The sequence below is a fragment of the Nocardia sp. CDC159 genome, assembly GCF_023740735.1.
Lineage (GTDB): Bacteria > Actinomycetota > Actinomycetes > Mycobacteriales > Mycobacteriaceae > Nocardia > Nocardia pulmonis.
Genome location: NZ_JAMRXH010000026.1, coordinates 1 through 56,746, shown reverse-complemented (window position 1 = coordinate 56,746; position 56,746 = coordinate 1). Strand labels below are relative to the sequence as shown.

The 56,746-nt window shown below is 67.3% G+C and carries 55 protein-coding genes and 1 tRNA gene; 29 read left to right on the top strand and 27 right to left on the bottom strand.

What is annotated here, in order from left to right; translation table 11 throughout:
- The first annotated feature begins 70 nt into the window (after window positions 1–70).
- The gene (locus tag NDR87_RS35055; RefSeq protein WP_251918249.1) at window positions 71–778 is read left to right on the top strand and encodes a response regulator transcription factor; all 708 of its coding nucleotides are present in this window, start codon (window positions 71–73) and stop codon (window positions 776–778) included.
- Between the two features lie 37 nt (window positions 779–815).
- On the opposite strand, the gene NDR87_RS35050 is transcribed toward NDR87_RS35055, so the two are convergent.
- The 12 genes from NDR87_RS35050 to NDR87_RS34995 are packed head-to-tail and all read right to left on the bottom strand — an operon-like array spanning window position 816 to window position 12,877.
- Window positions 816–2,198, bottom strand: a complete 1,383-nt coding sequence (locus NDR87_RS35050) for an NDP-hexose 2,3-dehydratase family protein (protein WP_251918248.1) — start codon at window positions 2,196–2,198, stop codon at window positions 816–818.
- Window positions 2,195–3,316, bottom strand: a complete 1,122-nt coding sequence (locus NDR87_RS35045) for a DegT/DnrJ/EryC1/StrS aminotransferase family protein (RefSeq protein ID WP_251918245.1) — start codon at window positions 3,314–3,316, stop codon at window positions 2,195–2,197. Before NDR87_RS35045 ends, NDR87_RS35050 begins: the two co-directional genes overlap by 4 nt.
- A complete protein-coding gene (gene rfbA / locus NDR87_RS35040; RefSeq protein WP_251918243.1) occupies window positions 3,285–4,205 on the bottom strand; it encodes a glucose-1-phosphate thymidylyltransferase RfbA in 921 nt (306 codons plus the stop codon). Before rfbA ends, NDR87_RS35045 begins: the two co-directional genes overlap by 32 nt.
- Window positions 4,202–5,077: an alpha/beta hydrolase gene (locus tag NDR87_RS35035; protein WP_251918241.1), complete on the bottom strand. Its 876-nt coding sequence runs from the start codon at window positions 5,075–5,077 to the stop codon at window positions 4,202–4,204. The genes rfbA and NDR87_RS35035 overlap by 4 nt, the downstream gene beginning before the upstream one ends.
- Complete coding sequence (locus NDR87_RS35030; RefSeq protein WP_251918239.1) at window positions 5,074–6,561, bottom strand: FAD-dependent monooxygenase; 1,488 nt, start codon at window positions 6,559–6,561, stop codon at window positions 5,074–5,076. Before NDR87_RS35030 ends, NDR87_RS35035 begins: the two co-directional genes overlap by 4 nt.
- Window positions 6,546–8,018: an FAD-dependent monooxygenase gene (locus NDR87_RS35025; RefSeq protein WP_251918237.1), complete on the bottom strand. Its 1,473-nt coding sequence runs from the start codon at window positions 8,016–8,018 to the stop codon at window positions 6,546–6,548. Before NDR87_RS35025 ends, NDR87_RS35030 begins: the two co-directional genes overlap by 16 nt.
- A gap of 16 nt (window positions 8,019–8,034) precedes the next feature.
- Window positions 8,035–8,979 (bottom strand): aromatase/cyclase, encoded by a 945-nt coding sequence (locus NDR87_RS35020; RefSeq protein ID WP_251918235.1) that lies wholly within the window; start codon window positions 8,977–8,979, stop codon window positions 8,035–8,037.
- A gap of 21 nt (window positions 8,980–9,000) precedes the next feature.
- On the bottom strand, window positions 9,001–9,792 hold the full coding sequence (locus NDR87_RS35015) for an SDR family NAD(P)-dependent oxidoreductase (protein WP_251918233.1): 792 nt from the start codon (window positions 9,790–9,792) through the stop codon (window positions 9,001–9,003).
- Window positions 9,793–9,804: 12 nt separating this feature from the next.
- Window positions 9,805–10,062, bottom strand: a complete 258-nt coding sequence (locus NDR87_RS35010) for an acyl carrier protein (RefSeq protein WP_251918231.1) — start codon at window positions 10,060–10,062, stop codon at window positions 9,805–9,807.
- Window positions 10,063–10,074: 12 nt separating this feature from the next.
- Window positions 10,075–11,283 (bottom strand): ketosynthase chain-length factor, encoded by a 1,209-nt coding sequence (locus tag NDR87_RS35005; RefSeq protein WP_251918229.1) that lies wholly within the window; start codon window positions 11,281–11,283, stop codon window positions 10,075–10,077.
- The gene (locus NDR87_RS35000; protein WP_308212191.1) at window positions 11,280–12,551 is read right to left on the bottom strand and encodes a beta-ketoacyl-[acyl-carrier-protein] synthase family protein; all 1,272 of its coding nucleotides are present in this window, start codon (window positions 12,549–12,551) and stop codon (window positions 11,280–11,282) included. The genes NDR87_RS35005 and NDR87_RS35000 overlap by 4 nt, the downstream gene beginning before the upstream one ends.
- Before the next feature lie 2 nt (window positions 12,552–12,553).
- Window positions 12,554–12,877, bottom strand: a complete 324-nt coding sequence (locus NDR87_RS34995; RefSeq protein WP_286014405.1) for a TcmI family type II polyketide cyclase — start codon at window positions 12,875–12,877, stop codon at window positions 12,554–12,556.
- Between the two features lie 332 nt (window positions 12,878–13,209).
- Here NDR87_RS34995 and NDR87_RS34990 point away from each other — a divergent pair, with 332 nt between their 5' ends.
- From NDR87_RS34990 to NDR87_RS34965, 6 genes are read left to right on the top strand one after another with little or no spacing between them, the layout of a single operon-like run.
- A complete protein-coding gene (locus NDR87_RS34990) occupies window positions 13,210–14,421 on the top strand; it encodes a nucleotide disphospho-sugar-binding domain-containing protein (protein ID WP_251918226.1) in 1,212 nt (403 codons plus the stop codon).
- The gene (locus NDR87_RS34985) at window positions 14,418–15,026 is read left to right on the top strand and encodes a dTDP-4-dehydrorhamnose 3,5-epimerase family protein (protein WP_251918225.1); all 609 of its coding nucleotides are present in this window, start codon (window positions 14,418–14,420) and stop codon (window positions 15,024–15,026) included. Before NDR87_RS34990 ends, NDR87_RS34985 begins: the two co-directional genes overlap by 4 nt.
- Window positions 15,017–16,018 carry an NAD-dependent epimerase/dehydratase gene (locus tag NDR87_RS34980; protein WP_251918222.1) on the top strand — a complete coding sequence of 334 codons (1,002 nt, stop codon included), beginning with the start codon at window positions 15,017–15,019 and terminating at the stop codon, window positions 16,016–16,018. Before NDR87_RS34985 ends, NDR87_RS34980 begins: the two co-directional genes overlap by 10 nt.
- Window positions 16,015–17,049 carry an LLM class flavin-dependent oxidoreductase gene (locus NDR87_RS34975; protein ID WP_251918220.1) on the top strand — a complete coding sequence of 345 codons (1,035 nt, stop codon included), beginning with the start codon at window positions 16,015–16,017 and terminating at the stop codon, window positions 17,047–17,049. The genes NDR87_RS34980 and NDR87_RS34975 overlap by 4 nt, the downstream gene beginning before the upstream one ends.
- Window positions 17,046–18,101 carry a ketoacyl-ACP synthase III family protein gene (locus NDR87_RS34970; RefSeq protein ID WP_251918218.1) on the top strand — a complete coding sequence of 352 codons (1,056 nt, stop codon included), beginning with the start codon at window positions 17,046–17,048 and terminating at the stop codon, window positions 18,099–18,101. Before NDR87_RS34975 ends, NDR87_RS34970 begins: the two co-directional genes overlap by 4 nt.
- A gap of 7 nt (window positions 18,102–18,108) precedes the next feature.
- Entirely contained in the window at window positions 18,109–19,116 is a 1,008-nt protein-coding gene (locus tag NDR87_RS34965; protein ID WP_251918217.1) for an acyltransferase domain-containing protein, read from the top strand.
- Here NDR87_RS34965 and NDR87_RS34960 read toward each other — a convergent pair.
- The 3 genes from NDR87_RS34960 to NDR87_RS34950 form a co-directional block, all read right to left on the bottom strand.
- Entirely contained in the window at window positions 19,061–20,149 is a 1,089-nt protein-coding gene (locus NDR87_RS34960; protein ID WP_251918265.1) for a transposase, read from the bottom strand. The genes NDR87_RS34965 and NDR87_RS34960 overlap by 56 nt on opposite strands.
- Before the next feature lie 271 nt (window positions 20,150–20,420).
- Window positions 20,421–20,699: a hypothetical protein gene (locus NDR87_RS34955; protein ID WP_251918215.1), complete on the bottom strand. Its 279-nt coding sequence runs from the start codon at window positions 20,697–20,699 to the stop codon at window positions 20,421–20,423.
- A 1-nt stretch (window position 20,700) separates the two neighbouring features.
- Window positions 20,701–21,165, bottom strand: a complete 465-nt coding sequence (locus tag NDR87_RS34950) for a hypothetical protein (protein WP_251918213.1) — start codon at window positions 21,163–21,165, stop codon at window positions 20,701–20,703.
- A gap of 150 nt (window positions 21,166–21,315) precedes the next feature.
- Between NDR87_RS34950 and NDR87_RS34945 the strand changes: the two genes are divergently transcribed.
- Window positions 21,316–22,305: a GlxA family transcriptional regulator gene (locus NDR87_RS34945; RefSeq protein ID WP_251918211.1), complete on the top strand. Its 990-nt coding sequence runs from the start codon at window positions 21,316–21,318 to the stop codon at window positions 22,303–22,305.
- Here the strand turns inward: NDR87_RS34945 and NDR87_RS34940 are convergent.
- On the bottom strand, window positions 22,299–23,993 hold the full coding sequence (locus NDR87_RS34940) for an MFS transporter (protein ID WP_251918209.1): 1,695 nt from the start codon (window positions 23,991–23,993) through the stop codon (window positions 22,299–22,301). The genes NDR87_RS34945 and NDR87_RS34940 overlap by 7 nt on opposite strands.
- A 584-nt stretch (window positions 23,994–24,577) precedes the next feature.
- Between NDR87_RS34940 and idi the strand changes: the two genes are divergently transcribed.
- From idi to NDR87_RS34920, 4 genes are read left to right on the top strand one after another with little or no spacing between them, the layout of a single operon-like run.
- Window positions 24,578–25,183 carry an isopentenyl-diphosphate Delta-isomerase gene (gene idi, locus NDR87_RS34935; RefSeq protein ID WP_251918207.1) on the top strand — a complete coding sequence of 202 codons (606 nt, stop codon included), beginning with the start codon at window positions 24,578–24,580 and terminating at the stop codon, window positions 25,181–25,183.
- Entirely contained in the window at window positions 25,180–26,211 is a 1,032-nt protein-coding gene (locus NDR87_RS34930) for an L-tyrosine/L-tryptophan isonitrile synthase family protein (protein WP_251918205.1), read from the top strand. The genes idi and NDR87_RS34930 overlap by 4 nt, the downstream gene beginning before the upstream one ends.
- Entirely contained in the window at window positions 26,208–27,017 is an 810-nt protein-coding gene (locus NDR87_RS34925; protein WP_251918202.1) for a TauD/TfdA family dioxygenase, read from the top strand. The genes NDR87_RS34930 and NDR87_RS34925 overlap by 4 nt, the downstream gene beginning before the upstream one ends.
- Window positions 27,018–27,067: 50 nt before the next feature.
- Complete coding sequence (locus tag NDR87_RS34920) at window positions 27,068–27,988, top strand: UbiA family prenyltransferase (RefSeq protein ID WP_251918200.1); 921 nt, start codon at window positions 27,068–27,070, stop codon at window positions 27,986–27,988.
- Window position 27,989: 1 nt separating this feature from the next.
- On the opposite strand, the gene NDR87_RS34915 is transcribed toward NDR87_RS34920, so the two are convergent.
- The gene (locus tag NDR87_RS34915) at window positions 27,990–28,622 is read right to left on the bottom strand and encodes an HAD family phosphatase (protein WP_251918198.1); all 633 of its coding nucleotides are present in this window, start codon (window positions 28,620–28,622) and stop codon (window positions 27,990–27,992) included.
- Between the two features lie 84 nt (window positions 28,623–28,706).
- Here NDR87_RS34915 and NDR87_RS34910 point away from each other — a divergent pair, with 84 nt between their 5' ends.
- From NDR87_RS34910 to NDR87_RS34880, 7 genes are all read left to right on the top strand, one after another.
- On the top strand, window positions 28,707–30,062 hold the full coding sequence (locus tag NDR87_RS34910; protein ID WP_251918196.1) for a cytochrome P450: 1,356 nt from the start codon (window positions 28,707–28,709) through the stop codon (window positions 30,060–30,062).
- A gap of 71 nt (window positions 30,063–30,133) precedes the next feature.
- Entirely contained in the window at window positions 30,134–31,144 is a 1,011-nt protein-coding gene (gene mvk, locus NDR87_RS34905) for a mevalonate kinase (protein ID WP_251918194.1), read from the top strand.
- Window positions 31,114–32,124, top strand: coding sequence for a diphosphomevalonate decarboxylase (mvaD, locus tag NDR87_RS34900; protein WP_251918192.1), 1,011 nt, complete (start codon window positions 31,114–31,116; stop codon window positions 32,122–32,124). Before mvk ends, mvaD begins: the two co-directional genes overlap by 31 nt.
- The gene (locus NDR87_RS34895) at window positions 32,121–33,209 is read left to right on the top strand and encodes a phosphomevalonate kinase (RefSeq protein ID WP_251918190.1); all 1,089 of its coding nucleotides are present in this window, start codon (window positions 32,121–32,123) and stop codon (window positions 33,207–33,209) included. The genes mvaD and NDR87_RS34895 overlap by 4 nt, the downstream gene beginning before the upstream one ends.
- A gap of 15 nt (window positions 33,210–33,224) precedes the next feature.
- Window positions 33,225–34,277 carry a hydroxymethylglutaryl-CoA reductase gene (locus tag NDR87_RS34890; RefSeq protein WP_251918188.1) on the top strand — a complete coding sequence of 351 codons (1,053 nt, stop codon included), beginning with the start codon at window positions 33,225–33,227 and terminating at the stop codon, window positions 34,275–34,277.
- A gap of 10 nt (window positions 34,278–34,287) precedes the next feature.
- Complete coding sequence (locus NDR87_RS34885) at window positions 34,288–35,481, top strand: hydroxymethylglutaryl-CoA synthase (RefSeq protein WP_251918186.1); 1,194 nt, start codon at window positions 34,288–34,290, stop codon at window positions 35,479–35,481.
- Window positions 35,482–35,598: 117 nt separating this feature from the next.
- Complete coding sequence (locus NDR87_RS34880) at window positions 35,599–36,222, top strand: carbonic anhydrase (protein WP_251918184.1); 624 nt, start codon at window positions 35,599–35,601, stop codon at window positions 36,220–36,222.
- A gap of 36 nt (window positions 36,223–36,258) precedes the next feature.
- On the opposite strand, the gene NDR87_RS34875 is transcribed toward NDR87_RS34880, so the two are convergent.
- Window positions 36,259–36,951, bottom strand: a complete 693-nt coding sequence (locus NDR87_RS34875; protein WP_251918182.1) for an alpha/beta hydrolase — start codon at window positions 36,949–36,951, stop codon at window positions 36,259–36,261.
- Between the two features lie 84 nt (window positions 36,952–37,035).
- Between NDR87_RS34875 and NDR87_RS34870 the strand changes: the two genes are divergently transcribed.
- Window positions 37,036–37,932, top strand: a complete 897-nt coding sequence (locus tag NDR87_RS34870) for an AraC family transcriptional regulator (RefSeq protein ID WP_251918180.1) — start codon at window positions 37,036–37,038, stop codon at window positions 37,930–37,932.
- Entirely contained in the window at window positions 37,929–38,501 is a 573-nt protein-coding gene (locus tag NDR87_RS34865; protein WP_251918179.1) for a hypothetical protein, read from the top strand. Before NDR87_RS34870 ends, NDR87_RS34865 begins: the two co-directional genes overlap by 4 nt.
- A gap of 14 nt (window positions 38,502–38,515) precedes the next feature.
- Here the strand turns inward: NDR87_RS34865 and NDR87_RS34860 are convergent, their stop codons facing one another.
- Window positions 38,516–39,478, bottom strand: a complete 963-nt coding sequence (locus NDR87_RS34860; RefSeq protein ID WP_308212190.1) for a TerC/Alx family metal homeostasis membrane protein — start codon at window positions 39,476–39,478, stop codon at window positions 38,516–38,518.
- Between the two features lie 132 nt (window positions 39,479–39,610).
- Between NDR87_RS34860 and NDR87_RS34855 the strand changes: the two genes are divergently transcribed.
- Genes NDR87_RS34855 through NDR87_RS34830 form a run of 6 tightly spaced genes read left to right on the top strand, consistent with a single transcriptional unit; the run spans window position 39,611 to window position 46,299 of the window.
- Entirely contained in the window at window positions 39,611–40,795 is a 1,185-nt protein-coding gene (locus NDR87_RS34855) for an ROK family transcriptional regulator (protein ID WP_251918178.1), read from the top strand.
- A 17-nt stretch (window positions 40,796–40,812) separates the two neighbouring features.
- Entirely contained in the window at window positions 40,813–42,156 is a 1,344-nt protein-coding gene (locus NDR87_RS34850) for an ABC transporter substrate-binding protein (RefSeq protein WP_251918177.1), read from the top strand.
- The gene (locus NDR87_RS34845) at window positions 42,156–43,100 is read left to right on the top strand and encodes a carbohydrate ABC transporter permease (protein ID WP_251918176.1); all 945 of its coding nucleotides are present in this window, start codon (window positions 42,156–42,158) and stop codon (window positions 43,098–43,100) included. The genes NDR87_RS34850 and NDR87_RS34845 overlap by 1 nt, the downstream gene beginning before the upstream one ends.
- A gap of 3 nt (window positions 43,101–43,103) precedes the next feature.
- The gene (locus NDR87_RS34840; protein WP_251918175.1) at window positions 43,104–43,994 is read left to right on the top strand and encodes a carbohydrate ABC transporter permease; all 891 of its coding nucleotides are present in this window, start codon (window positions 43,104–43,106) and stop codon (window positions 43,992–43,994) included.
- Window positions 43,994–45,283 carry a 6-phospho-beta-glucosidase gene (locus NDR87_RS34835; protein ID WP_251918174.1) on the top strand — a complete coding sequence of 430 codons (1,290 nt, stop codon included), beginning with the start codon at window positions 43,994–43,996 and terminating at the stop codon, window positions 45,281–45,283. The genes NDR87_RS34840 and NDR87_RS34835 overlap by 1 nt, the downstream gene beginning before the upstream one ends.
- Entirely contained in the window at window positions 45,280–46,299 is a 1,020-nt protein-coding gene (locus NDR87_RS34830) for a BadF/BadG/BcrA/BcrD ATPase family protein (RefSeq protein ID WP_251918173.1), read from the top strand. The genes NDR87_RS34835 and NDR87_RS34830 overlap by 4 nt, the downstream gene beginning before the upstream one ends.
- Window positions 46,300–46,308: 9 nt before the next feature.
- On the opposite strand, the gene NDR87_RS34825 is transcribed toward NDR87_RS34830, so the two are convergent.
- A complete protein-coding gene (locus NDR87_RS34825) occupies window positions 46,309–47,514 on the bottom strand; it encodes an Ig-like domain-containing protein (protein ID WP_251918172.1) in 1,206 nt (401 codons plus the stop codon).
- 255 nt (window positions 47,515–47,769) lie between these two features.
- Between NDR87_RS34825 and NDR87_RS34820 the strand changes: the two genes are divergently transcribed.
- Window positions 47,770–47,842: transfer RNA gene (locus NDR87_RS34820), tRNA-Lys, on the top strand.
- Between the two features lie 90 nt (window positions 47,843–47,932).
- Here NDR87_RS34820 and NDR87_RS34815 read toward each other — a convergent pair.
- Both NDR87_RS34815 and NDR87_RS34810 read right to left on the bottom strand, forming a co-directional pair.
- A complete protein-coding gene (locus NDR87_RS34815; protein ID WP_251918171.1) occupies window positions 47,933–48,139 on the bottom strand; it encodes a hypothetical protein in 207 nt (68 codons plus the stop codon).
- A 17-nt stretch (window positions 48,140–48,156) separates the two neighbouring features.
- Window positions 48,157–48,870, bottom strand: a complete 714-nt coding sequence (locus NDR87_RS34810; RefSeq protein ID WP_251918170.1) for a hypothetical protein — start codon at window positions 48,868–48,870, stop codon at window positions 48,157–48,159.
- Window positions 48,871–50,517: 1,647 nt separating this feature from the next.
- Here NDR87_RS34810 and NDR87_RS34805 point away from each other — a divergent pair.
- Window positions 50,518–51,936 carry a cytochrome P450 gene (locus NDR87_RS34805; RefSeq protein ID WP_308212188.1) on the top strand — a complete coding sequence of 473 codons (1,419 nt, stop codon included), beginning with the start codon at window positions 50,518–50,520 and terminating at the stop codon, window positions 51,934–51,936.
- 23 nt (window positions 51,937–51,959) lie between these two features.
- Here NDR87_RS34805 and NDR87_RS34800 read toward each other — a convergent pair whose 3' ends face one another.
- The 5 genes from NDR87_RS34800 to NDR87_RS34780 form a co-directional block, all read right to left on the bottom strand.
- A complete protein-coding gene (locus NDR87_RS34800) occupies window positions 51,960–52,799 on the bottom strand; it encodes an ABC transporter permease (RefSeq protein WP_251918169.1) in 840 nt (279 codons plus the stop codon).
- Window positions 52,796–53,533 (bottom strand): ABC transporter ATP-binding protein, encoded by a 738-nt coding sequence (locus NDR87_RS34795; protein WP_251918168.1) that lies wholly within the window; start codon window positions 53,531–53,533, stop codon window positions 52,796–52,798. The genes NDR87_RS34800 and NDR87_RS34795 overlap by 4 nt, the downstream gene beginning before the upstream one ends.
- Window positions 53,534–53,548: 15 nt before the next feature.
- Complete coding sequence (locus NDR87_RS34790) at window positions 53,549–54,028, bottom strand: hypothetical protein (RefSeq protein WP_251918167.1); 480 nt, start codon at window positions 54,026–54,028, stop codon at window positions 53,549–53,551.
- A gap of 104 nt (window positions 54,029–54,132) precedes the next feature.
- The gene (locus tag NDR87_RS34785) at window positions 54,133–54,945 is read right to left on the bottom strand and encodes an SAM-dependent methyltransferase (RefSeq protein WP_251918166.1); all 813 of its coding nucleotides are present in this window, start codon (window positions 54,943–54,945) and stop codon (window positions 54,133–54,135) included.
- 194 nt (window positions 54,946–55,139) lie between these two features.
- On the bottom strand, window positions 55,140–56,261 hold the full coding sequence (locus tag NDR87_RS34780; protein ID WP_251918165.1) for a hypothetical protein: 1,122 nt from the start codon (window positions 56,259–56,261) through the stop codon (window positions 55,140–55,142).
- Window positions 56,262–56,746 lie beyond the last annotated feature (485 nt).

Genomic DNA, 56,746 nt, shown 5'->3' with positions numbered 1-56,746 from the left:
GCTGGGGGTGGGCACCGATAACGCGATGCATCGAATGCACGGACGGTAGCGATTTGTTTTGGAGGGGTTGATGGGATTGCGTTGCGTGGAAGCCGACCAGCGTTCGGTGACCCACAACATTTTGCTTGCCGAAAGTAACAAGACCGATCGGGATTCGCTCAGCGAACGACTGGCAAGACATGGCTACACGGTCACCGCAGTCGACACCGCGGGCGACGCACTGGAGCGCTATCACGCGGCCGACCTGGTAATGCTCGATTTGGACCTGCCGGATCTGGAGGGTATCCAGCTCTGCCGCGCGATCCGGGAGGCCAGCGTGGTTCCGATCATCATCGTGACCGCTCGGGAGTCGGATCTGGACCGGGTGCTCGGATTGCGCGCCGGCGCAGACGATTACATCACCAAGCCCTACGGCACGCGGGAGCTGATCGCGCGCGTGGAGGCGGTATTGCGCAGATTCCATCCCGCCCAGTGGCATCCGACATCCGCGCCCGCGGATCGCATTCAGCACGGGTCGCTGTCGGTCGATGTCGCCAATCGGCGGGTCGAATTGGTGGGCCGCCCGGTTCGGTTGACCCGCAAGGAATTCGATCTGCTGGTGCTGCTTGTCGCGAACCCCGGTCAAGTGATCGAGCGCAGCACCATCGCGGAGGAAATCTGGCACGGGTCGATGTCCGGCCGGACCATCGATACCCATATCAACAGTCTCCGCCGGAAAATCGGAAACGGCGAGTGGATCGCCACCGTGCGCGGAATCGGTTTCCGTTTCGTCGCCTGAGGAATACCGGCGCCCCCGCGGGCGCCGGTATCGCATTTCACATCTGATGCGCGAAATCGCGATTGAGTGAGACGGCCCCCGCGTTCAGGTTCGCGAGCAGGGTCCGGGCCTGAACATTCAGATAGTGCCCGTGCCCCGCGAACCAATTCAACTGCGCGGGGGTAGCCCAGCAATAGCCAGGCGGGGGTGTGAGCGGCAGATCTGCCTCGACGAACATATAGCGACTCTCCGCGTTGAGAAACCGACCACCCTCCTCGGAATGCACGACGTCGTAGCGGATTCGGTCCCGCGTGGCACCCAGCACCACCTCCAGAAAAGGTGGCAGCCGATCCCAGTTCGACGGCACACACTGCACGGTCGGCGCCAATTCGACGGTGTCGAGAAAACCCGCCTCCACCTTCGCCTGCACCAGCACGTGCGGTACACCGTCGATGCGGCGGAAGACGAAGGCAGCGATCCCCTGTCCGATCGGTTCGAACAGTGGCTGCGTCCACGCGGTGACCTCCCGATTGCCCGCCTGGACCGCGACCGCGACGAGCCGGAAGAACTTCTCGTCGGCCCGGCCGAGCTGGGATTCACCGCGCTCCCAGCCCGCCACCTCGGCCAGCGGCATCCGCTCGGCCTGCACATCGTGGCGGGCCCGCTCAGCGGTGAACCAGGATTGCAGTTCGGCATCCGAATGCAGTGCCACCGCGCCGGTCCCGTTCATCGGGAAGGTCGCGATCACGGTGCGCGAATCCATGTTCACGACATTGTCCGCGCGCAGCAGGCGGCCGATCTGCCCCAGGGTGAGCCAGCAGAAATCGGGATGCACCGCGACGTCGTCGACGGTCTCCACCAACATGTTTCGATTCGATTTGCGGTAGAACCACGCGCCGTGCTCGGATTGCAGCACATCGGCGAGTACCCGGCACGCACCGGGTCGGGTGAAATGCGAGAGGTATCGCACCGCGCCGCCGCGATGCACCCCGGTGTAGTTGCTGCGGGTGGCCTGAACGGTCGGCGACAGCTGCAGCAGGTTGCGGTTGCCCGGTTCCATCTTGGCCTGCATCAGAAAGTGCAGCACCCCGTCGAATTCCTTGGCGAGGATGCCCAGGATTCCGACCTCGGGCTGCACGATGATCGGCTGCTGCCACTCCCCCGCCGTGCCCTCGTCCACCCGCACCGACAAACCCTCGACGCTGAAGAACTTGCCGGTGCGATGCCGCAGGTTCCCGGTATCGGAGGCGAAATACCAGGAATCCAGCTCTCGGAAGGGAATACGCCGCACCTGGAAACGGTTGGCCGCCGCCCGCTCGGCCAGCCAGTCCGGAAAATCCGCGGTCCGCAGCCACGCTCCCGCGTCGGTGGCCGCCGCGGACAACGCCAACCGATCGGACAGATCCTCGTTGGAGCGGGTCCGTACCGACCGCGTGATCACAGCCCCGCCAACGTATTACGCAATGCCTCGATGACGCGGTCCTGGTCGGCCTCGGTGAGCGCCGGATACATGGGCAGCGAGAAGATTTCGTTCGCCAGCCGCTCGGTGACCGGCAGCTGTCCCGTGCGCCAGCCCAGGTGCGCGAAGCCGGACATGGTATGCACCGGCCACGGATAACTGATGTTCAGGAAGATGTCGTGTTCGCGCAGTGCCTCGATGATCGCGTCCCGCCGCGGGTGGCGCACCACATAGACGTAATAGACGTGGGTATTGCCGGGATTGGTTGCGGGAAGCAGCAATCCGTGCGATTCGGCCAGATCGCCGAGGCCCTCACGATAGCGCTGCGCGACCGCGTTGCGTCCGGCGATGTAGTCGTCGAGGCGGCCCAGCTTGCGGCGCAGGATCTCGGCCTGCAGTTCGTCCAGTCGCGCATTGTGTCCGGGCGTGCGGACCACGTAGTAGACCCGGTCCATGCCGTAGTACCGCAGCTGTTTCAGGTTGCGGTCGACCGCCTCGTCCGCGGTGATCACCGCACCGCCGTCGCCGTAGGCGCCGAGCACCTTGGTCGGATAGAACGAGAAGGCCGCCGCATCGGACATGGTGCCCGCCAGGCGACCCCGGTAGCGGGCGCCGTGAGCCTGGGCGCAGTCCTCGACGATCGCGATGCCGTGTTCGGCGGCCAGCCGCCGCAGCGGATCCATATCGACGCATTGACCGTACAGATGCACGGGCACAATGGCCTTCGTACGCGGGCCGATCGCGGCGGCGACCTGGTCGGTGTCCATCAGGTAGTCCTCGGCCCGCACGTCGACGAAGACCGGGGTCGCGCCCGTTCCCACGATCGCGACGACCGTGGGTGCGGCGGTGTTGGATACCGTGACGACCTCGTCGCCGGACCCGACCCCGATCGCCTCCAGCGCCAGCTGCACCGCGTTGGTACCGTTGTCGACGCCGGTGCAGTGCGCAACACCGTGGTAGGCCGCGAACTCGCGCTCGAATCCGCGCACACTGTCGCCGAGGATCAGCTGACCGGATTCGAAGACGGTGTGCACCGCGTCGAGGACGTCCTCCTTCTCCTTCTGGTATTCAGGCAGGTAATCCCACACTCGGATGGTCATCGGACACTCCTGTCGTAGTTCCGGCGGCCGCGGCGACATCCATGACGTAGCGGCCGTAGGGTGATTTGGCGAGTCGCCTGCCGAGCCGATGGCACGATTCGCTGTCGATGTAGCCCATGCGTAACGCGATCTCCTCGATGCAGGCGATGCGTACGCCCTGGCGGCGCTCCATGATCTGCACGTACTGCCCGGCCTCGATCAGAGCTTCGTGGGTTCCCGCGTCGAGCCAGACGAAGCCGCAGCCCAGCGGCACCAGACGAGCGCGGTGCTGCGCCAGAAAGGCTCGGTTCACGTCGGTGATCTCGAGTTCGCCGCGCTCGGACGGCTTCAGATCCTCGGCGATGGCCACCACGTCGTTGTGGTAGAAGTACAGCCCGGTGACCGCGAGGTTCGACCGCGGTTGCGCCGGTTTCTCGACCAGGCCGCGCAGCGTGCCGTCGGCGTCGAGATCGGCGACCCCGTACCGTTCGGGGTCGTGCACCGGATAGCCGAACAGGACGCAGCCGTCCACCGCCCGGCTGTTCGTCTGCAGCACCTCCACGAAGCCGGGGCCGTGGAAGATGTTGTCGCCCAATACGAGAGCGACCGAATCGTCCCCGATGTGCTTGCGCGAGACCAGGAACGCGTCGGCCAGCCCCCTCGGCTTTTCCTGTTCGGCGTAGCTCAGGCACAGACCGAGCTCCGACCCGTCGCCGAGCAGCATCCGGAAGCGCGGCAGATCCTCGGGGGTGCAGATGATTTCGATATCGGTGATACCGGCCAACATCAGCACCGAGAGCGGGTAGTAGATCATCGGCTTGTCGTAGACCGGCAGCAACTGCTTGGACACCACGCGGGTGACCGGATGCAGCCGGGTGCCGCTGCCCCCGGCCAGGATTATCCCTTTCACGCGCCTCCCTTCCGCAGCAGGCAGTCCTCGAGGAATCCGAGAGCGCGCAGGTGATAGGTGCGCGCGGCCCAGCCGAGGCTGATGTTGTGTCCGGCCTCGGCCTGCCGCTCCACGATCACCCGCGGCGCGGCTGTGAAGTGAGCGCGCAACTCCCGCAGGGTCTTCGGGTCGTGCCGCCACAGCGACTCGTGCTCGGCGAAGGTGAACCGGACGGGTACCGCGACCCCGCGCGCGACGCGCGGGAAGATCGTCGGCCAGCGCAGCGGCTCGACCAGTTCCGCGCTCGGAACAGGCGCGACGGCCGCCACGCCGGGCCGGAAGGTGGACGGCGGATACAGCCGCAGCGGTCCCCAACTGCGCAGCGCCCGCCGCCGGGGATCGCGCACCCGCAGAATATCGGGCGGATGCCGGTACCCGCAGCCCGAAATGTCCACGCCCAGTAGATGTTCCGGGGCGTTCGCGCCCGCGGCCAGCTGTAGGGCCAGCATGCCGCCGAAGGAGTGGGCCAGCAAGAACAGCCCGCCGCCGATATCCTCCGCGGCGGCGAATCCGCGCAGCGCGGCGCGCAGCGTGCGCACCTGCGCGGCCATCGGCTGCCCTTCGGGTAGTTGCGCCTGGGAGCGGCCGTAGCCGGGCCGATCCACGGCGAGCACGGTGTAGCCCAGTCGCGCACCGAGGGCCAGCAGCGATACCGCGGGTGTGGCCTGGCCGTCGAAATAGCCCGCGCCCGCGCCCGCGCCGTGCAGTGCGACCACGGTCGCCCGGGGTGGCCGCTGTTCCGGGTGACTCACCAAGGCGGACAGCGTGATTCCGTCGGCCTCCAATGTCACCCGGCGGACTCCGGCGGAGTGGCTCAGCTCGGCGGTGGTCACCGGGCCGCCGCCCGATCGAGCGGGACGCTGGAGTCGCCGAACCAGCCGCGCAACGCCTCGGCCAGCGACGCGGTGTCGTGAGCGCGGTCGGTCGCCCAGGCCACATAACCGTCGGGGCGAATCAGCGCGGCCCGCACCCCGCCCAGTCCCGCGCGGTCCTCGGGCTCGACGGCGACGATCGTCACCGAATCGCGCCACGGCTCGACCGCCGCCGCGACATCCGCGCCCGAATCCAACAGTACCCAGCGCGCGGGATGCAGCAGTTCGGTGGTCGTGGTCGTGCCCGTTGCGGTGCGCAGTGGACGCGGCGGAATTCGCCTTCCCGCCAACGGATGACTGCCATGCTCGACCGGATAGCGGATGTCGAGCCCACTCACCGTGCCCGCCAGATGCGCCCTGACCTCGGCGTGGTCGATCAGCTCGGTGAACAGGGCACGCAGCGGATCCGCCTCGTCACCGGTGAGGTACATCATGCCCTGCACCTGAGTGTTTTCCAGCAGCCGCCGTCCGACGGGGTGGCGTTCGGCATGGTAGGTGTCGAGCAGCTCCGCGGCGGCCCGCCCGCACACCACCGCGCCGAGTTTCCAGCCCAGGTTGGCCGCGTCCTGCACGCCGGTGCTCAAACCCTGCCCACCGGCCGGTAGATGGATATGGGCCGCGTCGCCCGCGAGAAACACTCTGCCCCTGCGATATTCGGCGACCTGCCGAGTGGCGTCGGAGAACGAACTGGCCCACGCGGCGCTGCCGTGCGCGATCGACTCCCCGGTTATGCGTTCCCAGGCGGCGGCCAGTTCGGCGAAATCGACCGGCGCGCCGCGGTCGACGGCGGGAGCGCCACGCTCGCAGAGCACCACCCGGTCCACGCCTGATCCCAGTGGCATGGACATGACCATGCCGCCGGGCAACCGCTCGCCCAGGTAGCGCGGCCGGATATCGCAGCCGATCACGTCGGCCAGATACATCCCGCGCGTGGCCGGCATGCCCGAGAACTCGAATCCACCCAGCTTGCGAATCGTGCTGTGGCCGCCGTCGCAACCGACCAGATAGCGGGCGCGCAGCGTGATTTCCCGGTCCGCCGCCAGTGCCGTAACCGCTACGGCCGCACCATCGTCGGTCAGGCCGCGCACCGTCACACCGCGCCGGATGTCCGCGCCGAGATCGTTCGCCCACCGTTCCAGCACCGACTCGGTCTGCGACTGTGGGACGCCGCGGGAGCCGAAGTGGCAGTCCGCGAGTTCGGTGTAGTCGAATACCAGCCCGCCGAAATGGCCCATCGCACTGGTTTCCAGCGCGCCGAACGCCGCGAGCAGCCCGCGCTGGTCGAAGGTCTCCATGGCGCGGGCGGTGAAGCCGAGCCCACGCGATTGCCTGCTCGGTTGTGACAGCTGTTCCAGCACGACGACTTCCGCGCCGGCCAGGCGCAGTTCGCCCGCGAGCATCAGTCCGGTCGGCCCAGCGCCGACCACGATCACATCGGTGTCCACGTCTCCCCCTCTCCTGTCCGCGCCGCCCCGAACCAGCGCCCGAGCACGGCCTCCAGATCCGCACCCGCGGCGCCGGCCCAGGCCACATGGCCGTCGGGCCGCACCAGCACGGCGTCCGTGGCAGCCGGTCCGCAGCCCCGGACCGCGGCCACACCGACGCGATGCGACCACGGACCGGCGACCTTGTGCAGCGCGTCCAGCGGCTGCTCGCCGAAGCCGAGCACGAGGCCGCGACCGTCGCGCAGCAACGCCGTGGTCGAACTGCCCTCGCGCAGCAGTAGATCCGGCAGCCGCGCGCCCAGCAGCGGATGCTCGCCCGGTTCCGCGGGATAGCGCACGTCGACGCCGCTGATCATCCCGGCCAGATGCGCCCGGACCCGTTCCAGCCCGATCAACTCGCGCATCGTGGTCCGCAGCGCCTCGACTTCCGGACCGCCGAGGAGCAATTCGGTCTGGACTCGGATATTCGCCAGGACTCGTTCGCCCACCGCATGCCGCTCCCGGTGATAGCTGTCCAGCACCTCGTCCGGCGCGCCGCCGAGCACCGCGGCGAGTTTCCAGCCCAGATTCACCGCATCCTGCAGGCCCAGATTCAGGGCCTGACCGCCGCTGGGCATCTGCTGATGCGCGGCGTCGCCCGCGAACAGCACCCGGCCGCTGCGATAGTGCCGCACCTGCCTGCTGGCGTCGTCGAAGGCATTGACCCACAGCGGTTTTCCGTGCCCGATGTCCTCGCCGGTGACCTCGTGCCAGGCCGCCACGATCTCCGCGAAGTCCGGTTCGGCGGTGCGCCCGGCCGCGGCAGATCCGAAACGGTGCACCATGACCCGGGTGATTCCCGCAGGATTGCGGACCGCCGTGGCGAATCCGCGCTCGAGCCGCTCAAATCGCCGGTGCGCGATCTCGATTCCGGCCACATCCGCGCGCAGCAACTCGCGGGTGGCCGGCGAGCCTGCGAACTCGACGCCGCGGACGCGGCGCACGGTGGAGTCCATGCCATCGCAGCCGACCACGAAATCGGCTCGCAGCCGCCGTTTTCCGCCGCCGGTCTCGGCACAGACCTCGACGCCCCCGCCGTAATCGTCGACCGCGTCGACCCGCCAGCCGCGACGGATATCCGCGCCCAGGGCGGCGGCCCAGGCGTGCAACACCGCCTCGGTCCGGGTCTGCGGCACCTTCCACTGACCCGGAAACCGGCTTCCGACCACGAGATCGAGCGGGATCCCGCCGAAATGCCCGGTGCTCTCCTGCGGCGGGGTGCCGAGCTCGTCGAGCAGACCGCGGGCGTCGAAAATCTCCATCGTGCGCGCGTGCAGGGTCGAGGCCCGCGACTCCGTCGAGGGCAGCTCCCGCCGCTCCAGCACGGTCACCGCCGCGCCGCGCAGGCGCAGCTCCCCGGCCAGCATCAAGCCGACCGGGCCCGCGCCGACGACGACCACCTGCGTCTGTTCCGTCATTACGTCACCGCCCGGCTCAACCACGCTGCTCGGCAAAGGCTTTGGCGAGATTCAGCGTGGCCGTGCTGTTGGCGCCCAGGGCGCGGCGCACCATCACCTTCGCCTCGACGAGCGTCTTGTCCGCGCCCAGGACCGCGGGGATCCGCTCGGTCGCGATCGTCACCGTGTGCTGTGAGGTGGCCAGTACGCCGTCGGCGTCCTCGGTGAACGTCCAGCGTCCGGTGTGCAGCGACATCAGGGCGGGCAGGGTCACCTGCTTGTAGACGATCGAATGATGCGGGAACAGCACCCGATACGACTTGGTGGTGTGCACCGGGCCGTCACCGCTGCGGGTGTCCATCTCGAGCGACTGCAGCCCGGGCATCGGCTCCTCGAGCACCACCCGCGCCACATGCGGCAGCCGCTGCGACCACAGCTGCGCCTGATCGATGAAGGCGTACGCGTCGGCGGCCGTGCCGTCGATGCGCACCGAATCCTCGAAGGAGAAGGTGGCATCGGTTGTGCCCGTGGCGGATTCGACGCTCGCGCGCAGGCCCTTCAGCTCGCTGCGCGAATTGCGGTCCACCGCCTGATCGATCCAGGCCAGCCCCTCCGGATCGTCGTCGACGGCGCGGTAGCCGTGCAGCAACCGCACCCGCGAACGGTTGTCCGCCGTCGCCTCGATCAGCCAGGTGCCGCTCATCGAGGCCACCGGGGGCGCGGAAACCTCCTGCTGGAAGGTGATGGTGCGCTCGCCTCGATCGAGCACGCGCCGCGAGGTCCAGCTCTTGGCGGTGCCGTTGGCGGTCGCCCAGATTCGGATCCGCTCGGCGCCTTCGGATTTCTCCAGGTATTCGACGTGGATGGTCGGCCCGAAGATGCGCGGCCAAGCGGTGACGTCGGCGATCAGCCCGTAGACGGCGTCCGCGGGCGCGGCGATCTCGATCTCGTGTTCGACCTCGCGCACAATGCCGGTGGTCATCGAAACTCCTCGCTGTTCGACTCAGAAGTTGCCGAGCCCGCCACAGACGTTCAACGCCTGGGCCGTGATGGACGCGGCGGTATCGGAGGCCAGGTAGCCGACCAGTCCGGCCACCTCCTCCGGGGTGGAATAGCGCCCGAGCGGGATCTTCGCCTGAAACTGCGCGAGCACCTGCTCCTCGGTCTTGCCGTAGGCCGCCGCATAGCCCTGCCGCACCCGCGCGGCCATCGGCGTCTCCACATAACCCGGGCAGACGGCGTTGACGGTGATCCCGGTCGGCGCGAGCTCGTTGCCGAGCGCCTTGGTGAATCCGACGACGCCGTGTTTGGACGCCGAATACGGGGCGCCGAGCACCACGCCCTGTTTACCCGCGGTGGAGGCGATATTGATGATGCGGCCGCTGCTCTTGGCCCGCATGCCGCCGGTGGTGAGTACCTCGCGGGTCAACCGGAAGACGCTGGTGAGGTTGGTCGCGATGACGTCGTCCCACAGCTCGTCGGCGATCTCCGCGGTCACCCCGCCGCCGCTGCGGCCCGCGTTGTTCACCAGCACATCGATCGGTCCGAACCGGTCGACGGCCGATCGCACGAACTGCCGCAGTTGCTCACCCGACCGCACGTCCACCGCGTCGCCGTCGACCGTCAGATTCTCCTCGCGCAGCTGTTTCACCGTCGCGCTGACATTTTCGGCGGTGCGGGCGCCGAGGAACACCCGGTACCCGCGCCCGCCGAGCAGCCGGGCTACCGCGAGGCCGATGCCGCTGGTCGCGCCGGTGACCAGGGCCACCGGCCGGTCTGCGCCGTCGTTCGACATGATCTGCTCCCCTCAGGCCGCGGCCGACAGATGCGTGTTGACCGCGTCGATGAGCGAACGCGGCGTGGTGGCCGACAGCAGGGTGTCCTCGTCGAGCGAGATGCCGAATTCGCGCTCGATCCGGCCGCTGGCCTCCAGCAGCGCCAGCGAGTCGTAGCCGAGCTCGTCGAACTGCGTGTCCAGGATCGAGTCGGCGAATTGCACGCCCTCGTCACCGGCGGCCTCCAGCATGATCCGGCCCAGATCGGTGAGGGTGAAATGATGTGCCATGGTGTTACTTCCTTACGAGTGGGGGTTGGTCAGCACGAGCGCGGAATTGAATCCGCCGTGGCCGCGCGCCAGCACGAGCGCGGCGCGGATCGAGGCCGGACGGGACTCGGTCACAACCAGGTCCAGGCGGTGATCCCGATCCGGTTCGATGTGGACGGTCGGCGGGATGAGGCCGTGCCGCATGGCCAGCAGCGCGGTCACCACATCGAGCGGTCCGGCGCCGGAGTACAGGCGACCGGTCATCGTCTTGGGCGCGGTGACCGGGACGGCTTCGGGCCCGAACACCTCCGAGATCGCCCGCGCCTCGATGCGATCGAGTTCCGGCACGCCGGCGGCGTCGGCGAAGACCACGTCGATATCGCCGGGCGTGAGCCGGGCATCGGCCAGCGCCAGTTCGATGGCCTTGCGCAGACCCGGTGCGGCGGCGTCCCCGGCGGGGTCGAATGTGGCGGCGTAGCCGGCGATTTCGCCCGCCGACCGCGCACCGCGCCGGCGCGCGTGCTGGCCGGATTCCACGATCAGGATCGCACCGCCCTCACCCGGCACATGGCCGTCGGCCCGCGCGTCGAAGGGCAGATAGGCCTGCCCGGGTTCGTCGCTGGTGCTCAATCGCCCGCTCGCCAGCTGTCCCACCCAGCCCCACGGGCACAGCGCGGAATCCACCGCGCCGCTGACGATCGCGGCGCTGCCCTTGCGAATCGCCCGGCGCGCCTGCGCGATCGCGTCGAGGCCGCCCGCCTGATCGGTCACCAACGCCCCGCTGGGGCCCTTCAATCCGTTGCGGATCGCGATCTGGCCGCTGTTCACCGCGTAGAACCAGGCGAAGGACTGATACGCGCTGACGTACTGGCCGCCACGGCTCCACAGGTTCTGCAGTTCCCGCTGGCCGAAATCGAAGCCGCCGCAGGAGCTCGCGGTGATCACGCCGATCTCGTAGTCCGGCATATCGCTCGGCACGAGCCCGGCGTCGGCGAGCGCCCAGTCTGTCGCGGCCAGCGACAGCTGGGTCATCCGGTCGGTCTGCGGCAACAAGCGGCCCGGCAGATGGTCGGCCGCCTCGAAGCCCGGCACCTCGCCCACCAGCCGGGCCGGATAGCGGCTCGGGTCGAACCGCGACACCCGGGCGATCGCCGATTTGCCGGCAACCGTCGCGTCCCAGAAGGCTTCGGCGCCGAGGCCGTTGGGCGCCGCCACCCCGAATCCGGTCACCACCGCGGTCATGCGATCCTCCGCTCCGAGTCGGCCAGCACCATGGCGCTCTGGAAACCGCCGAAGCCGCTGCCGACGGTGAGCACGGCATCGGTGACGTGCTCGCGCGCGGTCAACGGCACATAGTCCAGATCGCATTCCGGATCCGGTGTGTGCAGATTGGCCGTCGGCGGAACGACGTTGTGCCGCATGGCCAGCACCGACGCCGCGATCTCGATGGAGCCGATCGCGCCGAGCGAATGCCCGACCATCGATTTGATCGAGCTCACCGGGATCCGGCGGGCGTGCTCGCCGAGGCTGCGCTTGAACGCCGCGGTCTCGTGCCGATCGTTCTGCTTGGTTCCCGAGCCGTGCGCATTGATGTAATCGATTTCGTCGCCGTTCATCTCGGCCTCGGCGAGTGCGACCCGGATGGCCTCGGCCATCTCGATGCCGTCGGCGCGCAGGCCGGTCATGTGATAGGCATTGCTGCGGGTGGCGTAGCCCGCGACCTCGGCATAGATCCGCGCACCGCGGCGCCGGGCCGCATCGAGTTCCTCGAGCACGAACATCGCGGCGCCCTCGGCGAGAACGAAGCCGCTGCGGGTACCGTCGAACGGGCGCGAGGCGGTCTCGGGCTCGTCATTGCGCGGCGTGGTCGCCTTGATGACGTCGAAGCAGGCCACAGTGATCGGCGAGATCGGCGCATCGGTGGCCCCGGCGATCATGACCTCCGCAGAACCCTCGCGGATCAGCTCGACCGCATGCCCGACCGAGTCGATGCCCGAGGTGCAGCCCGCCGAGATCACCGTGCTCGCCCCGCGCGCACCGATCGCGCCCGCCACCTCGGCGGCGAACGAACTGGGGACCAGCGCGTCGTACAGATGTGGCACGGCATAGTCGTGATCGACCAGATGCAGCCGCCCGGCGTCGCTGACCACGCGGTACTCCCAGTCCAGCGTCATGGTCGCGCCGACCGCGGTGCCCACCGTGACGCCCACCCGGTACGGATCGTAGGCGGAGACGTCGATTCCGGAGTCGGCCACCGCGTTTCGCGCGGCGACGACGGCGAACTGCGCCGCGCGATCCATGCGCCGGATCTCCTGCGGGGTCAGGCCGTGTGCCTCGGGATCGAAATCCACCTCGGCCGCGATCCGGGAGCGGAACGGCGTCGGATCGAAGAAGGTGATGCCGCGGGTCGCGGTGCGGCCCGAACTCAGCAGCTCCCAGAACGCGTCCCGGCCTACGCCGCCGGGTGCGAGCACCTCCACGCCGGTGATGACAACCCTTCTGCCGCTCACGATCACGCCGTCCAGTTGTAGAAGCGGGTCGCCATGGCATCGGCGGGCGAGCGCCAGGTCTTCGGGTCGTAGGGCGAGACGAACGGCCGCAGATCCGCGCTGATGCCGATGAACCGAGGATCGCTGCGGGCCTGGTCGATGCGCGCGCCGCCGTCGTCGGTGTCGAAATCCTGCAGGTGGAAATACAGGCCCTGGTAATAGAACAGCTGCCGCCGCCGGGTGCCCATGCGATGCGGCATATCGGTGCCGTCGAATTCGGCAAACAGGCCCGCGATATCGGTCTGCGCTTCAGAATTCATCCGAGCCACGATCAACGTGCTGTGCATCGGAAATTTCTCCTAACTCCGGCAATTCACCCTCGCTCACCATCATGTTGAATCGCTCGGCAAAGATTCAAGCTGCACACAGTCAGAGTGATGTCAAATATTCGGGCCCTGCAAGGGTGTCCGCTATGTCCGATTATCGCGAATGTCAGGAACATGTCATTTATTGCCGAACGTCAACGTCCACGGGCCGCTCGGAATTGACGGACGGTTGACAGAGAATTGGCGCTGGGCGTATTGCTCGCCCGCGGGCCGCCCGTAATTATGGGGAGGATGAGAAATCGACTCAGGAGGGACTCTGAAATGTTGGTGCCGAATTTCCGCGGGCGGGTGTGATGCGGTATCTGATCACCACGATGCCCGCGACCTCGCATCTGCTGCCCCTCGTGCCGTTCGCGCACGCCGCCTTGGCCGCGGGCCACGAGGTTCGGGTGGTGTGCGCCGGTGCGGCGCTGCCCACGGCGGTGGCCGCCGGACTGCCCGCGGTCGCGGTCGACGACGGCGCCTCGGCCCGGCCCTATGAGGAGATCGTGCGCCGGATCGGCGAAACCGACATCACCAAGGAGCTACCGCCGCAACAGCTCTGGGCCGAATTCGCCGCCGCTTTCGGGCAGACCGGCATCCGCATGGTCGACGGCCTGGTGCGAGCGATCCGGGAATGGGACGCCGACGCGGTGGTCTACACCCCGATGGCGGTCGCCGGCCTGGTCGCCGCGCGCGCGACGGGCCGACCCGCGATTCTGCACGGCATCGGAACCCGTTGGCCCACCTTCGGTTACGCGCTGGCGCATCTGCGCGATATCGCGACGGAGCTCGGGGTGACCGACTGCGCCGAGGCCGATATCGAGATCGATCTCAGCCCGCCCTCGCTCGAGGCCATCCACCACGCGAGCACGCCGATTCCCGCCGAAACTTACGCCGATCTCATCGAACCCATGCGTTACATCCCCTACAACGGCGGCGCGCAACTGCCCGACTGGGTCCGCGCGCAACCGCCGCGACGTCGGGTGCTGGCCACCCTCGGCTCGATGTCGGCCAGCTACGGGGACGGCTCGCTGGTCCGGAAGATCATCGCGGGCGCGGCGGAACTGAACGTCGAACTGGTTGTGACACTGGATGATCCGGCGCGCTTCGGGCCGCTGCCCGAATTCGTGCGGCCGGTGGCGTGGATGCCGCTGCGCGCCGTGCTGGGCTCCTGCGCGGCGGTGGTGCACCACGGCGGCGCGGGATCGATGTACGCGGCCCTGGACGCCGGTGTGCCGCAGGTGGCGATTCCCGATCGCAACACCGACGGCGACACCAATGCCCGGATCGCGGCGGCGCGCGGGCTGGCGCTGCGCTTCGAATCCGATCGAATCGATGCGGACGTCATCGCCACAGCCCTTGGCACACTGCTCGATTCGGACAGCTACCGCACCGCGGCCACCGAGGTCGCCGCGGAGATGCACGCCATGCCCACCCCGAGCGTCGTCGTCGACCGGATCACCGCCGCCATCGGCGCCGGACTGCCGCGATCCGCCCCCCGAACCGAACCGAGGAAGGCATGACCATCACCGCCGAGGCGCGCGCGCTGCCCATCGAGGGCGCGATCGAGTTCACCGCACCGGTACACCGCGACGACCGCGGGCTGTTCACCACGCCGTTCCGGGAGACCGTGTTCCGGGACACCCTGGGGCACGGCCTGTTTCCGGTGCGCGATGTCAGCCACAACCTGTCCGCCCGCGACGTGCTGCGCGGCATCCACTACACCACCACTCCGCCCGGGCGCGGCAAGTACGTGTACGTCCCGCACGGCCGGGTCACCGACTTCCTGGTCGACCTGCGCGTCGGCTCGCCCACCTTCGGACACTGGGCACACACGGAACTGGGCGACGACACCGGTCGCGCGATCTTCATCCCGGTGGGCGTCGGGCATGCCTTCCTGTCCCAGGTGGACGCGTCGATCGTGGTGTACCTGATGTCGGAGGAGTACGACCCCGCCAACGAGCTGGCGGTCTCACCCCTCGATCCCGAGCTCGGACTGCCGATCTCCCAGCCGGTTTCGCAGTCCGAACGCGACCGCACCGCGCCCACGCTGGCACAGGCCCGCGAGCGCGGACTGCTCCCGGAGTACGCGGTCTGCCGCGAGGTGGAGGCCCGGCTGTGGCGGTGAAACCTCTGCGCTACACCCTGCTCGGAGCGACCGGATTCGTCGGCTCGGCCGTGCTGCGCGAGCTGGCCGCGCACCCGATCCGGCTGCGCGCGGTCGCCCGGCATCCGGTGGCCGTGCCCACCGACGCGGCCGCCGTGATCGATGTCGACACCCAGGATCTGACCGCGCCGGGCGCGGTGGCCCGGGCCGTCGCGGACGCCGATGTCGTCGTGCACTGCGTCGCCTACATCGCGGGAACCACGACCTGGCGCATCGCCGAGGGCGACGACGCGGCCGAACGGGTCACCGTCGGCACGGTCGCCGATCTGGTAGAGGCGCTCGGCCAGCGGTCGCACCCGGCCCGGGTCGTGTTCGCGGGCGCGGTCTCGCAGGTCGGCAGCGGCGCGCGCGAGATTGTGGACGGTACCGAAATCGACCGTCCGACAGGCGAATACGACCGGCAGAAGCTGCGCGCGGAGCGGCTGCTGCTGGACGGGCTGCGGTCGGGTCCGCATCGTGCGGTCTCGGTTCGGCTGCCGACCGTCTTCGGCTACGGCCCGCACTCGACCGCGCGGGACAAGGGCGTCGTGTCGACCATGGTCCGGCGCGCACTCGCCGGTCAGCCGCTTACCATGTGGCACGACGGCACGGTGCGCCGCGATGTCCTCTATGTCGAGGACGTCGCCCGCGCGCTGGCCGCGGCCGCCGACCACGCCGACGAGCTGGCGGGTCGTGCCTGGGTGCTCGGCTCCGGACGCGGGCTCGCGCTGAAGGAGTTGTTCGGCACGATCGCGGATCTGGTCGCCGAACGGACCGGCACCCGGGTGCCGGTCGTGTCGGTGCCGCCCCCGGAGCATGCCGAGGCGGGCGATCTGCAAAGTCTCACGGTCGACTCCTCGGCCTTCCGCGCCGCGACCGGTTGGCAACCCATGGTGGATCTGGAAACGGCGCTGCGCCGAACCATCGAATTCTGCGCGGCAGAACAACTTCTCAGCGAAAGGCGGCCCGAATGAGCGGCAAGGTGTCGGAGACGAGGAGCGCACCCGTGGACGTCGGACTGGTCTTCGATCTGCGCAATCCACAGCGCTGGCACCGGCCGTGGGCCGATCGCTACGCGCGCGCCCTGGAGTTCTGTGAGGAGGCCGATCGCCGCGGGGCGGGCGGGGTATGGTTCACCGAACACCACCTGTTCGACGACGGGTATCTGCCCCAGCCTTTGACATTCGCCGCCGCGGCCGCAGCGCGTACCCACAACGTCCGGATCGGAACCGCGGTGGTACTGCCCGCGTTGCGCAAGCCCGCCCAGCTGGCCGAGGAAGCCGCGGTGGTCGATCTGATCAGTGGCGGGCGGCTGGAACTCGGCCTCGGCGCCGGGTACCGGGTGCCCGAATATCAGTTGTTCGACACCGATTTCGGCCAGCGGTTCCGGCGCACCGGCGCCGCCATCGAGGAGGTCCGGCGACTGTGGGAGACCGGCGGCGTCACGCCGGGACCCGTCCAGGACCCGGTCCCGCTGTGGGGCGGATTCTACGGTCCGCGCGGCGCGCGGCTGGCCGGTCGGCTCGGCATGGGCCTGATGCACATCTCCCACGAGATGTTCACCCACTACCGTGCGGGGCTGATCGAGGGCGGCCACGATCCCGAACAGGCTCGGGTGGCGGATCTGGTACCCGTCGTGCTGGCCGACGATCCCGAACAAGCCTGGGACCGAATCGTTCCGCACATGGTCTACCAGAAGAACTCCTACCGCAGGCTCTCGGTCGAGGGCACCGATCGGCCCCTGCCACCCGAGCTGGGCCCCGAGGACATCCGGCGGCGACCGGACGACGGTTCCTGGGGCATTCTGGAAGTCCTGACGCCCCAGCAGGCGGCCGACCGGATCGCCGAGCGGATCGCGGGATTGCCGGTGCGGCATCTGATCCTGTGGGCCGATATCGCCGGTATGCCCGACGATCTGGTGGCGCGCAACATCGAATTGGCGTCCGAGCAGCTGCCGTCCCTGCTGGCCGCGCGGCTCGAGGCGACGGGTGCGGCAAGGGTATGACCGACGATCTGTACATCGCCGGCTGCGCGGTGTGGTTGCCGCCGCGGGTCCCGGTCGACGACGCCATCGCTGCGGGCGACTGCGAACGCGCACTGGCCCAGTCGACCGGCATGACATCGGTGGCCGTCGCCGCACCGGACGAATCACCACCGGAGATGGCGGCCCGGGCCGCGCGCACCGCGCTGCGGCGCGCGCGGCTGACCCCCGACCGCGTCTCGCTCGTCCTGCACGCCAGCGTGTACCTGCAGGGCCACCACCTGTGGTCGCCCGCCTCGTACGTGCAGCGCACGGCGGTCGGAAACGATTGCCCCGCAATCGAGATCCGGCAGGCATCCAACGGCGCGATGGCCGCGCTGGAACTCGCCGACGCCTACCTCGCCGCCGACCCCGCGCGGGATTGCGCGCTGATCACCAGCGGCGACCGCATGGGTCCGCCCGGATTCGACCGCTGGCGCAGCGATCCGGGCACCGTCTACGCGGACGGCGGTACGGCCCTGGTGGTTTCACGACGCTCCGGCTTCGCGGTGGTGCGCGGCAAGCACACCGTCTCCGATCCGGAGTTGGAAGGTATCCACCGCGCGGGCGACCCGCAGGGCGTTCCGGTCCCCAGCGAACAGCCGATCGTCGATCTCGAGGCGCACAAACGGGCATACATCGCCGCGAAGGGCCGCATGCCCACCGCGCACCGGATCGCCGCGGGCCAGAAGGCCGCGGTGGCCGGCGCGCTCGCCGCGGCCGGTGTCAAGCTCGAGAACATCGCGCGATTCTCGCTGCCGCATATGGGCTTCCGGCGCATCAAAGCGGGTTTCCTGGCCCAGTTCGATTTCGAGCCGGAGCTGACGACCTGGTCGTGGAGCCGGACCATCGGGCATCTCGGCGCCGGGGACCCGATCGCCGGACTGGACCACCTCGTCGGCAGCGGCGCCGTCGGTCCGGGCGAGCTGTGCCTGCTGGTCAGCGTCGGTGCCGGATTCACCTGGTCCTGCGCGGTGGTCGAAATCATCGACCGGCCGCCCTGGCACACCACGACAGGGAGGGATTCCGCTGACTGATCCGACATTGGCGCTACTGCTGCCCGGTCAGGGTTCGCAGTACGACCGGATGGCCGCCGGACTGTATCGACACGAGCCGTCCTTCACCGCGGCGATCGACGAGGTATTCGCGGCATTCGGCGCGGAAGGCGAAGCGCTGCGGCAGGATTGGCTCGGCGTCACGCCGACCGTCTCGATCGACCATGTCACGCGCGCCCAGCCGCTGCTGTTCGCGGTCGACTACGCCCTGGGCCGCATGGTGATGAACTGGGGCTTGCGTCCGGACGTCCTCATCGGCCACAGCGTGGGCGAATTGGTGGCGGCCGCACTCGCGGGCATCTTCTCGCTACCGGAGGCCGCCGGTGTCCTGCTCGACCGGGTACATCGGATCGACGCGGCGCCGCCGGGCGGCATGCTCGCGGTGGCCGCCTCGGTCGACGCCCTGGGACCGTATGTCTCCGAGACGGTTTCGATCGCGGCGATCAACGCACCCAAGCAGACGATCCTCGCGGGACCGGACGAGGAACTCGAGCGGATCTCCGCCGAGCTGCGGTCGACGGGACGGACGTGCCGCCGGGTACCGGCGCTGAGCGCCTTTCACAGTCCGGTGCTGGCGGCCGCCGCCCGCGGCAGCGTCGAACACCTCGCCGCGCTCACGCCGCGGTCGCCGCGGATACCGGTCGTCTCGTGCTACACCACCCACCCCCTCGATGACGCGACGATCGCCGATCCGGTGTTCTGGGCGGATCAGCCGGTCGCACCCGTGCGGTTCTGGCCCGCACTCGACCGGCTGATCGCGTCCCATGATCGTGTCGTCTGTGTCGAGACGGGCCCCGGCCAGGGCCTGGCGCAGATCGCGCGGCGACATCCCGCCATGCGGGCGGGACGCGGGTCGGTGATCGCGGTCTCCCCCGCGCGTCCCGGTCCGGAGGACAGGGATCGGGGCACCACGGCCGCCGCCCGCGCGGCGCTGGCCGGACTCATCCGGCCTTCGGCGCCGCGGCCTTCGCGCGATCTGCCATTGCCCGCATCATGAGTGTGTGAGCGGCGGAGGCCAGGGTCATGTGCCGATGCCAACCGCCGTAGGTGCGACCGGAGTAATCGCGCGCGCCGACCTGGTCGGACACCACGGCGCAGTCGCGCTCGACCTGCGCCGAAGCCGTTGCCGCCCGGATCACTTCACCGGTCCGGGCGGTCGGCAAATCCGTCAGCCACAGCGCCCGGGCCCGCGGATCCGCCGCCACGGGCAGTTCGACCAGCGACAGTTCCGACCCCCGGCCACCGGCATGCGCGCGCGCCGGAAAGCCGACCGCGGGCACGATCCCGTTCGGCCGCAGGGAGACTCGACGCCCTCTCCCGGACGTGGGCGCGATCTCGCTCGCCGCCACTGAGCGCTGGCTGTGCTGACCCGACAGCGACTTCTCGGCGACATACAGCTTGGTCGCCTCGCCGACCCGAGCCAGCACGGGAATCCCGGCGGCGCGCAGCCGCGGCACCATCGCGACCACATCGAGATTGCGCGCATCGAGAACCAGCGGCCGAACCGGCAGCTGCCATTCGGTTTTCGCGTGCAGACACAGTTCGACGATCAGATCCTCCACCGGCTGCGGCCGCAACTCGGCCGGGATCGCGGCCGAGGCGCGGCGGTACTCGTCGTCGAGCCAGGTGTGCGGAAGATGCATGCGCCAATCCAGCGGATTGGTGGTCTCGGCCGAGACCGCCCACAGCGCGGTGGCCTGCTGCACGTTGAGCACCCGCCCCTCCGACGGCATGAAGCGGCGCTCGACGCCCACCGAATGCCGCCCCGCCTTCCTGATCACCATCGAGTCGACCACCCAGGCGTCGATCTGCTGCGTCCGGAGCACGTATCCGGCCAGGGCCCGGCGCATCGGCATCCAGTCCCAGTCGTACACGCTGATGAAATGATGCAGTCCCTGACCCGACGCCGAGCCGCCGAAGGCACGGGCTATATTACGCACGGATTTACGCCCGGGCGATTCCAGCAATCCTTGTAAATATTGGGTCGCGCGCGTCCGCTGATCCTTTCGCGGAAACGACGAGAACAGCACACGGCACAGCTCGGTGGCCTCACGGTAATCTTCGAACACAGGAATGCCCCCACGACCTTACTCGCTCCACGGTATTTTGGAGCGGCCCATAAAAGGGCGCCCCACCTGTGGATCCGTTGCCCGACTCCGTTATCCTACGCGAGTTTCGAGAGCCGTCGCGGCGGTCGCAGCAACATTTGACGAAGATCTGTCGTTGCCATCATCGCAAATTGCGTGGACCCCAATCCCGATCTGACCAAAGATTTGACATTCACCACACCGGACCAGCAAATCAGACGCGCGCGGATTCGACTCGGCCCATGGCCAAGAATCGCCGCAGCGTCAGCATCCCGCCGATGCCCGGAATCAGCGAGGTCGCCCGAGTCGCGGGTGTCGCGTCCTTTCGCCGGAAGGTGTAGATGATGCAGACCAGATAGGCACACCCGTGGGTGGGCCCGAGCAGTGACGCCACCGCCGGATAGTGCACCGTGGCGAGATTGAGCAGCAGCACCAGCAGCGACAGCATTTCCACACCCGCCGCGATCTGCAACGGCCGCAAGGATGTACCCACGTCAGACTCCCGTCGTCGAACCGGGTCGCACGATCATCAGCACCGTGACCACGACCCACAGCAGATTGAAGATTCCGGTGAACATGGCCAGTCGCGCGGCGAGTCCCAGCACTGGCCCGGCGGGCTCCGCCGCGAAGGCCGCGAGCACCCGGCTCTGGCCGGGCAGGACGACGAGGGCGAGCACCGCGGCGGCCATCGCCGTGAGCACCATCGAGGTGATCAGCCAGGCACTTCCGAGCACATGCAGGCTCTTGGCGGTGGCTATGCCGAACACCGGGATCGCCACCGCGACCACCGTGTAGACCCGGCAGATGCGGTGCAGGGTACGCAGCACGGCGAGATCACGGTCGCTGCCGGATGCGAACGCCTGCCGTGCTGCCTTGGGAAATCTGCTGGCTGCCACGGTGATCGGACCGATCGCGACGATCACGGCCAAGACATGGATGGCTAGCTGGACCTTGATCACGAGGCAACGCTAACGAACACAGCGACGACCCCGGAACCGGCTGGATCGCCAACTTTGTTCAGGATCTGGCCAACTTCCCCACCTGGGGAGACGCCCGTCACATCGCTTGAATCGGTTGGCGAGAATTGCGAGCGGGTCTACTGTCTTGCCATGCATACGGTGGTCGTCCTCGCCCTGGACCAAGTCGTTCCCTTCGATCTGGCCACCCCGATCGAGATCTTCACCCACACCAGGCTTCCCGACGGCCGGGCGCCCTACCGGCTGCGGGTCTGTGCCGCCACCCCCACCGTGGACGCGGGAACCTTCACGCTGAAAGCGGATTGGGGGCTCGATGCCCTGGCGGAGGCGGACACCATCGTGCTGCCCGGCTGCGCCGCCCCCCTCGCATCCGTTCCCGACGAAGTGCTCGGCGCGCTGCGCCGGGCGGCCGCCAACGGCACCCGGATCGCCTCGATCTGCGTGGGCGCCTTCATCCTTGCCGCCACCGGCCTGCTCGACGGACAGCGGGCGACCACCCACTGGCGGATGACCGATGAACTCGCCGCACGCCACCCGCTGATCGAGGTGGATCCGGACGTGCTCTACGTCGACAACGGTCAATTTCTCACCTCGGCCGGAGCGGCGGCCGGACTCGACCTGTGCCTGCACATGATTCGCCGCGACTGCGGGTCGGCGGTCGCGGCCGATGCCGCGCGGGTCTCGGTGATGCCGCTCGAGCGGGAGGGCGGGCAGGCCCAGTTCATCGTCCACGACAATCCGCCGACGCCGCGCGGTTCCGTGCTCGAACCGGTGTTGCGCTGGATGCAGGAGAACGCCTCGACCGATCTCGCCCTCGACGACATCGCCGTACAGGCGGGCATGAGCACCCGAACGCTCAACCGCCGCTTCCGCGAACAGACCGGCACCACACCGCTGCAATGGCTGCACCGGACCCGCGTCCGGCAGGCGCAGTACCTGTTGGAGGCCACGGACAACTCCGTCGACCGGATCGCGGGTCAGGTCGGGTTCCGCTCGGTGGCCGCCTTCCGCGACCACTTCAAACGTATCGTCGGCACCGGCCCGGGCAGCTACCGCGCCGCCTTCCGCGGCAGCCTTTCAGAAGCGCCGCAAGGGGATTCGAACCTGGCGAAGCGTCACTGAGCCACCGCGGCGGCCTCGGGCGCGAGCCGGGCGTTGCGGGGCAGCGCCAAGAAGCCACAGGACATGAGCACCATCCCGGCGATGCCGAAGGCCAGCGTGTACTGGAAGGTGTTCGTGAAGTCGACCGATTTGGCCCGCTCGCCCGCCGCGGCCAGCACCCGGGCCACCGACACGTCGCCGGTCCCGGTCTCCCGGCAGCTGGCGGGTACCTCCGCCGGGTCGATCTGGGCCAGCCGATCCTGTACGCACGCGCGGAATCCGGCGATGATCTCCGACTGCGCCGGGGCGGGCACGCCCAGTTCGGTGAGCTCGGCGCGGATCGACGGGGTCACCTGGTCGATGCCGCGCGCGGAGTCGTGATCCAGGCGGCCGAAGAACACGACACCGACCAGTGCGACACCGAGCGCCATACCGAGTTGCTGTCCGGTGTTGAGCAGGCCCGAGCCCGCGCCCGCCTCGTGCACGGGCACCTGGCCGAGCAGTAGATCGATGGTCGGGGCAACCACCAACCCGAAGCCGAGTCCAATGGCGACCAGCGGAATCATCATCTGCCAGGACGTGATCGACGGGCCGTAGTGCTGGGCCACCAGCCAGCCGTAGGCGGCGAATCCGGCGGTGACGACCAGGCCGCCCGCGATGAGCACGCGCCGCCCGAACCGCGGCGCCAGGGCCCCCGCCGAAATGGCCGCACCCACCCCGGTGGCCACCGCGAAGAACAGCGCGGTCAGCCCGGCGCGCAGCGGCGACCAGCCGAGGCCGACCTGCATCAGCAACGTCCACACCAGGAAGAATCCGCCGAAGCAGATCCAGAACAGCAACCAGCTCAGGAGACCGAAGGCGAACGGCAACGACCGGAACAGATCCAGGTCCACCAGCGCCGAGCCGACCGTTCGGCGCCGCCCGCGCGCGTGGCGGACGAACAGCAGCAGCGCCGCCACCGACGCCGCCATCATGACGAAAGTCCAAGCGGGCCAACCGAGTCGGCGTCCCTCGGTGAGCGGATAGGTCAGCAGCAGGATCGCCGCGACGACCAGCACGACACCCACCGGATCCAGCCGCGCCGTCTCGGTCGAGCGGGACTCCGGCATCACCCGCCAGCCGGCGATCAGCGTGAGGATGCCGATCGGAATGTTGACCAGGAAGATCGGCCGCCAGTCCAGATCGAACAGATTCAACTCCACCAGCAGCGCGCCCAGCGCGAGCCCGACCGCCGTCGCGGATCCGCAGACCGCGCTGTACACCGCGATCGCCTTGGCGCGCTCGCGCTTCGGGAAGGTCACCCGAAGAATGGCGAGAATCTGCGGCACCATCAGACCCGCCGCGATGCCCTGCAGGAAGCGCGAAACGATCAGCATTTCTGGCCCGGAACTCAGCCCGCAGGCCGCCGAGGCGATCGTGAAACCGGTCATCCCGATCAGGAAGACGCGTTTGCGCCCGTACAGGTCACCGAGCCGACCGCCGGTGATGAGCACCGCCGCGAAAGCGAGTACATAGGCCGCGACGATCCATTCGATTTGCGGATATGCGGCGCCGAGATCGGCCTGGATGCTCGGCACCGCCACATTGACGATGGTGACGTCGAGCAAATCCATGAAACCCGCCGCCAGAACGATCGCGAATGTCAGCCAGCGGCGGGGGTCGGCGGTCGCCGAATCCTCCTCGCGCGGCACTGCACGATCGACCTGCACTTGCCCTACATCCGGAGCCACAATTCTCCCGTTCGCTCGATTGATGCGATACCACGCCACCGCGCGCTCAGCGCGAACTTCATGATCACCGCGAATGCTACTCATCCGGCTCGCGCCACAACCGGCTCCGACCGGGCTTGCCAGCACCGGCACAAAGGAGTCGAGAAGTACCGTATTCCGCTGTGTCGCAACGGTTTACCGAACTCGATCGCCGTCCGCGACGTGCGAGCGCAAATACCCGGCAAGCGACCTTGGACACACACCCCGGATGCGTATTTGTCATGTCGGCGCACCAGATTCTGCATAGTTTGTCATGTCGACCGCGGCGGATCGATCGCACAGAGTTTGTCATCTCGATAATTTGTCAGGTCGAAATCTACGACGTAGGGGATTATTTCCCCGTCACCCTCTCTCATAATGTGTCATCTTCGAAAATAAATGACACAATGTAGTAGAAACCAGGGCAGTCGACATACAACCACATCGTCGTTGCGCGGCCCCGATCGGGTGCGGTATCTTCGGTCCCGGTCGGTATCGAAAGGCGCGCGACGTGTCGCCGTCGAAATCATGATCTGAGAGTTTTCATGGAAAACGTAGTACTGGTCGACGACACCGGAATTCCTATCGGTTACACCGAGAAAAGCTCGGTTCACCATCAGAACACGCCGCTGCATCTGGCATTCTCCTGCTATATTTTCGGTCCGCACGGTCATTTCCTGTGCACCCGCCGCGCGATCGACAAGAAGACCTGGCCGGGGGTCTGGACCAATTCCTGCTGCGGCCATCCGCAACCGGGTGAGACGCTGGCCGAGGCCATGCTGCGCCGGGTGTCGGACGAGCTGGGTCTGGTACCCGCGCGGTGGGGCATGGTGCTCCCCGATTTCCGGTACCGCGCGGTCATGGACAACGGGGTCGTCGAGAACGAGATCTGCCCGGTCTTCCTGGCATTCGTCGACGACGAGCCGGTTCCGAATCCGGCCGAGGTCGGCGAATACGCCTGGATCGACTGGGCCGGGTTCCGGTCGCTGGTGAGCAGCGAGGCGCTGCGGATCTCGCCGTGGTGCCGGATGCAGCTCGAGGAACTGGCGGCAATGCCGGCGAATCCGCGGCTGTGGCCGTTCACGCCACCGGATGAGCTACCCGAGCGATGGCGTGGCCCGCTGCACGCCCCCGAGGCGGTGTCGTCATGACCACCTTCGCCACCGCCGAGATCGGCGAGACCCGCGAACCGCTCACCGAACACGCTGTCGCCGAACGGATTCTGCGCATTGTATTCCGCCGCCGCCGCATCGCCGATCCCACGACCCCCTGCGCGAGCGAACCGTGCCCGCAATGCCTCGCACCGCATCTGGACACCGTCGGTCGATTCATCGCCGCGGGAAAGCCGATCAGCTTCGTCATTCCGGCCTTCCCGGCCAAATCGCGCAATCACCGCAAGACCATCGGGCGGCTCCCCGATCTGGGCGAACAGCTCGCGCTCGAATCCGTGCAGAGCTTCTGTGAACAGGTCTCAGCGGTGTACTCGCCCGGCGCGGTGGTCACCATCTGCTCGGACGGCCATGTGTTCAGCGATGCGCTGGGCATCCCCGACGAGCACATCGACGACTACGGCGCCGAGTTGATGCGGATCATCCGCTCGATCGGCGGCGGTGCGATCGGGCTGTACGGCCTGCGCGACGCCATGCCGAACATGTCCTGGGACCGGCGTCGAGTCCGCCTGCTGGACGAGTACGCCGAAACCATCGACGAGATCCGGGAATCGGTACGCACCGACGAGACCGCCCGGCGGATGTTCAACGGCATCCACCGCTTCGTCACCGAGGACCACGCGGTCCTGCTGGCGGAACTCAGTGCGACCCAACGGCGTAACCGCGCCAAGCAGACGGCCTACGAGGTGGTGCAGCGCAGCCAGGCCTGGAGCCGGCTGGTGGAGCAGGTCTTCCCCGGCTCGGTGCGGCTGTCCATCCACCCGCAGGACCCGCATCACAGCAAGATCGGTTTCCATCTGCTACGCACCGACGACAGCTGGCTCACCCCGTGGCACGGCGTCGTGCTCGACGACGGGGTGCGCCAGGTCCTGGTCAAGCGGGCCCGCGCCGAGGAATTGGGGGGACGCCTGGTCTGGCGCAACAGCCGACCGAGTCACTTCGTGGTCGAACAGCCGATCGATATCGCCGGCGCCACACCGGAATTCGCTCTATCAGGAGGACAACTGTGACCGAGAAACTCGACACCGCCCTGCTCGACGGCACCGATCTGAAACCGTTCGGCCGCGTCGTCACCGCCGACGCGCCGGGCCTCACGCTGGCCGATGTGCCGATCGACCAACTGCTCGCGACCACGCTTGCGACCAAGGTGCTCGTGCTGCGCGGTTTCGGCCTGCTGGACAAGACCGATCTGGAGGCCTACTGCCTGGCCGCGGGTGAGCTCGTGCAGTGGGAGTTCGGCACCATCCTGGATCTGGTGGTCCAGGACGACCCGAAGAACTATCTGTTCGATTCCGGGGACGTCCCGTTCCACTGGGACGGCGCCTGGTCGGAGCGGGCGCCGCGGTACTTCCTGTTCCAGTGTCGGCAGGGCTGCGAACCCGGCTCGGGCGGCGAGACGGTCTTCTGCGATTCGACAGAGGTGTATCGCCAAGCGCCCCAGGAACTTCGCGAGCTGTGGGCGCACACCACCGTCACCTACCGGACCGATCGACTGGCCCACTACGGCGGCACGATGACCCATCCGCTGCTGGCCACCCATCCGGCGACCGGCGAGACCACCATCCGCTACGCCGAACCGCTCGACCCGGCGCGCTACAAGAACCCGCTGTTCCTCACCGTCGAGGGCGTGTCCTCCGAAGGGGCCGTACGGGTGATGGAGGATCTGCGCGACCGACTGCACGATCCGCGCTACTGCTACGACCACGCCTGGCAGACCGGCGATATCGTGATCGCCGAGAACCACGCGTTGCTGCACGGCCGCAACCGATTCACCGGCCCGACGACCCGACACATGCAGCGGATCCAGATCATCTGACCGCGGGCCCTGCCGTACAACACGATTGGAATACCCCGTTGGTTCAAGTGATGACGCCGGTCGCCTCCGTGCGCGCGTACGGGCGGCTCGCCAACCTGTACTTCCTCGACTACAACCTCGCCTACCCCATGGTGGCCACCCTGCTGCCCGCCGCGGTGCTGCGCGAGGGCCGCACCTGGGCCGCGTTCGCCCTGATGATCGTCGGATATTTTCTCCTGCACTGCGCGGTGATCGCATTCGATGACATCACCGGATTCCGCGACGGCAGCGATGCCAAGAACTACCGCGACAATCCCAGCGCCCTGCGGCGGGCGCATTGGAAACCCCTGGTGACCGGGGAGCTCAATCTCGCTCAGGCGCTGCGGTTCTCATGGACCTGCGTGGTGGCCGGGTTCGTCCTGCTGGTGACCGGCCTGCTGGTCGCGCCGTACCATCCGCTCTGGCTGATCGTGGTCGCGGTGGTCGGCGGGAGCGTCTCGGTGCAGTACTCCTACGGCCTGAAATTCAGCCACATCGGATTTCAGGAGCTGGTGCTGCTGCTGTTCACCCTCGAGTTGGTGCTCATTCCGTATTACGCACTGACCGGCGGGGTTTCGGCCCGCAGCGTGATCGAGGGCGCGCTGTTCGCGTTCTGGCTGATGATGGTGTCCTGGTATTCCAACCTGCGTGACATCGCGGCCGATCGCGAGGTCGGGCGGATCAACATCGCGACTCTGACCGGTGAGCGCAGCTATATCGCGCTGCTCGGCGTCCTGGCCGTCGCCGATATCGTCGCGGTAATCGCGCTCGTCGCGACCGGTTGGCTGCCCGTGCTGTTCCTGGCGCTGTTGCTGCCGGTGTTCGCGGCCCGGCTGGTCCAGTTCCAGTTGGGGGCGATCAAGCGCAATCCGCTGCTGGGCCGACTGCTCGGTCGCCGGCTCGCCTGGGCGGGCGCGGTGCTGATGACGATCGGCAATCTGATCACCCCCTGAGTCATCCCGCCAATCGCTCGGCGGGATAGTTCCGTAGGCGGTCGTCAGTGTCGCCGACCACTACGGGACGGCCGACCAGATCGAACATCGCGATATCGGAGTGGTGGTCGCCGAAGGCGGCGCACGCACCGAGGTCGATGCCGGTCCGCTCGGCATAGTGCCGCAGCGCCGCGGCCTTGTCCGAACCAACCATCGTGGCGCGCACGTCCCCGGTATAACAACCGTCGGCAACGACGAGGTCGGTACACAGCACCTCGTCGGCGGCGATGCGCTCGGCGATCGGGGCGAGCGCCGCCTCGAACGATCCGGAAACCAAAATGATTCGTGTTCCCGCGGCAGCCATGTCCCGCAGCACATCCGCGACGGCGATGTTGAAAAAGTTCGCGGTCGCGGCGCGCTCGGCGAACCAGTCCCGCCCGACCCGGCGAACGTCCTCGACTCGCCGTCCCCGCCAGTGTCGATAGAACCAACGATGAGAATCGGCGCGACCCACACCCGCCGACCGCAATGCCCGGAATTCCCCCAGCAGCGGCTCCGGATCCACGCCGCGGCTGCGGGCATCGAAGCAGAACAGCGACAGGAATGTGATCTCCCGGACGAGGGTCTCGTCCACATCGACAAAGGCAGCGATCATGACGAAAAGACTACCGCAGCAACTAATTTCGCGATCGCCGAGCTTTTCCGACCGTGATCCGGCGGCGAAGAAGCGAAAGGGTGCATGATGAATTCCTCGAAACTCCTACTACAGCTCAGAATTTGGCTTCGCTGGCTGGTGCTGCACGGCGCGGCGGGGGTCATGTTGCGCAGACAGGCCCGGCGCGGCGACCCCTTCGCCGCGGTCCTCGTCGGCCCCAACCGCAGCGCCGACCCGTATCCCGATATGGAACGAATCCGCAGGCGCGGCCGCATCGTGCGTACACCCCTGCTCAATGTCAGCGTCGATCATGAGGTGTGCCGAACAATTCTGCGGGACAAGCGATTCGGCACCACCTCACCCACGGACATGAACCTGCCCCGGCCGGTGCGCTGGACGCTGGAGCGGACCAAGGGCGTGCCCAACCCCACCGACCCGCCTGCCATGATCGGCTCGAACCCGCCGGAACACGGCCGCATCCGCCGCCACGTCGTCGCGGCCCTCACCGCTCGCGCGATGGCGGATCTGACCGATTGCATCACCGATGTCACCGGACAACTGCTCGATGAGCTCGAATCCCAATCGCATGCCGAGATGATCGGCGATTTCGCGGCACGGCTGCCGGTCGCGGTCATCGCCCGTCTCCTCGGCGTGCCGCCGCAGGACGAACCGAGAATGCTCGAGTGGGGCGACAAAGCCGCCGCCCTGTTCGATATCGGCGTGGGCCACGCGAGCTATCGGCGCGGTGTCGAAGGGCTCAGCGAGGCAAGGGAATACCTCGGCGAACACGTCGACAAGTTGCGAGTTCAGCCGGGCTCCAGCGTCTTCGGCCACATCGTCGCGAACAGCGACCTGAACCGGTTCGAATTGTTGGCCACCGCGGCGAACCTCATGGGCGCCGGATTCGAGACCACCATGAATATGCTGGGCAACGGCATCGTGCTGCTGCTGCGCCATCCCGAACAACTCGCCCTGTTGCGCTCGGACCCCTCGCTGTGGCCGAGCGCGGTGGAAGAGATTCTGCGCCTGGAGAGTGCAGTCCAGCTGACGCTGCGTACCGCGCACGAGGACGTCGAGATCGCGGGCCACACCCTGCGGGCGGCCGAGGTGATCGTGCTCCTGCTGGGCGGCGCCAACCGTGATCCGAGGCTGTTCACCGAACCCGGTCGTTTCGATATCACCCGCGAAAACGCGCGGGAACACCTGGCTTTCGGCCACGGGATCCACGTCTGCCTCGGCGCCCGCCTGTCCCGGCTCGAGGGCGCCATCGGACTGCGCATGCTGTTCGAGCGCTTCCCCGACCTCACGCTCGAAGGCGAGCCGGAGTCGCGGGGCTATGTGGTATTGCGCGGCTTCGGCCGGGTGCCGGTGCGGCTGGGGCCGGTCGCGCAGGGCTCACACGCCACCACCGATCCCCGAATCGCCCTCCCGATTCCTTAGCCGAGATTCTCACCCGGAGGTGGCGTCATGACCGCACAAACGACAAAAGGCGATCCCGATCGGAACGGTCGGTGAATACAAAGGACGTCGGCGTCGGCCGAGCTCACGCCAAAAGCATCCTCTTCGGCGAACACGCGGTGGTCTACGGTGCACCCGCGGTCGCCCTGCCCCTCCCGGATCTGGGGGTCACGGTCCGGGCCAGGCGATCCGGTTCGATGGACGGACAGGTTCGGCTGACCGAGGTCACCGGTGATCCGGCGGCAGAGCCGGATGCGCGGATGCGATTCGACCCCGGATTGTCCACCCTGATCGAATCGTTCCGACTGGAAACCGAAATTAGCTGTTCGGCGATAGATCTCGGTATCGACTGCGCGATTCCATTCGGTCGCGGGCTCGGCTCGAGTGCCGCATGCGCCCGTGCCGTAGTGCTCGCACTCGCCGATCTGTTCGACGTCGCGGTCGACGCCCGCTTCGTCTTCGATCTGGTGCAGACCTCCGAACGGGCGGCGCACGGCTCGCCGAGCGGCGTGGATACCGTGGCCACCGGCTCGCCTGTTCCCATCTGGTTCCGCGGTGGTGCGGTCAAGGAATTGGCCATCGGCGTCGATGCCGTCTTCGTGGTCGCCGACAGCGGTGTGTCGAGTTCGACCAAAACCGCGGTGGCACGGCTGCGGGAGACATTCGATGCCGATCCACCGGCCAAGAGCCACTTCCTGCGCGAGTCCTCCCGGATCACCGCGGCCGCCGTCGAGGACATGGCCCGCGGCCGGGTCCGCGAGCTGGGGCGGCGGCTCACCGACAACCACGAGCTGCTGAGCAGCCTCGACCTCAGCACGATCGAGACCGACCGCCTGGTCGACGCGGCACTCGCCACCGGATGTGCGGGCGCGAAGCTCAGTGGCGGCGGTCTCGGCGGCTGCGTCGTCGCACTCGTCGGGCCGTCCGCCGACGTCACGGCGGTGACCGAGACACTGCACGCCGCGGGCGCCACCGCGACCTGGACCGCCACCACGGGATGCCCACCCGGCCGACCCGCATCGAAGGAGGCAACATGGTCAGCGCCACGCACGATTCGACGGTGACCGCGGTCGCACACCCGAACATCGCCCTGATCAAGTACTGGGGCAAGCGGGACGAGGAATACGCCCTGCCCTACTCGGACAGTTTGTCGGTGACACTGGACAGCTATCCGACCACGACCACCGTGCGAACGCACGCCGGCACGTCCGACCGGTTGATCTTGAACGGGGCGCCCGCGACCGGCGAAGCGCTTCGGCGGGTTCAGCGTTTCCTCGAGCTGGTCCGAGCCCGCACCGATCGCACCGAGCATGTGATCGTCGAGACGGTGAATACGGTGCCGACGGGTGCCGGGTTGGCCTCGTCGTCGAGCGGTTTCGCCGCCCTCACCCTCGCCGCGGCAGGCGTCTACGGACTCGACAGCGATCCCGTCGCGCTGTCCGCCCTGGCTCGACGTGGATCCGGATCGGCGTGCCGCTCGATCTACGGCGGTTTCAGCATCTGGTACGCCGGTACCGGTCAGGGCGCGGAGGGCGATCGCCACTCCTATGCCCGACCGCTCGCTGCCAGCTTGGATCTAGCGCTGGTCATCGCCGTCGTCGAGACCTCGGCCAAACCGATCTCGAGCCGCGAGGCCATGCGCCGGACGGTGGCGACCTCACCGCTGTACGGCTCATGGCTCGCGTCGAGCCGACACGATCTCACGGCGTTGCTGGCGGCCATCGATCACGGCGACGTCGAAATGCTCGGTGAGATCGCCGAGCGCAATGCCCTCGGCATGCACGCGACCATGCTGGCGGCCCGTCCCGCGGTGCGTTACCTGTCCGGTGCGTCGCACACCGTGCTCGACGAGGTGTGCGCATTGCGCCGAGCCGGCATCGGCGCCTACGCCACGGTCGACGCCGGGCCGAATGTGAAGGTCATCTGCAGGCGCAGCGCGGCCGAGTCGGTCGCGACCGCGCTGCGGGGGCTCGCGGTGACACGAGAGGTGATCGTCACCGGTCCGGGACCCGCCGCCGGCATCGTCGAGAAGGAGCCGCGATGATCACGCGCACCGCACCGGGCAAACTGTTCGTGGTCGGCGAGTACGCCGTGGTGAATTCGGGTCGGCCGGCGATCGTCGTGTCGGTGGACCGCCACGTATCGGTCACCGTCGCCGCGGCCGAGGGCGTGGCAACGGATGTCACGGTGGATTCCGATATGTATTCCGGCACAGCCGGATTCACCCGAGTCGGCCTGCGGTTACAACCGGTGGGCGCGGATACCGCGAGCGCGCTACGGTTTCGCCACCTGGTGTCGGCGCTGGAAGTGATACAGCGCCTCGTGGTGGAACGCGGCCTGCCGGTGGTTCCGATTCGAATCACCGTCACGAGCGAATTGCACGAGAACGGAATCAAACTCGGGCTGGGCTCGAGTGGTGCCGTCACGGTCGCGACGATAGCTGCCGTCGGCGCCTTCCACGGGCTGGACCTGTCGCTGGACGAACGGTTTCGGTTGGCCATGTTGGCCACGGCACGGGTCGATCCGAAGTCGTCCGGCGGCGACCTGGCCGCCAGCACCTGGGCAGGCTGGGTCGCCTACAGCGCGCCCGATCGCGTCGAAATCCTGGCCATGACCGAGAGATTCGGCGTCGACCATACGATTCACGCGGACTGGCCGGGGTTTTCGGTACAGACGCTGCGGCCGCCGACGAATCTGACATTGGCGGTCGGCTGGACCGGAGTGCCGTCCTCGAGCCCGGCGATGGTGGCCGAGCTGGCCCGGCACAACCGCAAATACAGTGCCTTCTACCGCTCGTTCCTGACCCGTAGTGACGAATGCGTGCGGCTGGGTCTCGCCGCGCTTCGCGACGGCGACGGCGACGGGTTGACGGCTCAGATCCGCCGGTTCCGGGAACTGCTCGAGACGGCCGATCGGGTGGCGCGCATCGGGATTTTCACCGACCAGCTGTATGCGCTGTGCCGCACCGCGGCGGAGGTCGGCGGTGCGGCGAAACCCTCCGGCTCGGGCGGCGGCGACTGCGGTATCGCCGCCTTCGTCGGCGCCGCGCGGTCGGAGCTGGATGAGCTCCGGACGAGATGGCGCCGTGTGGGCATACACCCGCTGACCATCACGGTCCCGGACCGGTAGAAGGGCGGTTCATCAATGGACGACAATCGCACATCGGTACCGATACCGGTGAAATGGGTTGGGCCGATCAGGATCTCGGGCAACGTCGCCGATATCGAGACCACGGTGCCGCTGGCCACCTTCGAATCCCCGCTGTGGCCCTCCGTACAGCGCGGGGCCAAGGTCTCCAGGGCGACGGCGGACGGTGTGATCGCGACCCTGGTCGACGAGCGGATGACCCGTTCCATCCTGCTCGAGGCGCTGGACGCCACGACCGCCTACGCCGCGGTGCGGCTGCTCGACGCGCATACCGAACAGTTGCGCAAGGTGGCCGCGGCCAGTAGTCGGTTCGTCGAATTGGTCGGATTGCGGCACGAGCTGGTCGGCAACCTGATATTCCTGCGCTTCGAATTCGTCACCGGCGATGCGTCCGGCCACAATATGGCGACGTTGGCCGCCGACGCGCTGATGCGCCACATCCTGACGACGGTCCCCGGTGTTTCCTATGTGTCGATTTCCGGCAACTACTGCACGGACAAGAAGGCAAGTGCGGTCAACGGCATTCTCGGGCGCGGCAAGAACGTGGTCGCCGAGTTGCTGGTGCCGCGGGCCGTGGTGGCGGAGGTACTGCATACGTCGGCGCAGCGGATCGCCGCGCTCAATGTGCGCAAGAATCTGATCGGCTCCGTCGTGGCCGGCAGTATCCGCACCGCCAACGCGCACTACGCCAATATGCTGCTCGCCTTCTATCTGGCGACCGGTCAGGACGCGGCCAATATCGTCGAGGGGTCGCAGGGCATCACCCATGCCGAGGACCGAGACGGCGATCTCTATTTTTCCTGCACGCTGCCGAACCTCATCGTCGGAAGCGTCGGTAACGGCAAGGGGCTCGACTTCGTCCAGGACAACCTCGATCGACTCGGCTGTCGCGGGGACCTCCGCGTCGGCGACGGCGCGAGAAGACTCGCGGTGATCGTGGCCGCGACGGTGCTCTGCGGCGAGCTTTCCCTGCTCGCGGCGCAAACGAATCCCGGCGAACTCATGCGCGCGCACGTCCGTCTGGAACGCGATTCGATATCGGGACACTGAGGAGAAGAAAGTGCACGAGGATTTTCCGGTCGGTATTCACGACATATCCTTCGCGACCGGCCATTACGTATTGGAACACCGCGAACTCGCCCGCCACACCGGGGTCGATGTCGACAAGTACCATCTCGGCATCGGCCAGGAGGCCATGAGCCTGCCCGCCGCCGACGAGGACATCGTCACAATGGCGGCGGCCGCGGCGTGGCCGATCATCGACCGGCACGGTACCGCTGAGATCCGCACCGTGCTCCTGGCCACCGAAACGGCTGTCGACCAAGCCAAATCCGCCGGGCTCTACGTTCATTCGCTACTTGGATTGCCCTCGGCGGCACGGGTTCTGGAACTGAAACAGGCATGCTACGGCGCCACCGCGGCCCTGCAGTTCGCCGCCGCCCTGGTGTGCCGGGATCCAGCGCAGCGGGTGCTGGTCATCGCGACCGACGTCGCGAAATACGATCTGGATTCTCCGGGCGAGCCGACCCAGGGCGCGGCGGCCACGGCGATGCTGGTCACCGCGGATCCCGCGATCCTTCGCCTGGATTCGCCGTCGGGGCTGTTCGCGGCCGACATCATGGATTTCTGGCGACCCAATTACCGATCGACCGCCGTCGTCGACGGGAAGATGTCGGTCACCGCGTATCTGCAGGCCGTGGAGGGCGCGTGGAAGGATTATGTCGAACAGGGTGGGCGGCCGATCCAAGAATTCGCGGCCTTCTGCTATCACCAGCCGTTCACAAAGATGGCCTTCAAGGCGCACCGTCATTTGGCCGAATTCACCGGCCTCGGCACCGAATCCGATCACATCCACGACGCGATCCACAGCACGACAATTTACAACAGGGTCATCGGCAACAGCTACACCGCCTCGCTGTACGTCGGTCTCGCCTCGCTGCTGGATCACCGTGGCGATCTGGCCGATCGCCCTATCGCCCTGTTCAGCTACGGATCCGGTAGCGTCGCCGAATTCTTCGGCGGCACCGTGGTTCCCGGCTACCGCGACCAGATGCGTACCGCGGCACATCGATCCGCGATCGCGGACAGAAGACCCATCGACTATCTCGGATACCGCTCCCTGCACGAGATGACACTGCCGACCGACGGCGGCGATCACGCCCTCGTCGAGGAGGCGCTCGGCCCGTTCCGACTGGCCGGACTCTCCGGCCACAAGCGGATCTACCAGGTGCGTCCCGGAGACAGCCGGCAATGAACCCTTCGCCCGACGCCGCCGTCAGCATCGAGCCTGCCTCTGCCTCCTACCGCCGCTCGACCCGGGGGAATAGCTGCGAATGTGCGACGGGCGCGAAGGTTGGGCAGAATGGGATATATGCCGCAAACCAATCCCATCACTGCCTGGAAAGCCCTGCGCGAGGGCAACGACCGCTTCGTCAACGGCACGCTGCAGCATCCCAATCAGGGGGCGGCCGATCGGGCCAAGCTGGCCGCCGGACAGCACCCCTCGGCGATTCTGTTCGGCTGCGGTGACTCCCGTGTCGCTGCGGAGATCATCTTCGACCAGGGCCTCGGCGATATGTTCGTGGTCCGCACCGCGGGTCATGTGGTCGACGGCTCGGTGCTCGGCTCGATCGAATACGGCGTGCAGGTGCTGAAGGCGCCGCTGATCGTGGTGCTCGGCCACGACAGCTGCGGCGCCGTGCGGGCGACCATCGACGCTCTCGACACCGGCGCGGTACCCGGCGGGTTCATCCGCAGTGTCGTCGAACGGGTCACCCCGTCGATTCTGCTCGGCCGCCGCGACGGCCTCAGCACGGTCGACGAACTGGAGGCCCGGCACGTCGAAGAAACCGGCGAGTTGCTGCGGCAGCGGTCGACGGCCGTCGCCGAACGGGTGGAGGCCGGTGAACTCGCCATCGCCTGCGTCACCTACAAGCTGTCCGAGGGCCGGGTCAAGCTGAACCGCGTGATCGGCAATATCGGCGAACTCGAGTAGTTCGGTTCGGCCCCCGCGCTCGCCGCCCGGGGGCCGCTACCCCAGCTCCGCTACCGCCGCATCGATCAAATCGGCGATCTCCGTCGGCCGCGAGGCGAGCGAGGCGTGGCCGGTCGGCAGCTCGACGATCTTGCGAGCGCCGAGGCGCTCGGCCATGCGGCGCTGGTTGTCGGGGTTGATCATTCGGTCCTCGGTGGAGACCTGGTACCACGACGGCTTGGTCTTCCAGGCCGGTGCGGTGATCGGGTCGCCGAAGGTCGAACCGATAGGGGCCTTCTGGGTCACCGCCATGACCAGGGCCTCGTCCGCGCTCAGGTCCTGGCAGAAGCTGTCGCGGAAGCGGTCCTGCGCGATCCACACATAGCCGTCCGAATCCGGGGCGATGGCGTCGACCGCTGCCGGGGGCGCCTGCTCGGTGAGCTGTCCGACGCTCTCACCGGCGTCCGGCGCGAAGGCCGCGACATACACCAGGCCGACGACATTCGGCAGTTCACCGACCTCGGTGATCACCGCGCCGCCGTAGGAATGGCCGACCAGCAGGACCGGCCCGTCGATCTGCCGGATCATCTTGCGGGTGCGCTCGGCATCGTCGGCCAGCGCGGTGAGCGGATTCTCCACCGCGTGCAGCGATTCGTAGCCGCGGCGGCGCAACTCCACCACGACCTTGCCCCAATGGGCCGCCCCGCCCCAGAACCCGTGCACCAGAACCACTGCGGGCTTGTCGGCCATGTCCACATCCTTCTTGCTCGATCGGTTCGCCACCGGAACGATGGCGGGCACCGCAGACGCTATTCGGATACTGGAGCAAACACCATGGCGATTTCGCCGGATTTCCTTGCCGATCCTCCGGCCGAGCGGGTCGACGCCCTGTCGGAGATCCTGCACACCGTGCATCTACGCGGCGACGAGCTGATCCGGCACGCGGCCGCGGCCGAGGAAACGGTGCACTTCGGCCCCGGCCACCGCCTGTTGCACATCCTCGAGTCCGGCACCGCCGAGCTCACCGTGACAGCCGGAAAGGACGCGAGCACAGTGCGTTCCGGCGATCTGGTCCTGCTGGCCCGCGGCGACGAGCACGCGCTGCGCGCGCTCACCCCCGCCCGCTGGATCACCGGCACCTTTCTCGTCGACGAAACCGTCGCGGCGCCACTGCTTTCCGTGCTCCCGGCCACGATCGCGCTGTCGGCCGCGGTACCCGGCCGCGAGTGGCTCGAAATCAGCCTGCGCTCACTGGTTTTCGAACTGACCGATCCGGGCCCCGGGACGGCGGTGATGATTTCCCGCGTCCTCGATCTCCTGTTCGTGCATGCCCTGCGCGCCTGGTCCGCACGCGACGCGACGCCCGGATGGCTCACCGCCGCAATGGATCCCGCCCTCGCCCCCGTCCTGACGGCCATCCACCGCGACCCCGTCCGCCCCTGGACCGTTCCCGAGCTCGCCGCCCTGGCCCACCTGTCCCGCACCACCTTCGCCGAACGCTTCACCCGCCGCCTCGGCCGCTCCCCCGCCGCTTACGTCGCCGACCGCCGCCTGGCCCGCGCCGCGGACCTGCTGCGCTCCACCAGCACCCCGATCTCCGATATCGCCCACCGAATCGGCTACGACTCCGAGGCCGCCTTCACCCGAGCCTTCCGCCGCCACTATGGCCAACCCCCTTCTCGCTGGCGCAGACTCGACACGAGTTCGACCGACCAGAAGGACCACCGATGACCACCACGCCCGATGCCGGACCGATCGTCTCCGACAGCCTCCTGTTCGGCAACGTGCTGGTCACCCGTTCCGACGACCGCATCTCGGCACGACTGGAATCCGACGACTCCACGGTGGTCACCATCGAGCGCCTCGGCCCCCGTACCCGCAAGAGCGTTTCCATCGGCACCCGCGACCCGCGCAAGCTGCGCGCCAGCGTGAACGATCGGCCGCTCACGATCACCCCTGGCAGCGGCCGCCTACCGAAGCGGACCTACCGCGTTCTGGCCGAGGTCGACGACCGGATCGTCAGCCTCCGCCCCAAGGACATGTATACCTGCGAATTCATCGACGGCCGACCACACGAAATCGAAAGGCGATTCGCCGAATTGCGCGCCCGGGCCGACGGATCGATCGAATTCGACTGGGCCACAACGGTGGATCTGAAGGCTCTGGGTGTGACGGTCGGACCGCCGGAGCCCACCGCCGAGGACGTCCTCATCGGCTGCGCGCTGGCCACGGCCTTCGGTACCGGCTCACTGTCGCTGGTCGAGGTACTGCTGAACCTGGCCGGGGCTCTTCTTCCATAGGACAGGCGATTTCATCAGCCCGCCCGGTTCTTCCGGTGTGAGGCGATGAGACTGGTCATGGTCGTGACGATCAGAATCGCGCAAATGACGGCCAGGGAGAGGTTGTTCGAGATATCGGGGACGTCGGCACCGGATGCGTGCAGGGCGTGCAGCACCAGTTTGACCCCGATGAATCCGAGTATGGCCGCCAGGCCGTAGCTCAGATGCACCAGTCGGCGCAGCAACCCGCCGACCAGGAAATATCCCTGTCGCAGGCCCATCAGGGAAAACGCGGTGGCGGTGAAGACGATGTAGGGGCTCTGGGTCAGGCCGTAGACGGCGGGCACCGAGTCGAAGGCGAACAGTAGATCGGTCGTGCCGATCGCCAGCACCACGGCCAGCATCGGTGTCATCATCCGTCGGTCGTTTCGCACCACGACGAGTTTCGTTCCGTAATAGTGGTCGGTCGTCCGGAACCGCCGCCGCATCGTTCGCAGCAGGGGATTTCCCTGGTAATCCCGGCCTTCCGGAGCGGAACGGGCGTTGCGGATCAGCTGTATCGCGGTCCTGATCAGCAGCGCGCCGAAGATGTAGAACACCCACGAGAAGCGGTTGATCAGCGCCGCACCGGCCGCGATCAGTACCGCCCGCAGCGCGAGCGCGACGACCACACCCAATTGCAGCACATGCTGCCGATACCGCGGCGGGACCCCGAACGACGCCATGATCACCACGAAGACGAACAGATTGTCGATGCTCAGCGACTTCTCGGTGACGAAGGCGGCGAAGAACTCCCCGCCCGGCTGGGCACCTGCGCACACCAGCAGCCCCACCCCGAACGCGATGCCCAGCACCAGCCAGACGATCGACCAGACCGCGGCCTCCCGAATCGAGACCTCGTGCGGCGCCCCACTGACCAGGTAATCGACCACGATCAGCACGCCCAGTCCCACCACGGTCACAATCCACAGCGTCGGCGAAGCGTCCATATGCGCCATCCCACCACCTTCGACAGGACGAAACCGATTGCCGCGCCGCCATTGACACCCTCTGCCCGCGGGCCTACAGTCTCCACACCAAGTAAGGAAACTTTCCTAACAGTTCATGATCGAAGGCGTCGAGGAGGGTACGTGGCCGAGACGCGACCTACCCTCGCCGGAACGCCCAGCCTGCTGCGGGCCATCAACGATCGGGCCGCGCTGGAGTTGCTGCTCGCCAACGGCCCGCTGTCCCGGACCCAGATCGGGACGCTCACCGGTCTCTCCAAACCCACCGCGTCCCAGCTTCTCTCTCGCCTCGAGGCCGCTGGGCTGGTCGTTCCGGTCGGCACCGCACCCGGCGGTCCCGGGCCGAATGCCCAGCTGTACCAGGTGAATCCGGCCGCCGCCTACGTCGCCGGGGTGGACGTCACCAACAGCGAGGTGCGTATCGCGGTCGCCGACATCACCGGCGAGGTGCTCGCCGAGCACGCCGTGCGCACCAAGGGCTGGTCGGCCGCGAGCACCATCGGCCGGGTGGCCGAGGCGGTCGCCGAGACGGCGGAGCTGGCGGGTGTGCGTCGAGAGGCCTTGCGAGAGGTCGTCATCGGACTCGGCGGTGCGATGGATCCGGGCACTGGCACGCTGCGCTACGCCACCCATCTGCCGGGCTGGCATTCGCCCCGGCTCATCGCCGAACTGACGGATGCGATCGGCGCCGAGGTATCGATCGAGAACGACGTCAACCTCGCGGCCATCGCCGAACAGGCGCACGGTGCGGCGCAGGGCTGCGAGGATTTCGTGCTGCTGTGGACCGCCGCGGGCGTCGGCGCGGCCATCGTCATCGCGGGACGGCTGCATCGCGGCTACCACGGCGGCGCGGGCGAGGTGGGGTACATGCCGCTGCCCGGCGCGCCGATCGTGCACGACGTACGTCGCAAGAACTCCGGCGGATTCCAGCAATTGGCGGGCGCCCCAGCGGTTTCCGCGCTGGCGCGCAGCCATGGCCTGTCCGCGCCCACGGCCGCGTCGGCGGTGACCGAGGCACTCGAGACCCCCGGTGCGGGCGATGGGTTCCTGGCCGAATTCGCCGACCGGCTCGCGCTCGGGCTCGCCTCGATCGTGGCGGTGGTCGATCCGGAACTGGTCATCCTGGCCGGTCCCGTCCCGCGCGCGGGCGGCGAGCGGCTGCGAGTGCTGGTCCAGGATGCACTGGCGCAGTTGACGTTCGCGCGCACCGAGGTGCGGCGCACCACCGTACCGGGTTCGCCCGTCCTGCACGGCGCGCTCGAACGCGCCCTGGCCACCACGAGGGAAGCCGTCTTCTCCACCCATTGATCGCCCAGGAGTACCCCATGCGCAGAACCCCGCTCCGCACCCTCGCCGCCGCCACCGCGACCGCCACCCTCGCTCTGCTCGTATCCGCCTGTACCGGAACCGACTCCGGCGGTGCCGACGACGGCTCGGACGCCGGCAAGGAGGTCACCATCAACTTCTGGCACGGCTGGAGCCAGGAGAACGAGGTCAAGGCCATCACCGAGAATGTGGCCGCCTTCGAGAAGTCCCATCCCAACATCCGTGTCAAGCTGGTCGGCAACGTCTCCGACGACAAGATCGAGCAGGCGTTGCGCGCGGGCGGCCGCGACGCCCCGGATGTGGCCTCCTCCTTCACCACCGACAATGTCGGCAAGTTCTGCTCGGCCGGGGTCTGGCTCGATCTCGCACCGTTCCTGGCCCGCGACGGCATCGATCCGGTCACGACCTTCCCCGCTCCCATGCGCGAATACACCCGGTTCCAGGGCAATCAGTGCGCGCTGCCGCTGCTCGGGGACGCCTATGGCCTGTACTACAACAAGACCGCCTTCGCCGCGGCCGGAATCACCGCCCCGCCGAAGACGTTCAGCGAGTTCGAGGCCGCCGCGATCAAACTGACCCAGCCGGAGGGGGACGGCTACAAGCAACTCGGCTTCATGCCCACCTACCACGGCTACGAGACCATCCCCAGCCACTATCTGGGCCAGTACGGCGCAACGTATTTCGATGCCGACGGCAAATCCAACATCGCCACCGACCCCAAGGTCGCCGCCATGTACACCTGGCAGAAGGGTCTGGTCGACAAGCTGGGCGGGTTCGACAAGCTGGAGAAGTACCGCACCACCTTCGGTGAGGAATTCAGCGCCAAGAATCCGTTCCACACCGGCCAGGTGGCCATGTCGCTCGACGGTGAGTGGCGGACCCGGATGATCGCCGAGGCCAATGTCGGATTCGACTGGGCCACAGCGCCCTTCCCGGTCCCCGACGATCAGGCCGACACCTACGGCCGCGGCTACATCACCGGCACCATCATCGGGGTCACCAAGTCCAGTCGCAAGCAGACGGCCGCCTGGCAATTGGTGAAGTATTTGACCACCGACACCACCGCGCTGGTGAACTTCGCCAACGCCATCCACAACGTGCCCAGCACCAATGCGGCGCTGGCCTCCCCCGAGCTCAGCGCCGACCCCAACTTCCGCACGTTCATCGACATCGCCCGGAATCCGCACTCCTCGACCACCCCGGCCAGCATCAACGGCGGCGCGTATCAGGTGTCGATGCGCAACCTCGGCTACGACTTCGAGGCCGGTCGGCAGACCGATCTGCGGGCGGGTCTGGCCGCGACGGCCAGGGAGATCGACGAGGCGATCGATCAGGCGAAGTGATGGCGTCGGCGACAACCACGTCGGGCGGCCGCAGGGCCCGGCGGACGATCCGCACGGTGGCATTCCTGTCACCGTGGCTGATCGGCTTCGCCGTCTTCTTCGCCTACCCGCTGATCTCCACCGTCTACTTCTCGTTCATGCGCTACGACGGGTTCACCGCGCCGACGTTCACCGGGCTGAAGAACTGGAACTACGTCCTGGACAAGTATCCGTTCTTCTGGCAGGGCCTGGGCAACACGCTCTGGCTGGTGCTGGTGATGGTGTCGCTGCGGGTGATCTTCGGACTCGGCATCGGACTGCTGGTCACCAAGATCAAGACCGGGGTCGGGGCCTTCCGTACGGTGCTCTACCTGCCGTATCTGGCACCGCCGGTCGCGGCCACCATGGCCTTCGCCTTTTTGCTGAATCCGGGTACCGGGCCGGTGAACCATCTGCTCGGCAAGATCGGTGTGCCCCAACCGGGTTGGTTCAACGACCCGGCGTGGTCGAAGCCCGCGCTGACCATGCTCGCGCTGTGGGGTGTGGGCGATCTGATGGTGATCTTCATGGCGGCGCTGCTGGACGTCCCGCGCGAACAGTACGAGGCGGCCCGGCTCGACGGCGCGGGGGCCGCGGCGCGCTTCCGCTACATCACGCTGCCCAACATCATGCCGATCGTGCTGTTCGCCGTCGTGACCGGCGTGATCCAGACCATGCAGTACTACACCCAGGCCATCGTCGCGGGCAAGGTCGCCAGCGGCAAGATCGCCAATGCCGGTGAGGATTTCGAGCCCGGCTACCCGCACGGCTCCACCTGGACGCTGCCGCAGCTGATCTACAACCTCGGCTTCCAGCGCTTCGACACCGGCTCGGCGTGCGTGGTCGCGGTGATCCTGTTCACGCTCTCGATGGCCTGCACCGCACTGCTACTGCGGCGCAAATCCGGCTTCCTGCGAGAGGACTGAGCCATGGCCGTGACTTCCGTGCTGCCGCCGCCCGTGGCCCTCGACCAGCCCGAGCCGCGAACCGGCAGGCGCACAACGTTTTTGAATTGGGTGGCGCTGCACTCGCTGGCCATCGCCGTCGCGTTGGTGTTCGTGCTGCCGTTCGTCTTCGTCTTCCTGACCTCGGTCATGTCCGACCAGCAGGCGCTGACCTCGAATCTGTGGCCCGCGCAATGGCGCTGGGACAACTACGTCCGCGTCTGGCACACGCCGGGCTTTCTCACCTGGTGGCGCAACACCCTGGTCTACGCGGTCGCGGGAACCGCGCTGACATTGCTGTCCAGCCTGCCGGTCGCCTACGCGCTCGCCAAATTCCGCTTCCGGGGTCGCAATCTGGCGCTCATGGCGGTGGTGTCGATGATGATGCTGCCACCCCAGGTGACCGTCATTCCGATGTATCTGGTGTGGGCCAAGCAATTTCATCTGACCGGCTCGCTGTGGCCGCTGATCATCCCGATGGCCTTCGGCGACGCGTTCTCGATATTCCTGCTGCGGCAGTTCCTGCTGACCATTCCGGACGAATATCTGGAGGCGGCGCGCATCGACGGCTGCGGCCACGTGCGCACCCTGCTGCAGGTGGTGCTGCCGATGGCCAAACCGGCCATCGCGGCGGTCGCACTGTTCCAGTTCTTCTATTGCTGGAACGACTATTTCGGCCCGCAGATCTACGCCAGCGAGAATCCGGCGGCCTGGACACTCAGCTACGGGCTGGAGTCGTTCAAGGGCGCCCACCACACCAACTGGAACCTCACCATGGCCGCGACCGTGCTGGTGATGGCGCCGGTGATCATCCTGTTCTTCTTTGCCCAGAAGGCCTTCATCGAAGGCGTGACACTCACGGGGGTCAAAGGCTGATGTCCGCAGTGAAACTTGCCGTCGTAGGCGGCGGTTCGACCTACACACCCGAACTCATCGACGGCTTCGCGCGCCTGCACGAGGCCCTGCCCATCGCCGAGCTGGTCCTCATCGATCCCGCCGAGCAGCGGCTCGAGCTGATCGCGGGACTGGCTCGTCGCATCTTCGACCGATACGGCCGCGACACCCGCGTGGTGACGACGAGCTCTGTGCTGCAAGGCGTTTCGGATGCCGATGCGGTGCTGCTGCAGTTGCGGGTGGGCGGGCAGGCCATCCGCAACTCCGACGAGAGCTGGCCGCTGGACTGCGGCTGCGTCGGTCAGGAGACCACCGGCGCGGGCGGGCTGGCCAAGGCGCTGCGCACCGTCCCGGTGGTCCTCGACATCGCCGAACAGATCCGCACGGCCAGCCCGAACGCCTGGATCGTCGACTTCACCAACCCCGTCGGCATCGTGACTCGGGCGCTGCTGAACGAGGGGCACCGGGCCGTCGGCCTGTGCAATGTCGCCATCGGATTCCAGCGCCGCTTTGCCCGGCACCTCGGCGTGGAACCGGCGCTGATCCGGCTGGACCACGTGGGCCTCAACCACCTCACCTGGGAACGCGGGGTGACCCTGCTCGATCACCCCGGCGCGGCGACCGGGCAGGAGGTGCTGCCCAAACTGCTGGCGAATTTCGGCGAGGCGATCGCGGCCGATGTGCGACTGCCGCATTCGCTGCTGCAGCGCCTCGGCGTCGTCCCCTCCTACTATCTGCGCTACTTCTATCAGCACGACACCGTGGTGGAGGAGCAGCGCGCCACGGGCTCGCGGGCCGCGGAGGTGGCCGAGATCGAGCGGCAACTGCTGGATCTGTACGCCGATCCGGCGCTGGACCACAAACCCGCACTGCTCGAAAAGCGCGGCGGCGCTTACTATTCCGAGGCCGCGGTGCAGCTGCTGGCCCCGCTGCTGGGCACCGGCGACGGCACCGATGTGCACGTGGTCGACACCCGCAACGATGGCATCCTGCCGTTCCTGCCCGACGACGCCGTGATCGAGGTCCCCGCGCAGATCGACGCCGACGGGGTCTGGCCGCTGCCGCAGCGCCCGGTGGAACCGCTCTACGCGGGCCTGATCGCGCATGTGGCCGCCTACGAGCAGCTCGCACTGCGCGCCGCGCTCGACGGCGGCCGCGACCGGGTGGTCGACGCGCTGCTCGCCCATCCGCTGATCGGTCAGTGGGATACCGCCGAACCGCTGGCCGACCGCCTCATCGCCCACAACCGCGCGTATCTGAGCTGGGCGTGAAAGAGCAGATACCCGGCGTCCTCGCCATCGACGGCGGCAACAGCAAGACCGACGTGGCGCTGGTCGCAATGGACGGAACGGTTCTGGGCACCGCCCGGGGCGAGGGCTTCGAACCGCATCGCGACGGGCCCGATCGCGCGATCGACAATTTGACGCCGTTGATCGACGCGGTGGCCGAACAGGCCGGGCTCGCGCCTGGGCGGCTGCTCACCACCCGAGTGAGCGCCTGCATGGCCAATGTCGATCTGCCCGTGGAGGAACAGCGCCTGCACGCGGCCGTCGCCGCCCGGCCGTGGGGGCGCAGCGCGGCCGTCGGCAACGACACCTTCGGCCTGTTGCGCGCCGGTACCGACAGCCCGCGCGGGGTGGCGGTGGTGTGCGGGGCCGGAATCAATTGCGTCGGACTGCTTCCCGACGGCCGCACCGCCCGCTTCCCCGCCCTGGGCAAGCTCACCGGCGACTGGGGCGGCGGGGGCGGCATGGCCGCGGAGGCCATGTGGCATGCGGCCCGCGCGGAGGACGGCCGCGGCCACCCGACCGCGCTGTCGGCGGCCATCGGCAGACACTTCGGAATGGCCGGGGCCAATGCCGTGGCCGAGGCAATTCATCTGGGGCGCTTGCCGAGACAGCGCCTGCACGAGATCGTGCGGGTGCTGTTCGCCACCGCGCAGGCGGGCGATGCGACCGCGCTGCGGCTGATCGATCGGCAGGCCGACGAGATCACCCGCCTCGCGGTCGTCGCGCTGCGGCGGCTGGGACTGCTCGGTGAGCCGACGCCGCTGGTGCTCGGCGGCGGTGTGCTCGCCGCGCGGCAGCCGCTGCTGATCGATAATCTGATGGCCCGCCTCGCGGTGGCCGCGCCCCTGGCCGAACCCCGAATCATCGTCGCCCCACCGGTTCTGGGCGCGGCGCTGCTGGGGCTCGATCATCTCGGCGCGGACGCCACGGCCCATGCGCGGCTGCGCGCGGCCTATCCGACGCCCGAGGAGGGTGCGGCCGTTCTCTCCGCCGATTGACCGGGCGGGTCAGCCGTCGGCGTTACCCGCCTTCCACTCCGGCCACGCAATGTTCCAGTCCCCCAACCCATCCACGCCCGACAGGGTGCCCGCCACGGTGTTCTTCACGATCGCGATATCGCCGCGCTTGGCGTTCTCGTAGACCCATCGGGCATCGGCCGGGCTGAGATTGAGGCAGCCGTGGCTGGTGTTGGTGTAGCCCTGTTGACCGACCGACCACGGTGCGGAGTGCATGAAGATGCCGCTGTAGGACATCCGAGTCGCCCAGTCGACCGGGGTGCGGTAGCCGTCGGGGCCGGTCGCCGCGACGCCGTAGGTGGACGAGTCCATGATCATGTGGTCGAACCGGTCGGACAGAATGTAGATGCCGTTGTCGGTGGGCGTGGCATTCTTGCCCATCGAGGTCGGCATGGTGCGGATCACCTCGCCGTTGCGCTCGACGGTCACCATCTTGGTGTGGTCGTCGGCGGTGAAGATCATCGCGTCGCCGATGGTGAACGAGGAGTGGATGTCGGCGTCGCCGACCAGGCCGTTGCCGAGGTCGCGGCCGTAGGTGTCCACCTCGACGGTGACCCTGGTGCCCGGCGCCCAGAAGCGCTCCGGCCGCCAGCGCACCTCGCGATTGTTCACCCAGTAGAAGGCCCCTTCCACCGGCGGCACGGCCGTAATCCTGATCGCGGCCTGCGCGGCGCGGCGGTCGGGGATGTTCTCGTCGAACTGCACGGCCACCGGCTGGCCGATGCCGACCACCTCGTTCTCGGCGGGCAGCAGCCAGGGGTGGGTCTTGTTGCGCGGGGTCATGGTGGTGAAAGTCACCGCGCTGGAGGCGGTTCCACCCAGTCCGACAGCCTCGGCCTGCAGCCGATAGGTGCGCCCGAACCCGAGCCGCTCGGTGGCCCGCCAGGACAACCCGTCCGGCGCGAGCTGCCCCGCCACCGGGCCCCCCTCCGGATTGAGCAGCGTCACCGCGGTCAGCCGCCCGTCCTCGACCCGAACCTGCAGCGGATCCCCCGCCGACACCCCCACCGCCCCGTCGGCGACCGGCGTGCCGATCTTGGGCCGGAGCAGTTCACCGATCGGACGCCCCTGCGGAATCGGCCCCTCACCGCTGGCCTGGGACTTCGTACAGGCCGTGCCGCCGACCACGGCCAGCACCGCGAGCGCGGCCACCGCGCTCAGCACTCTCGAGCGATGTCGCCCTCGCCATATGCTCATGTCCAACCCCAATTCCCTGTCTCGTACGCACCCGCAGGCCGGTCGAGACCACGTCAGACCATTTTGCCTCAGCCCGACCGGCCACCGAGACGTTCGACACACTCACCCCGGCGCCCCCTTCATCCCCCACACCCCCTAGATCGTTAACACCCCACCCCAAACCCACCCCGACCAGCCGATTTCACTTTCCGCCCCCGCTCCTGTTATGGTTTTCCCCGCACCGGAACGGAGCAACCGCCCCGCCCGGAAGCACCAGCGCCATTAGCTCAATTGGCAGAGCAGCTGACTCTTAATCAGCGGGTTCGGGGTTCGAGTCCCTGATGGCGCACAACAAAAAGCCCCTGACCAGGCAATATCAGTCAGGGGCTTTCTTCGTTGGTCCGTTTCGTCGGGCCGTTTCCAAAAAAACACCAAAAATTCAGCGCCACCCGTTCGTCAGCTGGGGGCCCGTGCCGAAACCCATCTCCAGCACGGCCGATGAGTCCGGTGCCTGCTCGGGCGAGGCGATGTAGTGCCGCTCCGTGATCCCCTCGCGGGAGTGCCCCAACTGCTTGGCCGCTGTCTTCGAGTCCGACGCCTCGGCGATCAACGTGGCCACTGCCTTCCGGAACGTGTACTGCGTCACGTCGCAGTGCCTTCACCTCACACATTCGCCCGTGGGCCGGGTCGTCTCGCAACCGCTTCAGCATCTGGATCGTGAACTCCGGCAGCGTGACAATCCGGTACCCCGCATCGGATTTCGCCCACTCCTGCCGAAACAATCCCTTCCCGGTGAGCCTGACGACGGTCGCCGAGACAGTAAACGTCGTCGGGTCCGCTTCGAGGTCGAACTGCCCCAGGACGCCGCCAGCGCTTCTCCCGGCCGCACTCCGGAGCCAAGGACCAGATCGGCGACGTCGAGCACAAGCCGATTCCGTTTCGGACCGTGCGCGTATACGCAGGTGTTCCCGGAATCCCCTTCCCCGCCAACCACTCCCGAAGCTGGGCGCGCAGGCCGTCCAAGCGGTCCCGTTCAATGGTCTGCGGCCTGCTCTTGCGTCTGCGCATGCGAGAGGTGTCACGTACCGGGTTCTCCGTCAGGACTCCGTACCGAACGGCGAGCCCCATGATGCCGGTCAGAATGACCTTGTGCAGCCGCGCCTTCGACTTCAGCCCGGCAGCAGCAATCGACTGGATGTCGTCCAGTCGGCCCGCATCCGCTTCCCACACACGAAGATTGCCCAGAGCGGGGCGCAGCTTGATCACATCTTTCTTGGCCCGCTTGTCATCGCTCGCGTCGAGCTCACCTTTGTATCGGTCATAGGACTGTTGACCGATCCCTTCGTCTCGCTTCGCCTCCTCGAGCCACATATCCATCAGAAGCGTGAGACGGGTATCTCGGCTGATCTTGCCACGTGCGCGGCCCTTGTACTGCTTCTACTTCGTCTTTGTCCACTCGGCGGGACAGGATTCGTCGCCCATCGGCGTCTAGGACGACGCAGTGGTGAGCACCTTTACCGGCATCGACTCCAGCCCACAGGTGTTGCTGCACAACCAGTTTCCATTCGCTCGATGGTTCAGGAGGGGGCCCGGCGGACGACCACGCCGTCGTGTCCTTACACAGCGATCGCATCGCGTCTCTCGATCAGCGGTCGAGTCGTCGCGAGATGCCGGGTGGCCAATCACCAGGGACCATCCAACTGCAGAATCCTGAAAGCCATGCCCGGCGCCCCTGGGTGACCAGAACCTACAAGCTCGGGTCCGGATCACCGTCCGAACGCGGTAAGGAATTCTGCTGCCGTTCGGGCCGGATTTACGAGCGAGATCGACTGCGCCGCAGAACATCCGCCGTTTGTTATCGACGGCGAGATCGTCGCCTTCGTCGACGACGAGCCCTCGTTCGCAGCACAGCAACCGCGCATGCACCAGCGCGGACGGGCGAAGATCGCCGCTCTGGCCGCGAGCACGCCGGCCACCTATGTCGTGTTTCGACCTGCTGCATATCGGACACCGCCCGCTGATCGAACTGCCGTACCTCGAGCGACGGCCAACTGCTCGAGCAACTCGGCATTCGGGACCGACACTGGCAGGCCTCTCCGCGGGTGTACGGCCGCGGCGCCCATATGGCACTGGTCTAAGTGCTTCGGGACTCGATAGCCGACAGTTCAGAGATTGCCGTGAACACAATCCTGCCCAGGTTAGGTGGCCGTTTCCCTCGCGTCAGCTTGCCAGGAACTTGCCAAGACCGGGTGGAATGCGTGGACACGGCGATACGACTGCGCGTTTGCCGACAGGCTGTGTGGCACTGGCTTGCGCGTGCGGAGTGGGGCAGCCAATTAGTTACAGACATGGCCCCTGGTGCGGTGGGCACGTTCGTAGGCCCATTCGTCGGTCAGGGTGTGGTGGAACCGTTCGACCTTGCCCTTGGTTGGGCCAGTTGCCTATGACGAGTCCTGAATGGAGGGAAAAGCCGACAAAGGGAAGGCGGCCTCTGGTGCGAATGACGCTCGGGTCGTTGGCGTTTCGGCAGAAAGGTCGTGGCCGGTTCGATTCCCGGCTAATGTAACGTGTTGATGGACAACAGGCCCTCAGTGATCCAGCTCGGTTGTCACCTACTCCTGCCGACGTCCCTGGGTGGAGGATCGGGAGAAGTCTGGGACCGAGGTAGGTCTGTCGAGAGTTGCGAGGAGATCGTTGCCCGACACGCTGATCCAGGAGTTGGCTATGATTGACCCAGTCGGAAGGATCGCTTCTCGTAGCCGGGGCTTCCTGCGACATCGGCCGTGCCATCGCCCAGCGTCGTGCCGCTCGACGGGGCGACGGGGCATAGCCACAGGTGTGACGTGGCGGTGAAGATCATGTCGCTCGGCAGGAGCCGACCCCGCCGCAGCCGACGGCGCGGACCGGTTGTTCAGCGACCTCACCGACGGGCATCATGGAGGCAGTGGATCGCTCCCGTCCGGGTTGCGATCCGATCACCCGAAGCTTCCGACCTCGAGCCTGCCGACAGAAAGGCAGCATGCAGTGGATCTTCGTGAAGTCCCGTGCGGGCCCGGACGTTTGCCGGTTCTCGGGCACGGGTGGAAAATGTGGCGTGACCCCGTCCAGTTCATGGTGGATCTGGCCAGCGTCGGGAAAATAGTACGTGTAGACATCGGCAATCGCGTTGTCTATGTGATTACCGATTTCGAACTACTCCACAGGGTGTTGGTAGAGAACTCCGACGCCTACGAGCGAGGGCTCCTCTTCGAACGCATCCGTCTCATATTCGGGGAATCGCTGATCGTCGCGGATGGTCAGCAACACAGGGATCTTCGTCGTCTGCTTCAACCAGCGTTCCACCGAACAGAGTTGGAAAGCTACGCGCCCATTACGAAGCGTAACGCGGATGCGCTGGCGAGTTCGTGGCAACCAGGTCAGATAGTCGAGGCCCGTTCCGCGTTGGTAGGGTTGGTGATTACCGACCTGCTCGGGTCCATGTTCTCGCACGAGCCCGATACCGAGGAGCTGCAACTCATCTCGGGTCTGATCGATGACATAGGCGCGGGTGCCATAGTGGGCAGTGTGCTGCCGAAGCGATTGGCGAGCCTGCCATTGCCGGTGAACCGCAAATTCCTGTCGGCTGGAACGCAACTGCGGAGCTACTGCCAGGAGCTACTCGTTGCGCGCCGGGCCAGCGGTGAGCGCCGGAACGACCTGATCGACATCCTGCTGGATTCGGCGGTTGCGGAAAACCGTAGTGACAAGTTCTTGGCAGAGCAGGCCGTGACCATTCTCTTCGGTGGGATCGACGCCTTGGCCGCCACGCTGGCCTGGGCTCTGTACGAGTTGTCCCAGCGTCCGGAGGTGGCGTCGAAACTGCAGCAGGAGATCTCCGAAGCGGGAGAACTCAGCCCCCGAAGCCTCGACCAGCTCGACTACCTGAACCGGTTCCTGAACGAGGTCACGCGGATCCATTCGCCACTACTGCAGACCAGACGCAGCGTCACCACGGTGGAACTCGACGGTTTCACATTTCCCGCTGGGACCGATATCGGCTACAGCATTGCAGCTGTTCATCGCAACCCGCATATTTTCGCCGAGCCGAACACCTTCGATCCCGATCGGTGGCCGCCTTCCAACTCCGGGTCCAAATGCCGGAGCTTCGTTCCGTTCAGCATGGGCAATCAGATGTGTATCGGAAGAAATTTTGCGTGGGTGGTGCTGCAAACGACTCTCCACAGTCTGCTGTCGAAGTGGGAGTTCCAGCAGGTCACAACCAAGAAACTCCCGCGGGCCATGGGTCCGATCCCAGGGATGAGGAGGCTCCCGCTCGAGGTTCGCCCGGTTTCTGGGAAACGCACGGTTGACCGTGACGACTCGCGGCGGATCCGGACTTCGGTGCCATCGAAGGCTCGTTGGTCGTCGCGCTGCGCGCCCTCGGGCGAACAATCGGCACCGTAGCCACTGGGCTGGTCGGCCTAGGCTCAGGTCTTGCCCGATCCGGCGAGCGTCGTCCTGCGGTGTCCGGACCTCCGGCGTATGAGGAGGGGGAGGACGGCTGTGGTGACGAAGAGGGCGACGGCGACGAGGATGAAGTAGAGCAGCGATCCGGTGCGGCCGAATCGAGGGACGAAGGCGACCTCCTGGCCGGTTGCGGCGACGGCGTTGAGGAACGGAGCGTAGGCCTGCAGGGTGTATCCATGGGGTAGCAGATTCATGGCAATCTCAACCACATAGACCCAGAACAGGAGGACGGCGACGGCGGCGGACGGAGTGTGAATCAGTGACCCGACCGCGACACCCACGCCGCATGCCGCGAACGCGTAGCTCGGGACGGTCCACAGGAACCGGATACCGGCGGAGTCGGTGATGTCCACAGCCCCATAGAGTTCCGGGAACAGGCGTGGCAACGTGACCATGACGACGACGAGTAGCACAGCTGTCGATATCGCCGCGATGGTGCCGTAGTAGATCCACCGGGCCAGCGCGACCGTCCAGGACCGGGGAAACAGGAAGGCATTGAGATCGCTTGTCTGCCCGCGCCATTGGGTGGCATGGGCGTAGGCGGCGGTGACCATCATGACCGCCACGGACAAGGTGATCACCCAGTACACGGAGTTGGTGGTGGAGACCGGGGCTACGAATTGCTGTCCGGGCAGTTTGGCGAGTCGTTCTGCGACGGCGGCGATTCCGAAGGTGACGACCAGAGGCAGAACGAAGGTGAGGGGGACAGCGACGGTCCACAGGAAGCTGCGTCCGGTGGTGCGGGTCCATTCGGCGGCGATGCCGCGGCGGACCAGGGTGACCGGACCGGGGCCGGTCATGGGGCCACGCCGGACTCGAGGTGGGTAGGCAGGCCGGCGATTCGCAGGTAGGCGTCTTCGAGGCGGGTCTCGCCAGGACCCAGGGTGCTCATGAGGTGGGTGTAGGGCTGGTCGGCCAGAATGCGCTGGTTTCCGAGGATGACGATGTGGTCGGCGTTGCGTTCGACCTCATCGAGCAGGTGCGTGGCAACCAGGACACAGGTCCCGGAATCGGCGAGATGGCGCAGCAGTTCGCGTATCCAGCGGATGCCCGCGATGTCGAGGCCGTTGAGGGGTTCGTCGAGCAGCAGGGTCCGAGGTTCGCAGAGCAATGCGGCGGCGATGCCGACGCGTTGGAGCATGCCGAGCGAATAGTGCCCCAATCGACGATCGGCGACCCCGACAAGGTCGACGAGGTCGAGGACGTCGCCGACCCGGCCGGGGGGTAGTCCGCGGGCACGGGCGATCCAGCGCAGGTGCCGACGTGCGGTGTGGCGTGGGTCGAAGGCTCGGTAGTCGAGGTGCATTCCGAGCGTTGCCGGTGTGGTGTGATGCGCCCGGACGAGGGTGCCGTCGACCCGGACGGTGCCGATAGCAGGCGCGATGACGCCGCAGATGCACCGCAGCAGCGTGGTTTTGCCGGTGCCGTTGAGACCGATCAGGTAGGTGAGTGCCCCGTCTGCCACGGTCAGTTCGGGGACCTCGAGGACGGTCACGCCTGGGTAGCTCAGGGTGAGGTCACGGATTTCGATCACGTCGCTCGGAGCCGGTCAGGCGGGACAGTTCATCGGAAGCCCCACGGCCCTGATGCCCTCGCATACGGAGCTGTTGGACAGCTTCCAGACACCATCGATACGCTTCCAGACCACGCGCGCCACCAGGTCCGGCTGTCCCGCCGACTTGCTGCGCAGCATGGCGGTGTGCACGTTGCCGTCGTGGGTTTCGGGACCGGTGATCTCATTCGACCCGCGTGGAGCTCGGTACATGCCGGTGTTGTAGAGGGTGCGCGCGACCACGACCGCGTTCATGCCGCCTTCCATATGGGCGGCCTTGGCTTGGTCGGAGCCGGGCAATTCGATCAGGAACGCGACCTGGTCGTCGAGTTCTCTCAACGTGGGGACATCTCCGGTGATGAGATCCCCGGGAGCGGCGGAGGCGACGGGGGCATTGATGACAGAGGCGCCGGTCGTGACCATGGCGACCGCTACGATCGTCGACGCGACACCAGCGACAGTTGTGGAGGTCTTCATGACGTCATCCTCTGATCGACTGGTACAACACCTGTTGCACGCTCGAATGTGCAGGCGGCCAACGGATTGGCGTATCCGAGCCTACTCCTGTTCGTGTCGGATTCTCAGGGTTTGCGGCCTATGGCGCCGAGCATGACCATCGAAGTGTCCGGCAAGTCGGGGCCCAGCCACTCCTGCACCGGCGCCACACCCGGTTCGAACAACTCGAAGCCGGCCAGGAATGCCTCCGTTTGCGCTGGGGACCGGAAGGTGACCTGGGCCGAAGTATTGTTCGTGCCGGCGAGCACCTGGAGTATCTCCGGGGCGGAATCACTGGAACCATGAACGATCGCCAGGTAGCTACCCGGTGCCAACCGATCGCGGAAAGCGGCGATGATGTCGGCGGGGTGTTCGTCGTCCATCACGTAATGCAGCACGGCGGAGAGCGTGATGGCTACCGGCTCGTTGAAGTCGATCAGGGCGCGCTCGCTGAGCTGATCGATGATGTCGCGGGGACGACGAACGTCGCCCAGCAGTGCCGCGACACCCGGTGGTCCGGCCAGCAGCGCGTCGCAATGGGCGACTACGAGTGGGTCGTAGTCGACATACACCACCCGCGCCGACGGCTCGATCTTCCGAGCCACCTCGTGCACGTTGGGCGAGGCCGGGATGCCCGAGCCGAGATCGAGGAACTGACGGATACCGGCAGCAGCGGCCCTTTCGACCGCTTTGAGTGTGAAACTTCGGACGAACCAGACCAAGACCTTGAGTTCGGGTGCGCGAGAGAGCATTTGGCAGGCGGTCTCTCGGTCGATCTCGAAATTGTCCTTTCCGCCCAACAAGTAGTCGTACACCCGGGCGGAGCTCAGCTCGTCAGGGTCGAACGGTTGCGGCGTCCGTTCGCTCTCCGGCGCAGGCCCTTCTATTCCATCGACCACAGGTTCAACCGTAGCCGACCGCCACCTCGGGAGTGTGCGACTCCACAGATCTGTCGTCGCCTGGATGTGGTGGAAGTATGCGTTGCCCGAACGAGGCGCGGCTTCGCCCGACCGAACCGGCCCTTCGATGGTGCCATCGGCGAACCCCCTCCGCCACAACACGATCCAACACTCCAGGGCAGATCGACCAGTACTTACTTCCAACTGTCGTCTTTGGTCGGGCTTGAATCCGTTTCGGCCAAGGCGACCGCGTGTGCTACCGCGGACCGCGCCCGGTCGATGGTCTTGTAGCGGCCCAGTCCGCATGGGGCCGCGACATCCAACAGGCCGCCGTAGGCCGACTCCGCCGCGGCCAGCCCCTGTCGTGCTTGCTCGAGCGGCTGCGTCGGATGCGCAAGCCCGGCGATAACACGTGTAGCGGCAGGCAATTCGAGGCGTGCCAGGGGCGCGTAGTACCGCGGCCGAACCGGCGCCTGTTTGCCGTCGCCGATGGGAAGGTGGACGAAATCGAGATGTCTCCCCGCAGGCCAATAGCGCGCTATCGCGTTGGCCAACGCGACGACCGGGGCTGTCGATCTCGGCGACACGACCGGCTTGTCGTCGAGGCTCCCGTAGCACAGGTGCACACCGAACCGGGAATCATAGGGGGCCCGTGCGACGAGGCGTGCGATCGCTCGACCCGCCACGGTGGCCGGGCCCTGCCGCAAGCCCGTAGGTGTCCCCGCGCAGAGGAGCGTCTCCGCTGGCAATTCCAGTTGGAATACGACGTTGTCCCGCAACGCCTCATGGATACGGACGATCTCCCTGACAGTGGCGTCGACAATCGGGCGGTAATAGGGGAAGGCTCGGTCGCTACGGCCGACCGAGCCTCGACGCCATACGAGCATCCGCGCCTCGAAGGCGATGAAACCGATGACAAACGGCGTCGGTATACCCACCTGCAAGCGAAGACCGGGGTCGGTTCGGCGCATGTCGACCAACGCGTCCCCGGCACGCGCGGCCTCCTGCGCATAGCCGAGCGCGGCGTCGAGATCGGCTTCGGCAAGCGATCGGCCTGCCCGAAGCCGAAAGGTGTCGCGGGAACGCAACGTCGACCAATCGCCACGGCGCACACGCGCCAGCGCCGGGATGCTGCCGAACCGGTCGATGATGGGTCTGACGTACCACCGGGCGCGATATGGATCCGCTTCACCGCCCGGAACCATGCCGTCCAAGAATTCACCGGCCGTGTCGACGGCGAACGCCATCGCCTTCTCTGGACTGTCCAACTGCGCGGGCAAGCTGCCCACGAAGTGAATCCTGCGCTCGGGCTGCACAGCGCCAGTCTCGCATATCGTCATCCCCCGAGACGTCGTGTCATCGTCGTCGAGCCGGGAAACCCCACCGACGCACCGCAACCGACTCCGGCCGCCGCCCAACGTATCGTCGCCGCAGACCGCATCGACGTGATGTTTCCCCCCAGCGCCCAGCAGGGTCCGACCATGCCGTGCCGAGCACGTCGGCGACAGGCGGTGTCGAGGTCGGCGACCGGTACCAACCCGATTCGACCGACCGATCAGAACGCGGGATTGTTTGGGTCCGGCAGCTTCGACGGATACCATGGGAGATCGCACACCGTGTGTTTGCAAACGCGCGCACACGGCCACCCCGAGGGTGATCTTCGAGCAACGGAGCAGGGCCTCATGAACCCAGAACCGGTCCGCCGTCTAGAACCACTGGTCGAGCCGCGCATTGCCCAGCTCGGCCCTACAGCGCTGCGCATCGCGATCGGCGGACAGCTCCGCAAGATGCGCCAGGAGCT

Excerpts from the sequence above, each read along its gene's own strand:
- NDR87_RS34920 (WP_251918200.1), top strand. The coding sequence starts at position 27,068 with ATGACGCCGGTCGCCTCCGTGCGCGCGTACGGGCGGCTCGCCAACCTG.
- NDR87_RS34930 (WP_251918205.1), top strand. The coding sequence starts at position 25,180 with ATGACCACCTTCGCCACCGCCGAGATCGGCGAGACCCGCGAACCGCTC.
- NDR87_RS34835 (WP_251918174.1), top strand. The coding sequence starts at position 43,994 with ATGTCCGCAGTGAAACTTGCCGTCGTAGGCGGCGGTTCGACCTACACA.
- NDR87_RS34975 (WP_251918220.1), top strand. The coding sequence starts at position 16,015 with ATGAGCGGCAAGGTGTCGGAGACGAGGAGCGCACCCGTGGACGTCGGA.
- NDR87_RS34970 (WP_251918218.1), top strand. The coding sequence starts at position 17,046 with ATGACCGACGATCTGTACATCGCCGGCTGCGCGGTGTGGTTGCCGCCG.
- NDR87_RS35010 (WP_251918231.1), bottom strand. The coding sequence starts at position 10,062 with ATGGCACATCATTTCACCCTCACCGATCTGGGCCGGATCATGCTGGAG.
- mvaD (WP_251918192.1), top strand. The coding sequence starts at position 31,114 with ATGGTCAGCGCCACGCACGATTCGACGGTGACCGCGGTCGCACACCCG.
- NDR87_RS34995 (WP_286014405.1), bottom strand. The coding sequence starts at position 12,877 with ATGCACAGCACGTTGATCGTGGCTCGGATGAATTCTGAAGCGCAGACC.
- NDR87_RS34810 (WP_251918170.1), bottom strand. The coding sequence starts at position 48,870 with ATGGATATGTGGCTCGAGGAGGCGAAGCGAGACGAAGGGATCGGTCAA.
- NDR87_RS34840 (WP_251918175.1), top strand. The coding sequence starts at position 43,104 with ATGGCCGTGACTTCCGTGCTGCCGCCGCCCGTGGCCCTCGACCAGCCC.
- NDR87_RS35025 (WP_251918237.1), bottom strand. The coding sequence starts at position 8,018 with ATGACGGAACAGACGCAGGTGGTCGTCGTCGGCGCGGGCCCGGTCGGC.
- NDR87_RS34790 (WP_251918167.1), bottom strand. The coding sequence starts at position 54,028 with ATGAAGACCTCCACAACTGTCGCTGGTGTCGCGTCGACGATCGTAGCG.
- NDR87_RS34945 (WP_251918211.1), top strand. The coding sequence starts at position 21,316 with ATGCATACGGTGGTCGTCCTCGCCCTGGACCAAGTCGTTCCCTTCGAT.
- NDR87_RS35020 (WP_251918235.1), bottom strand. The coding sequence starts at position 8,979 with ATGACCACCGGCATTGTGCGCGAGGTCGAACACGAGATCGAGATCGCC.
- NDR87_RS34985 (WP_251918225.1), top strand. The coding sequence starts at position 14,418 with ATGACCATCACCGCCGAGGCGCGCGCGCTGCCCATCGAGGGCGCGATC.
- NDR87_RS34895 (WP_251918190.1), top strand. The coding sequence starts at position 32,121 with ATGATCACGCGCACCGCACCGGGCAAACTGTTCGTGGTCGGCGAGTAC.
- NDR87_RS35055 (WP_251918249.1), top strand. The coding sequence starts at position 71 with ATGGGATTGCGTTGCGTGGAAGCCGACCAGCGTTCGGTGACCCACAAC.
- NDR87_RS34845 (WP_251918176.1), top strand. The coding sequence starts at position 42,156 with ATGGCGTCGGCGACAACCACGTCGGGCGGCCGCAGGGCCCGGCGGACG.
- NDR87_RS34800 (WP_251918169.1), bottom strand. The coding sequence starts at position 52,799 with ATGACCGGCCCCGGTCCGGTCACCCTGGTCCGCCGCGGCATCGCCGCC.
- NDR87_RS34880 (WP_251918184.1), top strand. The coding sequence starts at position 35,599 with ATGCCGCAAACCAATCCCATCACTGCCTGGAAAGCCCTGCGCGAGGGC.
- NDR87_RS35015 (WP_251918233.1), bottom strand. The coding sequence starts at position 9,792 with ATGTCGAACGACGGCGCAGACCGGCCGGTGGCCCTGGTCACCGGCGCG.
- NDR87_RS34860 (WP_308212190.1), bottom strand. The coding sequence starts at position 39,478 with ATGGCGCATATGGACGCTTCGCCGACGCTGTGGATTGTGACCGTGGTG.
- NDR87_RS34890 (WP_251918188.1), top strand. The coding sequence starts at position 33,225 with ATGGACGACAATCGCACATCGGTACCGATACCGGTGAAATGGGTTGGG.
- NDR87_RS34825 (WP_251918172.1), bottom strand. The coding sequence starts at position 47,514 with ATGAGCATATGGCGAGGGCGACATCGCTCGAGAGTGCTGAGCGCGGTG.
- NDR87_RS34990 (WP_251918226.1), top strand. The coding sequence starts at position 13,210 with ATGCGGTATCTGATCACCACGATGCCCGCGACCTCGCATCTGCTGCCC.
- NDR87_RS34875 (WP_251918182.1), bottom strand. The coding sequence starts at position 36,951 with ATGGCCGACAAGCCCGCAGTGGTTCTGGTGCACGGGTTCTGGGGCGGG.
- NDR87_RS34915 (WP_251918198.1), bottom strand. The coding sequence starts at position 28,622 with ATGATCGCTGCCTTTGTCGATGTGGACGAGACCCTCGTCCGGGAGATC.
- NDR87_RS34850 (WP_251918177.1), top strand. The coding sequence starts at position 40,813 with ATGCGCAGAACCCCGCTCCGCACCCTCGCCGCCGCCACCGCGACCGCC.
- NDR87_RS34870 (WP_251918180.1), top strand. The coding sequence starts at position 37,036 with ATGGCGATTTCGCCGGATTTCCTTGCCGATCCTCCGGCCGAGCGGGTC.
- NDR87_RS34865 (WP_251918179.1), top strand. The coding sequence starts at position 37,929 with ATGACCACCACGCCCGATGCCGGACCGATCGTCTCCGACAGCCTCCTG.
- NDR87_RS35005 (WP_251918229.1), bottom strand. The coding sequence starts at position 11,283 with ATGACCGCGGTGGTGACCGGATTCGGGGTGGCGGCGCCCAACGGCCTC.
- NDR87_RS35045 (WP_251918245.1), bottom strand. The coding sequence starts at position 3,316 with ATGACCATCCGAGTGTGGGATTACCTGCCTGAATACCAGAAGGAGAAG.
- NDR87_RS34910 (WP_251918196.1), top strand. The coding sequence starts at position 28,707 with ATGATGAATTCCTCGAAACTCCTACTACAGCTCAGAATTTGGCTTCGC.
- idi (WP_251918207.1), top strand. The coding sequence starts at position 24,578 with ATGGAAAACGTAGTACTGGTCGACGACACCGGAATTCCTATCGGTTAC.